This window comes from Rhizobium sp. CB3060 (assembly GCF_025200735.1).
GTDB lineage: Bacteria > Pseudomonadota > Alphaproteobacteria > Rhizobiales > Rhizobiaceae > Rhizobium.
Window position 1 is genome coordinate 1,437,512 of record NZ_CP104159.1, and the last position, 57,671, is coordinate 1,495,182.

At 59.8% G+C, this 57,671-nt stretch carries 53 protein-coding genes (2 of these 53 running past the window's edge); 25 read left to right on the top strand and 28 right to left on the bottom strand.

The genetic code is table 11. The features are described from left to right. The 5 genes from N2601_RS25990 to N2601_RS26010 all read left to right on the top strand — a co-directional run. Positions 1–55, top strand: partial view of a nickel-binding protein gene (locus N2601_RS25990; RefSeq protein ID WP_260304232.1) — the 3' end only. The gene continues 773 nt to the left of window position 1, outside the view; 55 of the gene's 828 nt are visible here — the last part of the coding sequence; the start codon falls outside the window, past its left edge; the stop codon is at positions 53–55. 260 nt (positions 56–315) lie between these two features. Beyond that, entirely contained in the window at positions 316–3,546 is a 3,231-nt protein-coding gene (locus N2601_RS25995; RefSeq protein WP_260304233.1) for a maltotransferase domain-containing protein, read from the top strand. Further along, positions 3,547–6,825, top strand: a complete 3,279-nt coding sequence (gene treS, locus N2601_RS26000) for a maltose alpha-D-glucosyltransferase (RefSeq protein WP_260304234.1) — start codon at positions 3,547–3,549, stop codon at positions 6,823–6,825. Further along, on the top strand, positions 6,825–9,032 hold the full coding sequence (gene glgB, locus N2601_RS26005; protein WP_260304235.1) for a 1,4-alpha-glucan branching protein GlgB: 2,208 nt from the start codon (positions 6,825–6,827) through the stop codon (positions 9,030–9,032). The genes treS and glgB overlap by 1 nt, the downstream gene beginning before the upstream one ends. 207 nt (positions 9,033–9,239) lie before the next feature. After that, entirely contained in the window at positions 9,240–11,411 is a 2,172-nt protein-coding gene (locus N2601_RS26010; RefSeq protein WP_311319448.1) for a CHASE2 domain-containing protein, read from the top strand. A gap of 36 nt (positions 11,412–11,447) precedes the next feature. On the opposite strand, the gene N2601_RS26015 is transcribed toward N2601_RS26010, so the two are convergent. The 4 genes from N2601_RS26015 to queC form a co-directional block, all read right to left on the bottom strand. Further along, the gene (locus N2601_RS26015) at positions 11,448–12,488 is read right to left on the bottom strand and encodes a FecR family protein (protein ID WP_260304236.1); all 1,041 of its coding nucleotides are present in this window, start codon (positions 12,486–12,488) and stop codon (positions 11,448–11,450) included. Positions 12,489–12,790: 302 nt separating this feature from the next. After that, the gene (gene queE, locus N2601_RS26020; protein WP_260304237.1) at positions 12,791–13,528 is read right to left on the bottom strand and encodes a 7-carboxy-7-deazaguanine synthase QueE; all 738 of its coding nucleotides are present in this window, start codon (positions 13,526–13,528) and stop codon (positions 12,791–12,793) included. After that, positions 13,525–13,881 (bottom strand): 6-carboxytetrahydropterin synthase QueD, encoded by a 357-nt coding sequence (gene queD / locus N2601_RS26025; protein WP_260304238.1) that lies wholly within the window; start codon positions 13,879–13,881, stop codon positions 13,525–13,527. Before queD ends, queE begins: the two co-directional genes overlap by 4 nt. Beyond that, positions 13,881–14,591: a 7-cyano-7-deazaguanine synthase QueC gene (gene queC, locus N2601_RS26030; protein ID WP_260304239.1), complete on the bottom strand. Its 711-nt coding sequence runs from the start codon at positions 14,589–14,591 to the stop codon at positions 13,881–13,883. Before queC ends, queD begins: the two co-directional genes overlap by 1 nt. Positions 14,592–14,907: 316 nt before the next feature. Between queC and N2601_RS26035 the strand changes: the two genes are divergently transcribed. Then, entirely contained in the window at positions 14,908–15,819 is a 912-nt protein-coding gene (locus N2601_RS26035) for a hypothetical protein (RefSeq protein WP_260305252.1), read from the top strand. Between the two features lie 107 nt (positions 15,820–15,926). Here the strand turns inward: N2601_RS26035 and N2601_RS26040 are convergent, their stop codons facing one another. Beyond that, positions 15,927–16,094, bottom strand: coding sequence for a hypothetical protein (locus N2601_RS26040; RefSeq protein WP_260304240.1), 168 nt, complete (start codon positions 16,092–16,094; stop codon positions 15,927–15,929). Between the two features lie 116 nt (positions 16,095–16,210). Further along, a complete protein-coding gene (locus N2601_RS26045; RefSeq protein WP_260304241.1) occupies positions 16,211–17,410 on the bottom strand; it encodes an ROK family transcriptional regulator in 1,200 nt (399 codons plus the stop codon). A gap of 210 nt (positions 17,411–17,620) precedes the next feature. On the opposite strand from N2601_RS26045, the gene N2601_RS26050 reads away from it, so the two are divergent. The 6 genes from N2601_RS26050 to N2601_RS26075 all read left to right on the top strand — a co-directional run bounded on the left by N2601_RS26050 (position 17,621) and on the right by N2601_RS26075 (position 23,683). Further along, positions 17,621–18,859 (top strand): extracellular solute-binding protein, encoded by a 1,239-nt coding sequence (locus tag N2601_RS26050; RefSeq protein ID WP_260304242.1) that lies wholly within the window; start codon positions 17,621–17,623, stop codon positions 18,857–18,859. 75 nt (positions 18,860–18,934) lie between these two features. After that, positions 18,935–19,819, top strand: a complete 885-nt coding sequence (locus tag N2601_RS26055) for a carbohydrate ABC transporter permease (RefSeq protein WP_260304243.1) — start codon at positions 18,935–18,937, stop codon at positions 19,817–19,819. Continuing rightward, positions 19,819–20,664: a carbohydrate ABC transporter permease gene (locus N2601_RS26060; RefSeq protein ID WP_260304244.1), complete on the top strand. Its 846-nt coding sequence runs from the start codon at positions 19,819–19,821 to the stop codon at positions 20,662–20,664. Before N2601_RS26055 ends, N2601_RS26060 begins: the two co-directional genes overlap by 1 nt. Beyond that, a complete protein-coding gene (locus N2601_RS26065; protein ID WP_260304245.1) occupies positions 20,661–21,683 on the top strand; it encodes an SIS domain-containing protein in 1,023 nt (340 codons plus the stop codon). The genes N2601_RS26060 and N2601_RS26065 overlap by 4 nt, the downstream gene beginning before the upstream one ends. Beyond that, a complete protein-coding gene (locus tag N2601_RS26070) occupies positions 21,684–22,613 on the top strand; it encodes a PfkB family carbohydrate kinase (protein WP_260304246.1) in 930 nt (309 codons plus the stop codon). Further along, positions 22,610–23,683: an ABC transporter ATP-binding protein gene (locus tag N2601_RS26075; RefSeq protein ID WP_260304247.1), complete on the top strand. Its 1,074-nt coding sequence runs from the start codon at positions 22,610–22,612 to the stop codon at positions 23,681–23,683. Before N2601_RS26070 ends, N2601_RS26075 begins: the two co-directional genes overlap by 4 nt. Positions 23,684–23,696: 13 nt before the next feature. Here the strand turns inward: N2601_RS26075 and N2601_RS26080 are convergent, their stop codons facing one another. The 5 genes from N2601_RS26080 to N2601_RS26100 form a co-directional block, all read right to left on the bottom strand. After that, positions 23,697–24,446: a 2OG-Fe(II) oxygenase gene (locus N2601_RS26080; RefSeq protein ID WP_260304248.1), complete on the bottom strand. Its 750-nt coding sequence runs from the start codon at positions 24,444–24,446 to the stop codon at positions 23,697–23,699. Then, positions 24,443–25,009 (bottom strand): methylated-DNA--[protein]-cysteine S-methyltransferase, encoded by a 567-nt coding sequence (locus tag N2601_RS26085; RefSeq protein ID WP_260304249.1) that lies wholly within the window; start codon positions 25,007–25,009, stop codon positions 24,443–24,445. Before N2601_RS26085 ends, N2601_RS26080 begins: the two co-directional genes overlap by 4 nt. 111 nt (positions 25,010–25,120) lie before the next feature. Next, the gene (locus N2601_RS26090) at positions 25,121–25,771 is read right to left on the bottom strand and encodes a hypothetical protein (RefSeq protein ID WP_260304250.1); all 651 of its coding nucleotides are present in this window, start codon (positions 25,769–25,771) and stop codon (positions 25,121–25,123) included. Positions 25,772–25,855: 84 nt separating this feature from the next. Then, positions 25,856–26,947: a bifunctional DNA-binding transcriptional regulator/O6-methylguanine-DNA methyltransferase Ada gene (gene ada, locus N2601_RS26095; protein WP_260304251.1), complete on the bottom strand. Its 1,092-nt coding sequence runs from the start codon at positions 26,945–26,947 to the stop codon at positions 25,856–25,858. Between the two features lie 132 nt (positions 26,948–27,079). After that, positions 27,080–27,529: an ester cyclase gene (locus N2601_RS26100; RefSeq protein WP_260304252.1), complete on the bottom strand. Its 450-nt coding sequence runs from the start codon at positions 27,527–27,529 to the stop codon at positions 27,080–27,082. A 253-nt stretch (positions 27,530–27,782) separates the two neighbouring features. On the opposite strand from N2601_RS26100, the gene N2601_RS26105 reads away from it, so the two are divergent. From N2601_RS26105 to N2601_RS26145, 9 genes are all read left to right on the top strand, one after another. After that, positions 27,783–28,091, top strand: coding sequence for a hypothetical protein (locus tag N2601_RS26105; protein ID WP_104827288.1), 309 nt, complete (start codon positions 27,783–27,785; stop codon positions 28,089–28,091). A 196-nt stretch (positions 28,092–28,287) separates the two neighbouring features. Then, on the top strand, positions 28,288–29,103 hold the full coding sequence (locus tag N2601_RS26110; protein WP_260304253.1) for a DUF2189 domain-containing protein: 816 nt from the start codon (positions 28,288–28,290) through the stop codon (positions 29,101–29,103). Between the two features lie 103 nt (positions 29,104–29,206). Continuing rightward, the gene (locus tag N2601_RS26115) at positions 29,207–29,593 is read left to right on the top strand and encodes a c-type cytochrome (RefSeq protein ID WP_260304254.1); all 387 of its coding nucleotides are present in this window, start codon (positions 29,207–29,209) and stop codon (positions 29,591–29,593) included. 232 nt (positions 29,594–29,825) lie between these two features. Then, the gene (locus tag N2601_RS26120) at positions 29,826–30,641 is read left to right on the top strand and encodes a cytochrome c oxidase subunit II (protein WP_260304255.1); all 816 of its coding nucleotides are present in this window, start codon (positions 29,826–29,828) and stop codon (positions 30,639–30,641) included. Positions 30,642–30,696: 55 nt separating this feature from the next. Beyond that, a complete protein-coding gene (locus N2601_RS26125; protein ID WP_260304256.1) occupies positions 30,697–32,475 on the top strand; it encodes a cytochrome c oxidase subunit I in 1,779 nt (592 codons plus the stop codon). Next, a complete protein-coding gene (locus N2601_RS26130) occupies positions 32,472–33,179 on the top strand; it encodes a cytochrome c oxidase subunit 3 (protein ID WP_260304257.1) in 708 nt (235 codons plus the stop codon). Before N2601_RS26125 ends, N2601_RS26130 begins: the two co-directional genes overlap by 4 nt. A gap of 12 nt (positions 33,180–33,191) precedes the next feature. Then, a complete protein-coding gene (locus N2601_RS26135; protein WP_260304258.1) occupies positions 33,192–33,914 on the top strand; it encodes a heme-copper oxidase subunit III family protein in 723 nt (240 codons plus the stop codon). A 10-nt stretch (positions 33,915–33,924) separates the two neighbouring features. Further along, positions 33,925–34,257, top strand: a complete 333-nt coding sequence (locus N2601_RS26140) for a cytochrome C oxidase subunit IV family protein (protein WP_104827295.1) — start codon at positions 33,925–33,927, stop codon at positions 34,255–34,257. Positions 34,258–34,426: 169 nt separating this feature from the next. Further along, positions 34,427–34,600, top strand: coding sequence for a hypothetical protein (locus tag N2601_RS26145; RefSeq protein WP_181316012.1), 174 nt, complete (start codon positions 34,427–34,429; stop codon positions 34,598–34,600). A gap of 156 nt (positions 34,601–34,756) precedes the next feature. On the opposite strand, the gene groL is transcribed toward N2601_RS26145, so the two are convergent. Together groL and N2601_RS26155 are read right to left on the bottom strand one after the other, a co-directional pair. Beyond that, positions 34,757–36,385 carry a chaperonin GroEL gene (groL, locus tag N2601_RS26150; RefSeq protein WP_104827296.1) on the bottom strand — a complete coding sequence of 543 codons (1,629 nt, stop codon included), beginning with the start codon at positions 36,383–36,385 and terminating at the stop codon, positions 34,757–34,759. Positions 36,386–36,440: 55 nt separating this feature from the next. Next, the gene (locus tag N2601_RS26155; RefSeq protein WP_260304259.1) at positions 36,441–36,755 is read right to left on the bottom strand and encodes a co-chaperone GroES; all 315 of its coding nucleotides are present in this window, start codon (positions 36,753–36,755) and stop codon (positions 36,441–36,443) included. A 247-nt stretch (positions 36,756–37,002) separates the two neighbouring features. On the opposite strand from N2601_RS26155, the gene N2601_RS26160 reads away from it, so the two are divergent. Together N2601_RS26160 and N2601_RS26165 are read left to right on the top strand one after the other, a co-directional pair. Further along, a complete protein-coding gene (locus N2601_RS26160) occupies positions 37,003–37,962 on the top strand; it encodes an acetylxylan esterase (RefSeq protein ID WP_260304260.1) in 960 nt (319 codons plus the stop codon). Beyond that, the gene (locus N2601_RS26165; protein WP_260304261.1) at positions 37,959–38,687 is read left to right on the top strand and encodes an esterase family protein; all 729 of its coding nucleotides are present in this window, start codon (positions 37,959–37,961) and stop codon (positions 38,685–38,687) included. Before N2601_RS26160 ends, N2601_RS26165 begins: the two co-directional genes overlap by 4 nt. A 96-nt stretch (positions 38,688–38,783) precedes the next feature. Here the strand turns inward: N2601_RS26165 and N2601_RS26170 are convergent, their stop codons facing one another. After that, positions 38,784–38,975, bottom strand: coding sequence for a hypothetical protein (locus N2601_RS26170; protein WP_245464099.1), 192 nt, complete (start codon positions 38,973–38,975; stop codon positions 38,784–38,786). 254 nt (positions 38,976–39,229) lie between these two features. Here N2601_RS26170 and N2601_RS26175 point away from each other — a divergent pair, with 254 nt between their 5' ends. Further along, positions 39,230–39,622: a GFA family protein gene (locus tag N2601_RS26175; protein WP_260304262.1), complete on the top strand. Its 393-nt coding sequence runs from the start codon at positions 39,230–39,232 to the stop codon at positions 39,620–39,622. Between the two features lie 98 nt (positions 39,623–39,720). On the opposite strand, the gene N2601_RS26180 is transcribed toward N2601_RS26175, so the two are convergent. From N2601_RS26180 to N2601_RS26195, 4 genes are all read right to left on the bottom strand, one after another. Then, positions 39,721–40,659: an NADP-dependent oxidoreductase gene (locus tag N2601_RS26180; protein ID WP_260304263.1), complete on the bottom strand. Its 939-nt coding sequence runs from the start codon at positions 40,657–40,659 to the stop codon at positions 39,721–39,723. Between the two features lie 112 nt (positions 40,660–40,771). Continuing rightward, the gene (locus N2601_RS26185) at positions 40,772–40,984 is read right to left on the bottom strand and encodes a hypothetical protein (protein ID WP_260304264.1); all 213 of its coding nucleotides are present in this window, start codon (positions 40,982–40,984) and stop codon (positions 40,772–40,774) included. A 76-nt stretch (positions 40,985–41,060) separates the two neighbouring features. Beyond that, a complete protein-coding gene (locus N2601_RS26190) occupies positions 41,061–42,347 on the bottom strand; it encodes a DUF763 domain-containing protein (RefSeq protein ID WP_260304265.1) in 1,287 nt (428 codons plus the stop codon). Positions 42,348–42,419: 72 nt separating this feature from the next. Beyond that, positions 42,420–43,484: a glycosyltransferase family 2 protein gene (locus N2601_RS26195; protein ID WP_260304266.1), complete on the bottom strand. Its 1,065-nt coding sequence runs from the start codon at positions 43,482–43,484 to the stop codon at positions 42,420–42,422. Positions 43,485–43,947: 463 nt separating this feature from the next. Here N2601_RS26195 and N2601_RS26200 point away from each other — a divergent pair, with 463 nt between their 5' ends. Further along, positions 43,948–46,692 carry a glycosyltransferase family 39 protein gene (locus tag N2601_RS26200; protein ID WP_260304267.1) on the top strand — a complete coding sequence of 915 codons (2,745 nt, stop codon included), beginning with the start codon at positions 43,948–43,950 and terminating at the stop codon, positions 46,690–46,692. 83 nt (positions 46,693–46,775) lie between these two features. On the opposite strand, the gene N2601_RS26205 is transcribed toward N2601_RS26200, so the two are convergent. From N2601_RS26205 to N2601_RS34165, 10 genes are all read right to left on the bottom strand, one after another. Further along, entirely contained in the window at positions 46,776–48,056 is a 1,281-nt protein-coding gene (locus N2601_RS26205) for a TRAP transporter large permease (RefSeq protein ID WP_260304268.1), read from the bottom strand. Then, positions 48,047–48,625, bottom strand: coding sequence for a TRAP transporter small permease (locus tag N2601_RS26210; RefSeq protein WP_260304269.1), 579 nt, complete (start codon positions 48,623–48,625; stop codon positions 48,047–48,049). Before N2601_RS26210 ends, N2601_RS26205 begins: the two co-directional genes overlap by 10 nt. Before the next feature lie 123 nt (positions 48,626–48,748). After that, positions 48,749–49,726, bottom strand: coding sequence for a TRAP transporter substrate-binding protein (locus N2601_RS26215; RefSeq protein WP_260304270.1), 978 nt, complete (start codon positions 49,724–49,726; stop codon positions 48,749–48,751). A gap of 225 nt (positions 49,727–49,951) precedes the next feature. After that, positions 49,952–50,833, bottom strand: a complete 882-nt coding sequence (locus tag N2601_RS26220) for an amidohydrolase family protein (RefSeq protein WP_260304271.1) — start codon at positions 50,831–50,833, stop codon at positions 49,952–49,954. 110 nt (positions 50,834–50,943) lie between these two features. Continuing rightward, on the bottom strand, positions 50,944–51,849 hold the full coding sequence (gene kdgD, locus N2601_RS26225; RefSeq protein ID WP_260304272.1) for a 5-dehydro-4-deoxyglucarate dehydratase: 906 nt from the start codon (positions 51,847–51,849) through the stop codon (positions 50,944–50,946). Between the two features lie 71 nt (positions 51,850–51,920). Then, entirely contained in the window at positions 51,921–52,661 is a 741-nt protein-coding gene (locus N2601_RS26230) for a FadR/GntR family transcriptional regulator (protein ID WP_260304273.1), read from the bottom strand. Positions 52,662–52,974: 313 nt separating this feature from the next. Further along, entirely contained in the window at positions 52,975–54,030 is a 1,056-nt protein-coding gene (locus N2601_RS26235; RefSeq protein WP_260304274.1) for an LLM class flavin-dependent oxidoreductase, read from the bottom strand. Positions 54,031–54,059: 29 nt separating this feature from the next. Further along, on the bottom strand, positions 54,060–55,001 hold the full coding sequence (locus tag N2601_RS26240) for an ABC transporter substrate-binding protein (protein ID WP_260304275.1): 942 nt from the start codon (positions 54,999–55,001) through the stop codon (positions 54,060–54,062). Between the two features lie 79 nt (positions 55,002–55,080). Then, entirely contained in the window at positions 55,081–56,025 is a 945-nt protein-coding gene (locus N2601_RS26245; protein WP_260304276.1) for an ABC transporter substrate-binding protein, read from the bottom strand. A 73-nt stretch (positions 56,026–56,098) separates the two neighbouring features. Beyond that, positions 56,099–57,671, bottom strand: the 3' portion of a protein-coding gene (locus N2601_RS34165) for an amino acid ABC transporter permease/ATP-binding protein (RefSeq protein WP_283051874.1). The gene runs 206 nt beyond the window's last position; the window shows 1,573 of its 1,779 coding nt (coding positions 207–1,779); its start codon lies off the right edge, out of view; the stop codon is at positions 56,099–56,101.

Genomic DNA, 57,671 nt, shown 5'->3' on the forward strand with positions numbered 1-57,671 from the left:
TTTGAAGCCTGTCCTGGTCTTCCAATGTGACTGGTGCAAAGCCGCCCTCCAATGAACGAATTCTCGTGACCGTGCGGAACCTTCGGCATCGAGCATTTTTTCGCCTTTGAGTGGCGCTTTCCTCGCCGCTGGAAGCACTTCGCTAACTGCTTATAGATGCGGGAAAATCTCCATACGTCGATCTGCAGAGGCTCCGTGCTGATTCAAGGAGAACATGTCGGCGAGCCAATCTGGCGGCATAAAAAAGGGAACAAAGCGGCGGCGGCGAAAGTTGTCATGTCGAACTCTCATGTCGAACCAACGTGAGCAGCGGCGATGACATCAACTGCGAACGAGGGGTTGCCGAGCACTCCACCCCAGATTTACTACGTCAATCCCCTGCTTCTCAGAGGGATCGATGCCTGGCGCGAAGTCTTCAACCACGCAAAGAACATCGGCTTCGATACAGTTCTGACCGCACCTCTTTTCGAGCGGGGCGGCGACAGCGTGTTCGCAGCACGGAATTTCGAAAATCTCGACCCTGAATTCTCGCTTGGAACATCTCTCGTCGATGGTTTGAGAGCTTTGACGCTGGCGGCCAGAGAGCGCGGCATGGCGCTCATGATGGACCTCGTGCTCGACAGGAAGGCGCGCGACGCATCCGAGGATACGCGTCCGCTCGATCCGAGGCTCTCGCCATTGGACGCGCGCAGCTCGCTTGTCACCCTCGCCGCGGAAGATCAGCAATCGCAGCTATTGGCAGAGTGGACAAAACGGCTGCAGGCACTGACGCAGCTTGGAATATCGGGTTATCGCTGCCTTGGCACCGATCGGGTGCCCCCGGAGCTATGGCGATCCTTGATCGCAGCGGTCCGGGAGAAGGCGCCGAATGTGCAATTCTTTGCCTGGACGCCCGGTACCGCCTTCGAGGCGCGAGCTGGATTGGACGGTGCAGGCTTCAATGGCTGCTTTTCATCGATGGCCTGGTGGGACTTCGACGAAAGGTGGTTCATCGAGGAACATCGCGTCCAGCAGCCGCTTGGCTGGCAAATCGCTTTTCCAGAGCCGCCCTTTGCCAAACGTATGGCCCACGGCACGGAAAGCCGGGAAATACGCGAGCGCCGGTCCATAAGGGCGTTGCGGCTTGCCACGTCGTTGGGCGGCGGGCTCATGGTCCCAATGGGATTCGAATATGGCGCCGCGCTGCCGCTCGATCCCACCCATGGAGACGGATCGGGATTGCGAGGTCTTCGCCATGACCTGACCTTCGATATCTCCTCCGAGATTCGCGCCGCCAACACGCAAATCGGCACGAACGGCGCGAGATTTCATTCGTCGCTTTCTCTCATCCGCAGCGCAAAAAGCCCGGTATCGGCTCTCATTCATTCAAACGAAGAGGATCTGCGGAACGCCGACCGTATACAGATCATCCTCCTCAACCGAGACCTTCGGCAAAGTGCGCCTGCGCCTTTGATGGCGCTACGCGAAGCAGCGTCTGGCTTTCTCCCCTTCTCGAATGGGATTGATGCGACCCTTCGCCTGCGCGCGGGAGAAATCATCGCGTTCGAGGCGACGGCGTCGACGCCGATCACGGTTGCCCCCACGCTCGACATTGAACGGGCAACCGCTTCGCCGCGCCTGGCAATCGAAAACATCATGCCGCGGGTCGATGATGGACGATTTCCAGTCAAGCGGGTTGTCGGTGACATCGTTTCCGTCGAGGCTGACATCTTCGCCGACGGACATGATCCGATCGCCGCGGCTCTGATGTGGCGCTCCATGGATGCGAGCGCATGGAGCGAGGCGGAAATGCGGCTGGTCGAGAACGATCGCTGGCGCGCCGAATTCCCGCTGGAGCGGGTCGGTCGCTATGAATTCGCAGTCGAAGCCTGGAGGAGCCTGTTTGCGATCTTTCGCTATGAGCTGGCGAAGAAGAACGAGGCACGGCTCGATCTCAAGCTCGAGATTCAGGAAGGAATGAACCTCATTCGTGCAGCGCTTGCAGAGGCGCAAGGCGCCCTTCGAGCCGAGCTGCAGGCCCTGTTTCAGAAACTGGAATTCTCCTCCCAGGCGGAGCGGACCTCAATTTTGCGCAATGCGCATACGTCCGATCTGATGGCGCGAGCCGACAAGCGGCCATTCCGGGTTCGCTCGGAGGCTAGCGCAGTCGATGCCGAGCGGAAGTGCGCGGCATATGCAAGCTGGTACCAAATCTTCCCGCGGTCGCAGAGCGGCGATCCAGACAGGCATGGCACCTTCGATGACGTTATCGCCAGACTGCCCGCCATTCGCGACATGGGCTTTGATGTGCTCTATTTCCCGCCGATCCATCCGATCGGTTCGACCAACCGGAAAGGCCGCAACAACAGCCTGCAGGCGGCCCCCGACGATCCTGGCAGCCCCTATGCCATCGGCTCCTCCGATGGCGGCCACGATTCCATCCATCCGGAACTCGGCACTTTTGAGGATTTTCGCCGCCTGATCAAAGCGGCCGAGCATCATGGCCTCGAGATTGCACTCGATCTCGCCATCCAGACATCGCCTGATCACCCGTGGCTGAAGCAGCATCCGGGCTGGTTTGACTGGCGGCCGGATGGGACGATCCGTTACGCCGAGAACCCGCCGAAAAAATACGAGGACATCGTCAACGTCGATTTTTACACGAAGGATTCGGTGCCCGGGCTATGGCTCGAGCTGCTGCGGGTCGTCCAGTTATGGGTGGATCAGGGCGTAAAATTGTTTCGAGTCGACAATCCCCACACCAAACCGTTTCCTTTCTGGGAATGGCTGATCGACGATATCAGGGCGCGTCATCCGGATGTGGTTTTCCTGTCGGAAGCGTTCACCAAGCCGAAAGTCATGTACCGGCTTGCAAAGCTCGGCTTTTCCCAATCCTACACATACTTCACCTGGCGCAATTCCAAGTGGGAACTCGAGCAATATATGCGGGAGCTCACCCAGACAGCCGCGAAGGATTTTTTCCGCCCGCATTTCTTCGTCAACACGCATGATATCAATCCGGATTTTCTGCAGGATGCCCCTCGCCCGGCCTTCCTGATCCGCGCCGCGCTCGCGGCAACTCTTTCAGGTCTTTGGGGTGTCTATAACGGCTTCGAACTTTGCGAGGGACGTCCCGACGCCAAGCGGAAAGAATATGCCGACAGCGAAAAATATGAGATCCGCTCCTGGGATCATGATCGGCCCGGAAACATCATCGCCGAAATCCGGATGCTCAACCGGATCAGAAGCGAAAACAGCGCATTGCATTCGCATCTGGGGCTAACGCTTCTCAACGCACCCAACGAAAATATTCTCTTTTTCGAAAAAGCGAACCCTGCCCGCGACAACGTCCTGCTCGTCGCCATCAGCCTTGATCCCGATCATCCGCAGGAGAGCGAGATTGAGATACCGCTCTGGCACTGGTCACTCGGGGATGGCGGCACGTTGGACGCCGAGGATCTCATCGGCGGCGGTCGCTTCAGTTGGACCGGCAAACGGCAGAGGATCAGGCTTGATCCACAAAGCCTGCCCTTCGCGATCTGGCGCGTCCGGTCAAGGGAGGCATGAATGGATACGATGCAGCGCGACAGGGAACGCGATCCGCTCTGGTACAAGGATGCGATGATCTATCAGCTCCATATCAAATCGTTCTACGATGGCAATAATGATGGCGTCGGCGATTTTGCGGGGCTGCATCAAAAGCTCGACCATATCGCGGCGCTTGGAATCAACGCCATTTGGCTGCTGCCCTTCTTCCCCTCGCCGCGCCGCGACGACGGTTATGACATTGCCGATTACGGCAACGTCAGTCCGGATTACGGGACGATGGAGGACTTTCGCGCCTTCGTGGACGCCGCCCATCAGCGCAATATCCACGTCATCATCGAACTCGTGATCAATCACACCTCGGATCAGCACCCCTGGTTCCAGCGTGCCCGCCAAGCGCCGGCAGGGTCGCCCGAACGGGATTTTTACCTCTGGTCGGATACCGATCAGAGGTTTTCAGAAACCCGCATCATTTTCGTCGATACCGAAAAATCCAACTGGACCTGGGATCCGGTCGCCGGCGCCTATTATTGGCATCGGTTCTACTCGCACCAGCCGGATCTGAACTTCGACAATCCCCTGGTGATGGAAGAATTGCTGAAAGTGATGCGCTTTTGGCTGGAAACGGGCATCGACGGTTTTCGCCTGGATGCGATCCCCTACCTCGTCGAGCGGGAAGGCACGATCAACGAGAACCTGCCCGAAACCCACGCGATCCTGAAGCGGATACGCGCGGCGTTGGATTCGACCCATCCCGGCGTGATGCTGCTGGCTGAGGCGAACCAATGGCCGGAAGATACGCGCGAATATTTCGGCGACGGCGACGAATGCCATATGGCGTTTCACTTCCCGCTGATGCCGCGCATGTACATGGCGATCGCCAAAGAAGACCGTTTTCCGATCACCGATATCCTGCGCCAGACGCCAGAAATTCCGGACATCTGCCAATGGGCGATATTCCTGCGCAATCACGATGAGCTGACGCTCGAAATGGTCACCGACGCCGAGCGCGATTATCTCTGGGAAACTTATGCCTCCGATAAGCGCGCGCGCATCAATCTCGGCATCCGCCGGCGCCTTGCGCCGCTGATGGAGCGCGACCGCCGCCGCATCGAACTCATGAACGCGCTTCTCCTATCCATGCCGGGAACGCCGGTGATTTATTATGGCGACGAAATCGGCATGGGCGACAATATCTATTTGGGCGACAGGGACGGTGTCAGGACCCCGATGCAGTGGTCTTTCGACCGCAACGCCGGCTTCTCGCGCGCGGACCCCGCGCGCCTCGTTTTGCCGCCGATTGCCGATCCGCTCTATGGATTTGAAGCCGTCAATGTCGAGGCGCAAAGCACGGATGCCCATTCGCTTCTCAACTGGATGCGCAGGATGCTGGCGCTGCGTGGCAAACATCCGGCATTCGGACGCGGCTCGCTGCGTTTCCTCTCGCCGGACAACCGTAAGATTCTTGCCTATCTTCGCGAATTCGAAGACGAAACCATTCTCTGCGTTGCCAATCTTTCCCGGCTGCCGCAGGCCGTGGAACTCGACCTGTCGCAATTCGAGGCGCGCGTGCCGATAGAATTGACGGGCATGTCGCCATTTCCGCCCATTGGCCAATTGACCTACCTGTTGACGCTACCGCCCTACGGCTTCTTCTGGTTCCAGTTGGTCGCCCATGCGGATGGGCCCGCCTGGCGGACAGCCCCTCCCGAGCAGCTCCCCGACCTGTTGACGATGGTCATCCGCCGGAACCTGCTGGAATTGGTGGATGAGCCCAGGCATGCGAACATCCTGAATTCCGAGATCCTGCCGGCCTATCTTGCCAAGCGCCGCTGGTTTGGCGCGAAAGACCAGACGCTGCAGGCGGCCCGGCTGATTTCTGCGACACCTATCCCGTTTGCCGAAGGCGTCGTGCTCGGTGAATTGGAGGCGACGCTTCCGGATCACATGGAATCGTACCAGCTTCCGCTCGCCGTGGCGTGGGATGACACACAGCCCCCCATACTCGCCCAGCAGCTCGCGCTGGGCAGGCTCCGCCAGGGCCGGCGCGTCGGCTTCCTGACGGACGGGTTTGCCGTGGATGCGATGGCGCGCGGGATCGTGCGCGGCCTTTGCGAACGGTCCCACACCACCGGCCGCACGGGAACCATAGAGTTCATCGGTACCGATCAGCTCGATCATCTTGAAATGACCGCTGACATGCCGATCCATTGGCTCTCGGCAGAGCAGTCGAATAGTTCGCTGATCATCGGCGACCTGGTCATCATCAAACTGATCCGGCATATCTTTCCCGGCATGCATCCGGAAGTCGAGATGACGCGCTTTCTGACCCGGGCTGGCTATGACCACACTGCCCCCTTCCTGGGCGAGGTTGCGCATACGGATTCCGGCGGACGCCGATCCACTCTCCTCATCGTCCAGGGCGCGATCCGAAACCAGGGCGACGCCTGGAACTGGATGCTGAGCAATCTTCGTCGCGCCGCCGACGAATTCGCCTTGAGCGATCCGGCCGCTCAGCCGCGCGACGATTTTTTCCAGTCGCTGACGAACTTCGTCGGCATGGTCGGTCAGCGGCTCGGCGAGTTGCATGTGGTTCTCGCCCAAAGTACCGAGGAGGAGGCTTTCAAACCGGTCACTGCGGCCGATGCCGAGGTCGCATTGCTGAAGAAAGCAATCACCGGCGAAGTCTCCTATGCCCTATCGAAGCTTGCGGAACTGGATGAGACCGCCGATCCGGATATCGATGCGCTGGCGAGGCCGCTTCTGAAGCGCCAGGCATCGATTATCGACCTCGCCGATATGCTGGCCGAAAGCGTCCGCGGCACGCTCATGACACGCGTGCATGGCGACTTTCATCTCGGCCAGATCCTCGTCAGCGAAGGCGATGCGGTGATCATTGATTTCGAAGGCGAGCCCGCGAGGAACCTTGCCGAGCGCCGGGCCAAGACAAGTCCCTTGCGGGATGTGGCCGGACTGTTGCGGTCGCTGAGTTATCTCGCCGCGACCGCCGACCTCGACAATGATGCGGTCATCGAGCACGAGAACGAGCGTCGGCGGAAGGCCATCGCGCGTTTCGCCGGGAATGCGGAACGGGCTTTTCTGCATGCTTATTTCGAAGCAATTTCTGCGTCGACTGCACTGTCCATGCCGCCCCAACAGCGGCGCAGGATTCTCGACGCCTTTCTTCTGGAAAAGGCTGCTTATGAAGTCGCCTACGAGGCACGGAACCGGCCGAAATGGCTGCCCATTCCGTTAGCAGGGCTTTCGGGCATCCTCTCCAATCTTATGGAGGCTCGCTAGTGGATATCGAACGCTCCGATCTTCTCGCCGACATCGGACACGACGCGATTGCGGCGCTGATGCAAGGACGCCATGGCGATCCGTTTGCCATCCTTGGAATCCATAAGCACGGCATATTCACGATCGTGCGGATCTTCATGCCCGGCGCCGATGCGGTTGATATCATCGACACGGCGAGCGGCCATGTCCTGACGGCCTGCCAGCTTGTTCACCCGGCTGGACTGTTTGCCGCCGCCATTGCTTCAAAAATGGACTATTGCCTTCGGATCAAGTGGCCGGACGCGGTTCAAACGACTGAGGATCCCTACAGCTTCGGGCCTCTGCTCGGCGAACTCGATCTCCATCTGATTTCCGAGGGAACCCACTACAATCTGAGCCGGACTCTCGGCGCCATCGCCATGGAGATCGACGGCATTGCCGGCGTTCGCTTTGCAGTATGGGCACCGAATGCACAACGGGTTTCGGTTGTTGGAGATTTCAATTCCTGGGACGGCCGACGCAACCCCATGCGCCTGCGGGCGCCTGCGGGCGTTTGGGAAATCTTCATTCCCCGGCTGACGCCCGGCGAGCGCTATAAGTTCGAGATTATCGATGCAAGCGGCACCCGCCTTCCACAAAAAGCCGATCCGGTGGCGCGGGCGAGCGAAGCTGCTCCTTCCACCGCCTCCATCGTCGCCTCCTCAAGGCCGTTCCGCTGGAGCGATGACAAATGGATCCATTCCCGACAATCGAGAAATGGCCTGGAAGGGGCCGTCTCGGTCTACGAAGTGCATGTGGGTTCCTGGCTTCGAAATCTTCAGGACGGCAACAGGTCTTTCGATTGGATCGAACTCAGCCAGCGGCTCGTCCCCTATGCGCATGACATGGGGTTTACCCACATAGAGTTGCTTCCCATCATGGAGTATCCGTTCGGCGGCTCCTGGGGCTACCAGCCTCTGGGCCTTTTCGCCCCGACAGGACGCTACGGCACACCGGAAGACTTTGCTTATTTTGTCGATCGGTGCCATGGAGCAGGCCTGGGTGTGATCTTGGACTGGGTGCCCGCGCACTTTCCGACCGATGTCTGGGGCCTCGCCCGCTTCGACGGCAGCGCCCTATACGAACACGAGGATCCCCGGGAGGGTTTCCACGGGGATTGGAACACGTTGATTTACAATCTCGGCCGCAACGAGGTGAAAGGCTTCCTGATCGCCAGCGCCTTGGAGTGGTTGGAGCGCTACCACGTGGATGGCCTGAGGGTGGATGCGGTGGCTTCGATGCTCTACCGCGACTACAGCCGCAATGAAGGCGAATGGATACCCAATCAATATGGCGGACGGGAGAACCTGGAAGCGGTCGAATTCCTCAAGCACCTCAACAGCATCATTCATCAACGATGCCCCCACGCAGTCATGATCGCCGAGGAATCCACGGCATGGCCCGGGGTGACGAAACCACCGGAGCAAGGCGGCCTGGGCTTTGACATCAAATGGAACATGGGCTGGATGCATGACAGCCTCACCTACATGTCCAAGGATCCCGTTTACCGCCGCCATCATCATGACATGATGACCTTCGGCATGATCTATGCCTATTCCGAACGCTTCATGCTGCCGCTCTCCCACGATGAAGTGGTCCACGGAAAGGGCTCGCTTCTGACGAAAATGCCGGGCGATACCTGGCAGAAATTCGCCAATCTTCGGGCCTATCTCGCTTTCATGTGGGGCTATCCGGGCAAGAAGCTTCTTTTCATGGGCGGGGAAATTGCCCAGCGGGGCGAGTGGCAACACGATCAATCCGTGACCTGGGATGTCCTCGACCAGCCGCGACACGCCTGCTTGCAGCGTCTGGTAAGAGATCTGAATGGCCTTTATGGCAGGGAGGAAGCCCTGCAGTTCGGCGATCTTGATCCACAAGGATTCGAATGGGCGGTGGTCGACGACGCGGCCAATTCCGTTTTCGCGATGCTACGGTTTCCGAAAGACCGCTCCTATTCGATCCTTATTGTGTCGAATTTTACGCCCGTTCCGCGCGACAACTATCGCATCGGCGTTCCGACCGAAGGGATATGGATCGAGGAGTTCAATAGCGATGCACATGAATATGGTGGCACCGGCTTGGTGAACGGGGCGCTGCCGGCGGCCTTGTCTTCGCTGAACGGGCGCCCCGCCTCGCTATCCCTCAGGCTGCCGCCACTCTCGACCATCTTCATTAAAAGCCCTAGATGATTGCGAGAGCGGCCACCGAGCCAGCCTCATGCTAGCTGACTGCGCAAAAATCCTTTTCGTTATTCCTCAGATACTTTGATCATTGCATCGCTCCCAGGAACAAGGCAGCATATTCTTCCTCGGCGCAGCAGCAGATCAATAGATTTTTGTATCTCTCCGAATTGCTACTTATTGCCGGGACGCGGGGGCAAAGGGACTGACACCGTAATGGTGACGCGCGCACAGCAAATTGGCGTCGTTATCGGCCTGGCGATCGTCACAGCGCTGACGACCCTGCGGGCAAGCGATCCTCAATTGCTAAGACTCGCCCGCGATTTGACATTCGACCAGTATCAGCGCCTGGTGCCCAGGACCTTCGAAAACCAGCCTGTCCGGGTCATCGACATAGACGAAGCGTCCCTACGCGAATTCGGGCAATGGCCTTGGCCGAGAAACCGGATTGCTGCCCTTGTGGACAAGCTTTCCGATATGGGCGCGTCCGCCATCGCTTTCGATGTCCTTTTCGCCGAGCCCGACCGCCTGTCTCCTCGCAATGTCGTTCGCGACGTCTCCGGTATCGACCCCTCGCTGCTGGGCAAACTGCCGGATAATGATGAGATTTTTTCCCAATCGCTATCCGGAAAGCCCGTGGTGCTGGGCTTCGGCCTCTCCAACGAGGGAAACTATCTGCCGCCCGTCAAGGCAGGCTTTGCCTATACCGGCGAAAGCCCCTTCGGTGCGCCGCCCGCCATCAAGGCGGCGACGCCGCTGCAGCCGCAATTGGAAGCCAATGCCGCGGGCCTCGGTCATATCAGCCTCAATCCCGGCGCATCATCGGCGGTGGTGCGCGCAGTTCCGCTTTTCCTCAGCGACGGCAAACGGCTTTATCCCAATCTCGCGCTCGAAGCGCTCCGTGTCGCACAGGGAGCCTCCACCTACGTCCTCGACGCAGCACCGAACACGCCGAATACCCTGACCCGGATCAAGATCGGCAACTTCGTGGTGCCGGTAACGGCAGCGGGGGAGCTCTGGCTCTATGTCAGCCCCGACACCGCGGAACGGTATATTTCGGCAGCTAAGGTACTCGTGCCCGAAGACCCCTCCCCCGATATCAGAAGCGCGGTAGAAGGCAGTATCGTTTTCATCGGAACCTCCGCTTCCGGCCTCCAGGATGTCCGCACGACGGCGCTTGGTGAAAACGTGCCGGGTGTCTCCATTCATGCGCAGATCGTCGAGCAGATCCTTTCAGGTCGTTTCCTTTCCCGGCCGGATTGGGCGGATGGGATGGAAATCCTGTCGATTGCCGTCTTGGGCAGCCTTCTGGTGATCCTCACCACCTTCGTCAATCCGGCGGTCGCACTTGGCTGCGGCCTGCTGATTACCTTTTTTGCCCTTGTCGCCTCCTGGCTTGCCTTCCTCTACGGCGGACTTCTCTTCGACCCGCTGGCACCGATCGTCGCCGGATCGATCACGCATTTCGCCGCGACGGCATTTCGCTTTCTCGTGACCGACCGGGAACGACGTGACGTGCGGCGGGCTTTCGGCCACTATCTCTCGCCGTCGCTGCTCTATCGCATCGAACATACGCGCAATGCCCTGCGCCTTGGAGGAGATGAGCGCGAGCTGACCGTCATGTTCGTTGACGTGCGAAACTTCACCCAGATCAGCGAGGAGATGACCCCGACCGCCCTCGTCGCATTCCTGAACACGCTGCTCGACGCGCTGAGCCACCATGTCATCGCCAACGACGGCACGCTCGACAAGTTCATCGGGGATTCGATCATGGCTTTCTGGAACGCTCCCGTCGATGTCTCCGACCATGCCGGCAAGGCCGTGCAGGCGGCACTGGGCATGCGGGAAACACTCGCTCGCCTCAATAACAGCGACGCATTCGGTTTCGGGGACGAACGGCGGGTCAGGATAGGGATCGGCATCCATACCGGGCTTGCCTGCGTCGGCAACATGGGTGCCGAGACGCGCTTCAATTACTCCGCAGTCGGCGATGCCGTGAACATTGCCGCGCGCATCGAATCCGCCTGCAAGGACATCAATTTCGACATTCTGGTATCCGAGCCGACAGCAAGCTTGCTGTCCGATTGCGCTCTGCTCGAGGCGGGAGCGCTGACCCTGAAGGGTAAGAGCATGCGGACCAAACTCTTTGCGGTGGTCGGCGATGCGCGCCTGGCAAGATCGGCCGATTTTGTGGAACTTTGGGCCATGCACAGGCGGCTTGTCGCTGCTCTGCGAACACGCTCGACGAGCAGCCGCAAACTCGTCGGCGCCACAAAGCTCAAGGCGCAGGTCGTGGCGACAGGGCTATTGCAGGAATTTTACGGCCAGATTTCGCGGCGAGCCGGACATTTCATCGACGAATCTGCAGACAAGGCGGCCGACCTCTAGCCGAATATGCAGCCATCGCCCGCAACACCGTCTGCGCTACCGATGGTGATGCCCGCCGCCGTGATCGCCATGATCGCCGTGGTCGCCGCCATCATCATCGCCATCGTCGTCTTGGTCGCCTCGGCTGTGATCACCCCATCCGTGGTCGCCTTTGCCGTGATGATCGTGGTGACCGTGATGCTTGCCGTCGTCCCTGTCATGCTCGTGAGGTTTACCCGGCTTGTCAGGTGTGCTTGGCGGGTCTGGAGTCTTCGGCGTGCTGGGTGTTTCGGGCGTACTTGGCGCAGCCGGCGCCTCGGCCCGCGGGCTCGGTGCGCTGGGCGTATTGGGCTGTGCCGGAGCGGGATTATTCGCGGGAACGCTGCGCGGCGATATGCCGTTGGGCCGATCTTTCATCGCCGTCGACAGGCCGCATCCGCCGCCGCCGACAAAGCCCATTCGTCCTGAAAGCTGTTGATCGCCGGAGAGGAACGGCAAGGCTCGCTGATTGCCTAGCGTCTTGAGAACGTCGCGGTTGACCCGGCGCGGATCGCTGATCTCACCGTTGCGTTTGGCAACGACGCAGTCGCATTGCTGCTTCAACTGCTTGCAGCCGCCCGCACCACAGAACTGCGCCGCGCCACTCAACAGAACGACCGCCGTCGTGCCGTTGGAACCGACATAGAAATCAAATACCGTCCCGCGCACGCCGATCGTACCGGCGGGAGTCACGATCTGATAGGCCGAGTGGTTCGAATTTCCGCTCATCCAGCGAAAAGTGCCCTTCGCCGCATTTACGGTCAGCTTTTTGACCGAGCCCGAGTCGTCGAAGACGAATTTGTCGATGACGACAGAGGAGCCGGCTCCAACAGCCAGTTTCGTGCCATCCCGAAATGTGAACTGTCCAAGGCCGGAGAGGGAGGTGCGAATTTGCTCGTCCCGGTGGACGGGATCATCGACCTCCATCGGGCCGCCTTGGCCCGTGACCTCGGTTTTGATCAGCACCGCCTGGCCGACCTTCTCGGCGGCTGTCAAAGGCAAGGGCGCGAGCAGCATGACGCCCAGTACAGCGATCACAGCGTCACGCGGATACAACATCCGACCCTCCAAGATTATCCATGTTTTACCATAGGATAATCTCGAACGTCCCATCATCCTTTCTGAGTATAATCGGCATAGCCTGAATTATTGACGGGTTATTTTTGGCCAGAAATCGGGCGAAATCTACCGCTGATATTCTCGCCTAATCTTCGTGGAAAAGATTATACACAACCTATCCGATGATGCGGCTAGCCGAATTCTTCAGCAGCGCTCACCTGGGGAGACCGGTACTGTACCCCGATTGCCGGGCTCGACCGATTCTAGGCAATACCGCCTCTGCGCGCCCAACAGAGCCGGCACTAAACGCCGCGCTTGTTCCCCCAAAGCAGGACATGCAACTGCGGCAGAACCCGAGCTTCGAACCATCTGTCTGATGTCACCTTGTCCACCAGCCAGCGCATTCGATCCATGATGCCGTCGATATCGATCGATGCGTCGTCTGCTTCAGGCGGAGGCGGCGTATGGTTGCCGGGCTGCAGATAGACCGGCAGGTGCGGAAAACGGGCGGCAGCATCGCGCGCATAAGCATAATCGCGGTCATCGAAAACGACGATTTTCAAGGCGATCTGCGGTCTCGCCCCCGCCTGACGGAGACAGTCGGCAAGCGCATCCCAATCCGTCACCATGCCGCTCGAAGGCGGCTTTGGGCTTAGTACCAGCAGGTCGAGATCGGCGAACCAGTCCTTCGCGATGCTCGCCTGCGTTTCCAGCGCAAACCTGTAGCCTTGATCATGGCCGCGAGCGATCAGCGGCCCGAGAGGCTGGATCGCGGGATTGCCGCCCGAAAGCGAAACCGTTAGCGGCTTGCCTCCGGAAAGCCGGGTCACCTCCTGCCAGATCTCGTCAACCGACATCGGCTGCCATTGATCGCGATATTCGCTATCTACCGCATGCAGCGTATCACACCACGAACAGCGGTAATCGCACCCCCCGGTCCGGACGAACACGGTCGGAAGCCCGATCAATATCCCCTCGCCCTGGATTGTCGGCCCGAATATCTCGCTGACGCGGATCGTGGTTTCGCGCGCCTCGCTCATGGCCGGTATTCCGCCCAGGTCTTCGGCGTCTCGCTGATGCGCACCGCCGAAATTTCGGGCAGGCGCTGCTTGCACCAGTCGTAGAAATGCTTGGCCAGATATTCCGACGTCACGCGATCGTGGCCGAGAACCTCGTTCAGATGGCGATGGTCGAAATGCTCGTCGATATAGCGCTTCAGCGGCGCAAGCTCATGATAGTCGCGGACGAACCCGTCAGAATCGAGTTCGGCGGCAGAAAGCTCCACCTCGACGATATAATTGTGCCCATGTAGCCGGGCACATTGATGATCGGCAGGAAGGTGGGCGAGCTGGTGCGAGGCGGAGAAGTGAAATTGCTTGGTAATGCGGAACATTACTTCACCTCCTCGGCCGAGTAGCCTGCCGTCGCCGCCACCCAGAAGTCTGGATCGTCATATTCTGTCGGATCTTCGACACCGGCGAGATGGAAGGCTTCGCGCCGCTCGACGCAGGTGCCGCAGCGGCCGCAGTGACGAATGCCGCCCTTGTAGCAAGACCAAGTCTCGGCAAACGGCGTGCCGTTCTTCGCGCCGTCAGTCACGATGTCGGCCTTGGAGACGGTGACATAGGGCGCATAGAGCGAAACGCTGGCGTAGCCATCCAAGGCATGGTTTTGCATCTGCTGAAACGCGTCGATGAAGCCAGGCCGGCAATCCGGATAGATGAAATGATCGCCGCCATGAACGGCAACGGCGACGGCCTCCGCTTTCTGCGCGGCGGCAAGGCCGAAGGCGATGGCGAGCATGATGGCGTTGCGGTTCGGAACCACCGTCGCCTTCATCGTTTCCTCGGCATAGTGTCCGTCCGGCACCTCGACGTTATCCGTCAGGGCCGATCCGGTCAGGTGCCTGCCGATGGCGGTGATATCGATGATATGATGCGGTACGCCAAGCCGCTGGGCACAGGCGGCAGCGAAATCCAGCTCCTTACGATGCCGCTGGCCATAGTCGAACGAGACGAGGCCGATGAGTTGATGTTCCGCTGCGATCTTGTGGGCGAGCGAAACGGAGTCCAATCCGCCGGAGCAGATGACGATAGTCTTCATAATTTGAGGTCCCTTGTTTTGACCGGGTGGGCTGCGACCGGATATCTGAGCCTTTCAAAGCTATGCGGGGGTCACTAGCAGCACATCCCGCAAGAAGCAAGGCAGCTCGATCATTCCGATAAGATCGCAATATGACGGCCCTTGCATTGGCGGATGCCGACATAATGCTCGCGCAGAGTTGACCGCCCCCTGGTTTTCGACGCCTGCTTCGCGGTCGACAAGCCAAACAAAACTTTGGTATTTAAAGAATACCATTAATTAAATATCGAGCCGATGATCCGGCCGATCCTGAATTATTGAAAGAATGTTGGCACTTATGGCCTTCACGGCAAAAGAACTCAGTCAAAATGAACATTTTCTGTCCGCTATATTGCATAGCGCGCATGAACTGATGGCGATCTACGACGAGAATCCGCGCATAGCCTCGATCTTTGCCGCGCAGCAAAGATGGCTTCTGGCGCATGCTGGCTATGCTCTCTTTCTCGGCTATCCGGATGATCCCACCCCGGCGCTCTACACCGGCAGGTTTGTCGATTTCGCGGTCAAGCATAAGATTGCAAGCCGCAATACGGCGGCGGCATTCCTGAAGGAAATGATTGCTTACCGCTTCGTTCGGCCGATCGCCGGCGGTTCCGACCGCCGCATCATCTTGCTTGAGCCCACCGAAACGACCCGCGAATATATGGCCCGCTGGATCTACACGCATCTGCTGGTTCTGGATGCCCTGGACGGCGGCGACAGGATGGCGAGGACGACCGCCGATCCCGCTTCGGTGCTGCGAATGCAGCCGAAGATCGCCAAGATGATCCTGGATAGCGAAAGCCTGCAGAATCCCGGAGTAACTTTCGCTCTGTTCAACTGGGCGACCTCCGGCGGCGTCGTGATGGACTATCTCATCTCCCGAATCAGCAAGATTGATCCAGGCTCAGACAGGGTCCTGATCGACCCCATCTCGCCGAAGGTCATCCAGAGCCAGTTCATGATTTCGAGTACTCACCTGAAGCGGCTCTTGAAGCAGGCGACAGAACTCGGAAGCGTCGGCTGGGCCGGCGCTCCGGGCAAAAGCAGCTTCTGGCTCTCCCGAAACTTCGTCTCGGAATACTGGAACTATCAGGCCGAGAAATACGCGATCGTCGACACCGTCAGCCAAGCGGTCCTCGACCAGCCGGATCATTCAGCTCTGTCTGACGAAGAGCCTCTTTCTTATGCGCTCGCAAAGTCCGCATAAAGGAATGGGAGGCCAAACGGGACCCGACCGGTTCGGATCCCAAGCGCAAAGCATTTAAGATGGAGTCTGCCCACCCTGAGGATCGACGCAGCTATGCGCGGTGGTGCTTAGCGTGTGCTGAGGCCGTTGGCCGGTGCGGAGGCGATCTTATCGGCTCCCTCAATCTCCGGCTCGAGCTTCGGCGAGCGCTCGGCCTGCATCACCCGCCACTCGTTTTCCAGACGATCGACCACATGCACGGGTATTTCCTTCCGCACCGTTTCACGCTCTTGCATCGAGTTCTCCCTGACGTTGATGATCTTTGAATGCCACGGGAGAAATGCTTTGTAAATCACAGCATTAAAAAGTTTAAACGATTGAATTTATTTTAATCGATTAAAGCTGTGGATGCTTAGTCTTTCAAAATCGCAGCATAGCGGGGATCGAATTCCCGGCTGATCGGTCCGGCGGCCGCTCCAAGTGCGACGGACCAAGGGTCGGCTATCCCGATCTGCAGGCGCGCAACCGTACGATCCCGACGCTCGGCGATCGACGGCAGCAACGGCCCCATGGCCGCTATGAGCCGGTCCACCAAAATCCGCGGTGCGCTGCCGCATAAAATGACGGTCTGCGGATCGAAGATGGTTTCGATTAGATGCACGCTCCATCTGAGATCCGAGGCAGCGGCTTCGATCCATTCAATGATCCTGCGGTCATCGGCCGATACGAGATCACGGATCTTGGCATAAAGCTCCGGATCGGCCGGATCGAGAGACAGATATTGATAGAGTGAAGCGAGCGACGCGCGATGCTCGAGCGGGGTCGACTTGCCTCCGACCGTAAGCAAGGCCATCCCGATTTCGCCGGCATTGCCGTTCGCGCCGGTATAGAGCTCGCCGCCAAGAATGAGGCCGGCACCGATGCCGTAGCCGACATAGAGGCAAACCGCGTGATCCAGCCCGTGCGCCGCGCCGACCATTCGTTCGGCAATCGTCGCCGCGGCGGCGTCGTTTTGGATACTGACGTCGAGGCCGGTGCCGACGGCGAGGGTTTCAAGCAACGGAAACTTCTGCCATGCCTCCATCATCCAGGGATCGTCGCCGTTGCCGGCTAGGCCGAAGGGGCCTGGCATCGCCGCACCGAGGCCGACTAGCCGCTGCTCGGATTGCGTCGCGACCTCCGCCAATCGCTGCCGGACATCAGCAACAAGATCGAGTACGACCTTTGCGCCCGTCGCCGGTCCACCCGAGGGAAGCTTCGCCTCCAGCCGGATCAGCACATTTCCAATGAGATCGACGGCAATTGCTCTCGTCATGTGCCGGTCGATTTGCAGGCCGATCGCAAATGCACCTTCCGGGACCAGAACATAGGGCGTCGAAGGCTGCCCACGCCCCCTGCGGACCGTCTGCTGCGATGTCACTAGGCCGTCGCGTTCAAGTTCGTCGATGATGTTGGAAACCGTCTGCTTCGTCAGCCGCGTCGCGCGCGCCAGATCCGCCCGTGAAAGCGCTCCATTGATGCGCAATGCATCGATCATAACTCGCCGGTTATGGGCGCTGGTGCCTTCATGATTGGTGCCGCTCTTGGCGCGGATCGGGCGCGTATCGTTCATGTGCAATTCCCTCTTGACACCAGTAGAATATTGAAGAAGTAATTAAGTCAAGACAATTGACTTAATAAGAAACCGGAGAGTTTCGTGGGAACAAGGGCCCGACTATGATCCGAAGAGATCAGGCATCCGATACCGGCTGCCTTCTCAACAACCGATCGCGACGCAAGCCGCCATCGGAAACGACGTGACAGTCAAAAACTGGAGGGTGGAATGTTGAAATCCATAAGCAAGACGTTGTTCGGAGCCGCGCTGATCGGCGCATCCTTCGCATCGCATGCATTTGCCGAAACGACGATCAACGCACTTTTCATGGCCCAGGCCGCCTATAGCGAAGCCGACGTGCGCGCCATGACCGATGCCTTCATCAAGGCTAATCCCGATATCAAGGTCAATCTCGAATTCGTTCCCTATGAGGGCCTGCACGACAAGACCGTGCTGGCACAGGGCTCCGGCGGCGGCTATGACGTCGTCCTCTTCGACGTGATCTGGCCCGCCGAATATGCCACGAACAAAGTGCTCGTCGACGTGTCCTCGCGCATTACCGACGACATGAAGAAGGGGGTGCTGCCCGGCGCCTGGACCACCGTTCAGTACGACGGCAAATATTTCGGCATGCCGTGGATTCTCGATACGAAATATCTGTTCTACAACAAGGAGATCCTGGAAAAGGCCGGCATTAAGACCCCGCCGAAGACCTGGGACGAGCTGACCGAACAGGCAAAGGCCATCAAGGACAAGGGCCTGCTCGCAACGCCGATCGCCTGGAGCTGGTCGCAGGCCGAAGCCGCGATCTGCGACTACACGACGCTCGTCAGCGCCTATAAGGGTGATTTCCTGAAGGACGGCAAGCCAGCCTTCCAGACCGGCGGCGGTCTTGACGCCCTGAAATACATGGTTTCGAGCTACAAGTCCGGGCTTACCAATCCGAACTCCAAGGAATTCCTGGAGGAAGATGTCCGCAAGGTCTTCGAAAACGGCGATGCCGCTTTCGCGCTGAATTGGACCTACATGTACAACATGGCGAACGATCCAAAGGACAGCAAAGTGGCCGGCAAGGTCGGTGTCGTGCCGGCGCCGGGCGTTGCAGGTAAGAGCGAAGCCTCTGCCGTAAACGGTTCAATGGGCCTCGGCATCACCTCCGCGAGCAAGCATCCGGACGAAGCCTGGAAATACATCAGCTTCATGACCTCGCAGGCGACACAGAACCAGTACGCCAAGCTCAGCCTGCCGATCTGGGCATCCTCCTATGTGGATCCGGCTGTCACCAAGGGACAGGAAGAACTGATCGCGGCAGCAAAGGTCGGCCTTGCAGCCATGTACCCGCGTCCGACGACGCCGAAATATCAGGAGCTTTCGACAGCACTTCAGCAGGCGATCCAGGAATCGCTGCTCGGCCAGTCCTCGCCGGAAGATGCGTTGAAGTCGGCTGCCGACAACAGCGGTCTCTAAGATCGCCGCCAACGGGCGACGCAAAGCGCCGCCCGTTTCCAATCCAGTCCGACAAATAAAAAGGGTGGCCTAAAAATGTCCGGCACCTGGATGACAACCCGCGCGTGGCTTTTGATGCTGCCGCTCCTCGTGGTGATGATCGCCGTCATCGGATGGCCCCTGGTGGATACCGTCCGTCTCTCCTTCACCGATGCCAAGCTCGTCGGCACAGAAGGCAGTTTCGTCGGGATCGAGAACTACACGAAGATGATTTCCGGTTCGAATTTCCAGCGGACCCTCGTCACGACCGCCTTGTTTGCGATCATTTCCGTTGCCGCCGAGATGGTGATCGGCGTGCTTGCCGCCTTGCTGCTCAATCAGGAATTCCGCGGCCGCACTGCGCTTCGCGCATTGATGATCCTGCCTTGGGCTCTGCCGACCGTCGTGAACGCGACACTCTGGCGGCTGATCTACAATCCGGAATATGGCGCCCTGAACGCAGCGCTGACGCAACTCGGCCTGATCGACGCCTATCGCTCCTGGCTGGGAGAACCCGGCACCGCACTTTCGGCATTGATCGTCGCAGATTGCTGGAAGAACTTTCCTCTCGTCGCGCTGATTGCACTGGCGGCCTTGCAGGCGGTTCCGCGCGATATCACCGCCGCCTCGCTGGTCGACGGCGCCGGACCGATCGCCCGCTTTCGCTTTGTGATCCTGCCCTATCTCGCGGGACCGCTGATGGTGGCGCTGGTGCTGCGAACCATCGAAGCCTTCAAGGTCTTCGACATCATCTGGGTCATGACGCGCGGCGGTCCGGCAAATAGCACGCGCACATTGTCGATCCTCGTCTATCAGGAGGCTTTCTCCTTTCAGCGTGCCGGGTCCGGCGCGTCGCTGGCGCTGATGGTGACGCTGCTGGTGACCGTGCTCGCCGCCGGCTATGCCGCATTGGTGCGCAAGACAGTGGGGAGTGCTGCCTGATGGAGCGCAGGAACCCGATCTTCACCATCTTCATCTACGTCGCGGCCGTGCTGCTGGCCGCCGTCATCCTCGCCCCGATCCTCTGGCTGTTCGTCATGAGCATCTCGCCGGCCGCTGATCTCGCAGCGAAACCGCTGCGCTGGTGGCCGCAGACGGCCGATTTTTCCCGCTACCGGTTGCTGTTCTCGACGATCGAGAATAGCACCGGCGCCGCCTTCACCTCCTCGCTGCGCAACAGCATCGAAATCGCCGCCATGGCAACGATCGCGGCTATCGCGCTTGCCATTCCGGCGGGCTGGGCCGTATCGCGCACGCCGTCGGTCGGCTGGTCGCTTTCCCTGGTGATCGCCACCTACATGCTGCCGCCGGTCGCGCTCGCCGTGCCGCTCTATATGGGCCTTGCCTATCTCGGCATGCTCAACAACGTCTTCGGGCTTGCGCTCGTCTATCTCACGATCCTCGCACCGTTCACGACCTGGCTCATGAAATCCGGTTTCGACTCCATTCCGAAAGAAATCGAATCCGCAGCCATGATCGACGGAGCCGGCCTGTTCCAGACGCTGAAGATCATCACGCTGCCGCTTGCCATGCCGGTCATCGCGACATCGGCGCTCTTCGCGTTTCTGCTGGCCTGGGATGAATTCTTCTATGCGCTGCTTTTCACTTCGGACCAGCGTGCGAAGACTCTGACCGTCGCCATCGCCGATTTGGCGGGCGGACGTGTATCCGATTACGGACTGATTGCGACCGCCGGTGTGCTTGCCGCCCTGCCGCCGGTGCTGGTCGGTCTCGTCATGCAACGTGCCCTGATCTCGGGGCTGACAAGCGGCGGCGTCAAGGGATGACCATGACCGGACAAAAGACACGACCGACGGGGCTTGTTGCGATCGATCGCGAAATGGCACGCCAGCATGCGGACGCCATCGCGTCCTACGAAGGCGCTGGCGAAATGGCCGCCAAGGCCGCCTCCTCTCTGAAGAAGACGGGTAAGCTCATGCTTCTCGGCATGGGAGGATCGCATGCCGTCAATCGCGCGGTGGAACCGCTTTATCGCGCTTTGGGTATCGATGCGATCGCAGCGCCGCTTTCCGAACAGCTCGGCCAGCCCTTGTCATTGGAGGGGCGGACGATCTTCGTAACCTCGCAATCCGGCGAAAGCGCCGAAGTGGTTCGTTGGTTCAATGAGACCGGCGGCACGGACGAGACATTCGGGCTAACGCTCGAAGGCAACTCTTTCCTGGCAAAGGCTGCATCGTCCTTGGTCGGCGCGGGCGGCACGGAACTGGCCTTTGCCGCCACCCGCAGCCTGACCGTCACCTTCGCCCTGCATCTCGCCGTCCTTGCCGCGCTTGGCGAAGACCCGGCGGCCGCACTTGCGGTGCTGAAAGCGCCTCAGGACGTCAATATCGCGGCCGCACTCGCCGCACTCGCGAATGTCGAAACGATCGTGACGTCCGGTCGCAGATTGCAGGGCGTCGCCGAAGCGCTTGCGCTCGGTTTGACTGAGCTATCCCGTCGCCCGTGCTTTTCGCTCGAAGGCGGACAGCTTCGGCACGGACCGATGGAAATGCTCGGGCCAAACATTGGCGTCGTTCTGTTCCGCGGGCGCGACAATACGGCAGGCCTCGTCACCGCGATGATCGTTTCCGCTGTCGAAACCGGTGCGTCGACCGTCGTCTTTGATGCATCCGGCGAGGAGCCGGTGGCGGGAGCAGTGACGCTTCGCTTCGAGCCGGCGACCGGCCTTGCAGCAATCTTCGCGATGCTGCCCGTCGCGCAACGGCTGATGATCGCCTTTGCGGAAGCCCGCGTCGATAATGCCGGTACGCCCATCCGCTCGACGAAAATTACGCGGAGTGAATGAATGAAGCCGCTTGCAGTCATCGGCAATGTCAATGTCGACTTGATCCTTGGGCCGGCCGCACCTTGGCCGAAGGCGGGCACCGAGATCATCGTCGACCATGACGAGCTTCGTGTCGGCGGCGCGGCGGGGAATAGCGCGCTTGCCTGGGAAGGAATGGGCGTCAACTTCGAGATCGCGGCCAATGTCGGCAATGATCAGTTCGGCCGCTGGCTGAGCGAAGCCTTCGGCGAACGGGCTGCGAAATGGCCGGTGCGACCAGAGGGCACGACGCTTTCGGTTGGGATCACCCATCCGGACGGCGAGCGGACGTTCTTCACGACGCGCGGCCACCTGCCACGTCTCAGTCTTGCTGATGTCTTTGCCGTTCTTGACGGATCAACGCTTTCCGGCGGTTACGTCCTTCTCTGCGGCCCCTTCCTGACCGACGACCTGACGGGGGATTACGATGCATTGTTCGCCTGGGCCGACAAGCACCGGATCACGGTCGCACTCGACACCGGATGGCCGCTCGATGGCTGGACGGATGAAAATTGCGCCGCCACGCGCGGCTGGCTGTCGCGCTGCGGTATTGCCCTGTTGAATGAGGTGGAATCGACCACGCTCGCGGGTCTGGACGACCCTGCAGACGCCGCGCGCCATCTTCGCTCGCATATGCCGGACGGAGCGATCGTCGTCGTCAAACGCGGCCCCGATGGCGCGATTGCCATCGGCAGAGACGGCGCACTCGTTGTGGTCCCGGCGCCTCAGGTGAAAGTCGTGGATACGATCGGCGCCGGCGACGTCTTCAATGCTGCATTTCTGGCCGCGCTTGCCCGCGGTGAGATGCTTTCCACCTGTTTGGCGGCGGGAACGGAGGTCGCATCGCGCGCCATTTCCACCCTTCCCCGCAGCTATGGCGAGCTCAAGGCTACCAAGGAGGCCGCACGATGAGCGCGCTCGAGATCCAGAATATCCGCAAGACATACGGCCAGGTCGAAACGCTGAAGGGCATTGATATCGCGCTAGAAAGCGGCGAATTCCTGGTGCTGCTCGGCTCTTCCGGCTGCGGCAAGTCCACGCTGCTGAACATCATCGCCGGTCTTGCCGAGGCGACCAGCGGCGATGTGCGGATTGGCGCGCGCTCGGTTCTTGGCGTGCATCCCAAGGACCGCGACATCGCCATGGTGTTCCAATCCTATGCGCTCTATCCAAACCTGACGGTCCATCGCAATATCGGCTTCGGTCTTGAGATGCGCAAAGTGCCGGCGGCAGAGCGCGACAAGGCCGTGCGCGAGGCTGCTAAATTGCTTCAGATCGAAAATCTGCTGGAGCGAAAGCCAAGCCAGCTTTCCGGCGGCCAGCGGCAGCGTGTTGCGATCGGCCGCGCGCTCGTGCGCAAGCCGGAAGTCTTCCTTTTCGATGAGCCGCTTTCGAACCTTGACGCCAAGCTGCGCATGGAAATGCGCACGGAACTCAAGCGTCTTCATCAGATGCTAAAGACCACGGTGGTCTACGTCACCCACGATCAGATCGAGGCGATGACGCTCGCCACCCGGATCGCCGTCATGCGGGACGGACGGATCGAACAATTGGGTACGCCGGAGGAAATCTACAACAGTCCCGCAACGCTCTATGTGGCGACCTTCGTCGGCGTGCCGCCGATGAACCTCTTGAAGACCACGGTTCGCCCCGAAGGATTGCAGTTGCAAGGCGCAGGCACTTGCCTGCCGCTCCCCGAACGCTTCAAAGGCAAAGTCAAAGAAGGCCAACAACTTGTTCTCGGCATACGGCCGGAGGCATTGCGCCTGGAACAAGCCGCTTTATGGATCGAAGCCGTGCCTGAAATTGCGGAGCTGACCGGGCCTGAACTCGTCGTCACCGCCATCGCCGGAGATCAGCGACTGACTGCTTGCCTCCCTCCCCGCACGCCAATCGACCATAATGGCAAGCTCACGCTATTCTTCGGCGATGAAGCGATACATCTTTTCGACGCGGAAACGGGTCTTAGCTGCCTTCGATAGGCCAGATGGACCACTATTTTGCATCGTGAAAAATGATGCCGACGGTATGGCGCATGCCCGAACGAAGACGGCTGACGCCGTGCCGGAGGTTGACGCGATAATTCCCCTTGGAGCCCTGGACCGGACGATTGTGGACCGCGAAGGCGACCGCGTCACCCTGGCGCAGCGGCACCACCTCGGCGCGACTTTGCATCCGCGGACGCTGTTCCGTCAGAACGAACTCGCCGCCTGTGAAATCCCTCCCCGGTTCGGAAAGCAGGATCGCCACCTGCAACGGGAATGCGAGGTCGCCGTAGAGATCCTGATGCAGGCAATTGAAATCGCCTGGGACATATTGCAGCAGCAGCGGCGTCGGCCGCGTCTGGCCCGCATCATGGCATTGCTTGAGGAAGTCCGCATGATCTGCGGGGTAACGCTGATCGATGTCCATGCGGCCGTTCCAGTCGTTGGCAACCTCGGCCAGCCGCGGATAGAGCGCGGTGCGCAAACCGCCAAGCAGATCGGGCAGCGGATATTTGAAATAGCGGTATTCTCCTTTGCCGAAGCCATGCCGCGCCATGTGAATATGGCTGCGAAAACGCTCTTCCTGCGGATAAAGGCCGGCAATCTCCCGGCACTCCTCGGGCGACAAAAGCTTTTCCATGACAGCGCAACCAAACCCGCTCAACTCCTCTGATAGCTTCTGCCAGTCATACCCGGCGACACGCGCCTCTGCGGACCGCGCCGCGGGGGCCGATGGATTGAGCTTCGAATGAGCATTCATGACTTGGCTTCCTTCTCGATGAGCGCGCGCTTTCGTTCGATGCCCCAGCGATAGCCGGACAGCGCGCCGTTGGCGCGTACGACCCGATGGCAGGGTATGCCCAGAGCAATCGCGTTTGCCGCGCAAGCACTGGCGACGGCGCGAACGGCCTCCGGCTTACCGATGCGTCGGGCAAGCGCAGCGTAGGTGACCATGGCCCCGCAGGGGATTGCCCGAAGGGCATCCCACACCCGGCGTTGGAATGGGGTGCCGCACCGCATGTCGAGTGGCAGGTCAAGCCCGGCATCCGGCCTCTCTATGAACCGAACGACCTTGTCGATATCGTCGCGGAGGCGCGCTTCGTTTGAGATCAGTTTGCTCGTCGGAAAGCGGGCGGCGAGATCCTCGGTCAGTTCATCACCATCCGACGCCATCAGGATAGCACAGACGCCAAGGGCACTGCGAGCGATGAGAATTTTGCCCAATGCACTATCGCCGATCGAATAGGCGATATCGTTTGAAGCATCTACGTTCCTCGCCGAGCGCTTGGGCCGCGAGGCGGTTTCCATGTTGATGACGTTCATTGGCTTAACTCCATGATCTTTCTGATGATCGACAATAGAGCCGCGGCCATTCCTCCTCACTCCGGTCCTTGCTTTCAAATCAGCAAGTTTCTCGGCCGTGGGAAAAACAATTCATTTTCGGTGGTGCCGATCCGATCGCAATGTCCCGATCATCGGATGAAGGATCGGCCGATAGCCGGCCTGCAGGGCCATGAAGGTGGAGGGCGGCGTCAACATGCCTTCGGCGTGCCTGAGCGCCTGCGGCGGCTCATAGCCATGCTCGGTCCAGCGATAAGCGTGGCCACCGGCGATCGTGCAGGCCGAACCGGATGCGACGACAACCGTACCGTCCGGCAGGTCGGGGAGTGACTCCGGAAGCGGATGGATCCGTTTTCGCCCGCGGTCCATGCGTTCGCCGTGCAGGACAGCGTCCATAACGGCAACCGAGGGTTCAGCCTGCCCTCTCGCGCCGGCCCATGCCGCGCGAAATGCCTTGGCCGCATCACGCCGGCAGAAGAAACACGGGCGATGACCGGCGGCCAGCGCCACCGCTTCGTCCAGAAAGAACAGTTCGGTCCAGCTCCTGTTGGCCATGACATCGCGGCGGCGGCCTTTGTATTCGCAAGTGCAAACCAGCCATGCCTTGCTTGACCAGCGCTTGTTCAACAGCGTTTTGGTTGCCGGATCGTGGATGATGCCGCGATTGCCCGTGAACAGTCCTCGTTGCGAAATCGCCACGATATCGCCGAAGGGGGTGACGCGATTCTGAAGGGGAGCACTCATGTCGGAATAGTGCCTCGCTCGCGTGGCGTGCGCTAGAGATATCGCCGTATGACACCGCGATGCGGAAAAATGCTCATCGGGTTCTCAACGGCCTTCGGTCGCTTCACGGTCAAGCAGAACGCGTTTTCGCTCGACTCCCCAGGCATAGCCGGAAAGCGAACCATCGTTCCGCACCACCCTATGGCATGGGATTGCAACTGCCAGTTTGTTGGCCGCGCACGCTCCGGCGACGGCGCGCACCGCCTTGGGCAAACCGATCCGGCGGGCGATTTCCATGTAGGAGACGGTTCGGCCAACCGGGATTTCCCGAAGCGCCTGCCAAACCCGCTGTTGAAATGCCGTACCGCGAACGTCGAGCGGCAAGTCGATCCCAAGACGTGGCGCCTCCACGAGGCCGACGACACGCGCCACAAGGGCTTCGTAGTCACCGTCGGCGCCAATCAGGTTGGCGTTGGGGAAACGATCCTGAAGATCGCGCACCAGCGCGTCCGGGTCGCTGCCGAGGAGAATGGACGCCACGCCTTTCCGGCTCGACGCAACCAGGATCGCGCCCAGCGACGACTGACCGACGGCGAAGCGGATATCTTCGTTGGTACCTCCCGATCGATACTGGGTCGGCGTCATTCCGAGCATATCGGTGGATTTCTCGTAAAAGCGGCCGCTCGAATTGAACCCGGCATCGTAGATCGCCTCGGTCACGCTGTTGCCGTTCGCAAGGCCTTCACGGACTTTCGCCGCGCGGTGCGCCGAGGCGTAATCCTTGGGCGTCAGGCCGGTCGCCGATTTGAACAGCCGATGGAAATGACTGGCACTACGTCCGGCCGCCTCTGCGAGCTGGTGCAAGGACGGTTCTTCCTCACTCTCTTCGATCAATCGGCAAACGCGCGCAATGATGGCGGTATTCTCACCGTCTGAGGAAAGACCATCCGGCTTGCATCGCTTGCAGGGGCGAAAGCCAGTCGCTTTGGCGGCCTGGAGTGAATCATGCAGTTGCACGTTCTTGGGGTTTGCGGTTCGCGATGGACAGGAGGGCCGGCAATAGACACCGGTCGTTGCCACCGAATACCAGAGATGGCCATCGGCGGTTCGATCGCGGGCGACGATACGTGCCCAGCGCGGATCATCGGCCACTGCCGTTTGTGTAAAAGCTGTCCGGTTTCGGGGCATCACGGTCATGTCGTTCGTCCCTGTGCGATCCAGAGTAAGAACATCATTCTTGGCAGCGGAAGAACCGCGCAGCCACCCGATTCCTGCGTGAGCGGAGATTATCCGAAGGTCGCCGCCCGAAAGATGGGCGGCGACCTGCCATCAGGCGGCCTTAATGAGGCCAAGCTGCGTGAGCGCGGTCACACCGTCGTCGAGGCCGATTTCCTCGGCGATCTTGCCATTCTCGATGCGCAGGATAGTGGTGCCGGTGAAGTGCATCTTGCGACCAGTCGCAGCCGGCAACGATCCGACCAGAAAGTCGGAAAACGCCGGACCGGTATGCGTGCCGCCGCCCTCCCACTGGCCGACGACATAGTCGCCTTCGGCAATGAGGTCGGCGGTGCCCCAGAAATTGAGATCAGGGAATGCCGCGCGGAAACCGGTCATGAAATCCCTGATGTCCTCATGGCCGCGACGCGGCTCATGCAGCGAATACTTCAACAGCATGTCCGGTGTGGCGAGGTCAGCGACGACAGACAGGTTGCAGGTCTCACCCCAGAATTCGGTGAACCAGCGCGCGACGATGGCCTTGTTGTCCTGTTCTTTGCTCATGTGAAGTTCCTTTTGATGTATCCATTGGGGATCATCGATCTCGATCGACGACCTGAGCAAAGGGATAGGCCGATCCGCCAGCGTCAAAACTCCGGTTCTTGCTCCGCAATCGAATCCGTCCAACGCGTGCTTTACGGCCGCGCATGATGACAGACGACACGTAAAGAGAGATGCTTGAGTTTGAAAGCAAGGAACGGGGTGCCGGCGGACCGGATCGGTGGGAAAGTTCGCCTGTTACAGAGGGAGAACGCAGATGAAAGCTCAAATCACCACGCTGGTCGCATTCGCGATCTTCGCAGCCTCTCCGGCATCCGCTATCCAGCGGCTGCAAACGGCCTCAAGGTCGTGTTCCGAAATTCAATCCTTCGTTCAGGCAAACCGCTCGGTCATCCTGCAATATCCGTCGGCGCGGGGTTCCGGTGCCCTGCTTTATGATCGCGCCGTTGCCAATTCCGATGTTTGCCTTGGCAACGGCTTCGGCGAACGAAGTTCTGTGCCATCGAGGGACCAGCGGAATTGCGCCATTTGGGTTTGCCGCTCCAGCACCGATCTGCGCCCGTGACTAGGCGCATGCAGCGGCACGCATCGTCGCCGCGCCGGTGCCGCTAGAAATGACGAACATCTAATTTAAGGAATAGGCGACAAAGGCATTTAGATTTGATAAAACTAGACTACCGGTTGCGGTTTGACGTGTCGGTAAAAATTTGCCGGGCGCCTTCGCACCGCCAACCGGACCATGGTGGAGGAGGAGAGTTGCTATGGCGGCGTTCCATGTCATGGCCGGTGCGAAGGGCGAATTTGCGCGCCCCGAAGTCCGCAAGATTGGTATCGCGGACCTTATGGATGCACTGAGGTCGGGACTTGATGACTTCAGAGAGAAACCATCCCATTATGTTTTTCTCTGTCTTATGTACCCGATAGCAGGCATCTTTCTGGTCATGTGGAGCTCCGGCGCCGACCTGCTACCGCTGCTTTATCCCTTGATGTCGGGCTTTGCTCTAATTGGTCCGATCGCGGCCATCGGTCTCTATGAGATCAGTCGACGCCGTGAGCAGGGACTGGATAGTTCCTGGCATCATGCCCTGGAGGTTCGCCACTCGCCGGCGCTGCCGTCGATCATTGCAGTCGGTCTCATGCTGCTCGTGCTTTTCGTCGCCTGGCTGATCGTCGCACAGCTCATCTACGCCATGACCTTCGATGAGGCCGGTCTGACCTCGATCTCCACTTTTTTATCGGACGTGCTGACGACCCCGCGCGGTTTCTCGCTGATGCTGTGGGGAAACCTGGCCGGCTTTATCTTCGCAATTATTGTTTTGGCGACGACGGTGGTGACCTTCCCGTTGCTGCTGGACCGGGATATCGGCGCCGTTGCAGCCATCGACGCAAGCATACGCGCAACCCTTGCCAATCCAGGACCGGTCGCCCTTTGGGGATTGATCGTCGCGGCATTGCTCGTCGTCGGCACCATCCCGATCTTTGCCGGCCTTGCAGTCGTCATGCCTATCCTCGGGCATTCGACCTGGCACCTGTATCGAAAATTGATTGCCCCCGCCTACCCGAACCGCACGCCTTGAATTCGCAAAGGAAATTTACTCCGGCATCATCCTCCAAGCCGTTGCGACTTGCCAGATGACAGTCGCCTTGGTTGGGATAGCGATGAAGAGAATGAGGATTGCCATGTCTTACCGCTTTCTTCCGATCTGTCTGCTTTTCGCCATTCCTTTTTCATTTGATGCCCTCGCGCAGGAGGGTGATGCCACGGCAGGCGCCACCGTCTTCAAGAAATGCGCCATCTGCCATGTAGCCGAAACGGACCAGAACAAGGTCGGCCCGTCGCTGAACGGCCTGTTCGGCAGGACGGCCGGAACACACCCGAATTTCGCCTATTCGCCGGCCATGCAAGAGGCGGGCAAGGGCGGCCTGGTGTGGAGCGAGACGACGCTCCGCGACTATTTGCACGCCCCCCAGGCGAAGGTGAAGGGCACGAAAATGACCTTCGTCGGCCTGAAGGACGATACCGAGATTACCAATCTGATCGCCTATCTGAAGCAATACTCCAAATAGCGAGATGCCTGATATGGACGAGCTGTTTTCTGCGTCGCCGGTCGGATCGGCGGGAGTTCGGTTCAATACGGCATGTCCCCTTCCGGTCCGCGGCGTGGGTATGCTGCGTGCGGTTCGGCTGGATCACCACTACCTTTGCCGCAATTGCCCGGGTGATTTGTTCATGAGATAATACTAAAACGTTTCGCGATGAGATTGTGGAAACGTTCGCGGCCGGGTCAGGGAGGAGACGATGGCTGTCGTATTGATTCTCGTTCTGCTGGTGGTGGGATCGATCGGGTTCCATCTGCTGAGCCCTTGGTGGTGGACGCCGATCGCGTCCAATTGGAGCTATATCGACAACACGATCGTCATCACGTTCTGGATCACCGGCGTGGTTTTCACGGTCGTCGTGTTGTTCATCGCCTATTGCGTGCTCCGCTTCAGGCACCGCGCCGGAAACCGGGCGGCATACCAGCCCGAAAACAAGCGGTTGGAATGGTGGCTCGCCGCCGGAACGGCAATCGGCGTGGCAGCAATGCTCGCGCCGGGCTTGTTCGTGTGGAAACAGTTCGTCACGGTGCCGCCCGATGCCAGCGAGGTCGAAGTCGTCAGTCAGCAATGGCAATGGAGCTTCCGGCTGCCGGGCGCGGACGGAAAGCTCGGGCGGGCGAACACGCGCGATGTGACCCCGGACAACCCGCTCGGCTTGAACAAGAGCGATCCCGCGGGACTGGACGACGTCATCGTCGAAGGTGGCGAGCTGCACATCCCCGCCGGCAAGCCGGTCAAGATGCTTCTGCGTTCGATCGACGTTCTGCACGATTTCTACGTACCGGAATTCCGGGCCAAGATGGACATGATTCCCGGTACGGTGACCTATTACTGGTTCACACCAACACGGACGGGAACCTTCGAAGTTCTTTGCGCGGAATTATGCGGCGTCGGTCATCCGCAGATGCGCGGCACGGTCGTCGTCGATACCGATACCGCCTATCAAGCCTGGCTGCAGCAGCAGCCGACTTTCGCGAAATCGCTGGCGTCCGTGGAAAAGTCGACGGCCAAGTAAGTGCCATCGGCACTTGAGGAGGAAGGCCGCGTCGGAGGAATAGGGAGGATGGAATATGGTCGATATTGGGTCCGGCACCGAGCAGGTCATCCAGCCCGCTGAAGTCGAGGATGTGGAGCTTTATCATCCGAAAAGCTGGTGGACGAGATATGTCTTCAGTCAGGATGCCAAGATCATCGCCATTCAGTATTCCCTGACCGCCATTTCGATCGGCATGGTGGCGCTGGTGCTGTCCTGGCTGATGCGCCTGCAGCTCGGCTTTCCCGGCTATTTCTCCTTCATCGACGCGGAGCATTATTATCAGTTCATCACCATGCACGGCATGATCATGGTGATCTACCTGCTGACGGCGCTGTTCCTCGGCGGATTCGGCAACTATCTGATCCCATTGATGCTCGGCGCCCGCGATATGGTGTTTCCTTACGCGAACATGCTGAGCTACTGGCTCTATCTGCTTGCGGTCATCGTGCTGGTCGTCGGTTTCTTCGCGCCCGGCGGGCCGACCGGCGCCGGCTGGACGTTGTATCCGCCACAGGCTCTTCTATCGGGTACGCCTGGAGGGCGTGACTGGGGCATCGTCCTGATGCTCTCGTCGCTGATCCTCTTCATTATCGGCTTTACCATGGGCGGGCTGAACTATGTCGTCACCGTGCTGCAGGGACGCACCCGCGGCATGACACTGATGCGGATGCCCCTGACGGTATGGGGCATATTCACCGCAACCGTGATGGCGCTGCTCGCCTTCCCGGCACTTTTCGTCGCGGCCGTCATGATGCTGTTCGACCGCTTGCTCGGTACGAGCTTCTTCATGCCCGCCATCGTCGAGATGGGCCAGCAGTTGCAGCAAGCGGGCGGCAGCCCCATCTTGTTCCAGCATCTCTTCTGGTTCTTCGGTCATCCCGAAGTCTATATCGTCGCGCTCCCAGCCTTCGGCATCGTCTCGGACCTGATCAGCACTCATGCGCGCAAGAACATCTTCGGCTACAGGATGATGGTCTGGGCGATCGTCATCATTGCCGCGCTGAGCTTCATCGTATGGGCGCATCATATGTATGTCAGCGGCATGAATCCGAACTTCGGGTTCTTTTTCGCGACCACGACCTTGATCATCGCCATTCCGACGGCAATCAAAGTCTATAACTGGGTGCTGACGCTCTGGCGCGGCGATATCCACCTGACATTGCCGATGCTGTTTGCCCTGGCCTTTATCGTCACATTCATCAATGGCGGGCTGACCGGCCTCTTTCTCGGCAATGTCGTCGTTGACGTGCCGCTGTCCGACACCATGTTCGTCGTTGCCCATTTCCATATGGTGATGGGGGTCGCGCCGATCCTGGTGATCTTTGGCGCAATCCATCATTGGTATCCGAAAATCACCGGGCGCATGCTGAACGTGACGATGGGCCATATCCACTTCTGGATCACCTTCCTCGGCGCCTATGCGATCTTCTTCCCGATGCACTATCTCGGCCTGATGGGCGTGCCGCGCCGCTATTACGAACTGGGCGAAACGGCCTTCATTCCACCGTCGGCGCATACGCTGAACATGTTCATCACTGTCGCCGCACTGATCGTCGGCGCGGCTCAGCTTCTGTTCCTGTTCAATCTCGCCTGGAGCCTTCGCTGGGGCCGGCAGGCGGGCGGCAATCCGTGGCGGGCAACGACATTGGAATGGCAGACGCCGCAGACGCCGCCTGCGCACGGAAATTGGGGCAAGGAGCTGCCGATCGTCTACCGCTGGCCGTATGACTATAGTGTCCCCGGCGCGGATCAGGACTTCCTGCCGCAGAACCAGCCGGCGCCGAGCAGATTGCCCGAAAGGGCGCCATCATGAGCGCCATTCTCATCTTCATGGCTGGGCTTTTCGGCATCATCGCCTGGTGGATGGTGCGGCAGCGGCTGACCTCGAAGCCCTGGTTGGAGACGGGTTTGGCAGGCGATGCGCCGGAGATGCGGGGATCGCCGGCGACAGCGGCGAAAGTCGGCCTCGGCATCTTTCTCGCCGTCGTCGGCGCCTTGTTCACGCTCCTCATCAGCGCTTATCTTACACGCCTCAGCGGCTCCGATTGGTGGAGCATCCCGATCCCTCGGCTGCTTTGGGTGAATACCGCCGCGCTTGCCGCCAGCAGCGTCGCACTGCAATGGGCAAAAACCGAAGCCCGTCTTGGGCGCAGCGAGATGCTGAACACGGCGCTAGCCGTGGCGTTCGTGCTGGCTGTGCTCTTCCTTGCCGGGCAGCTTCTGGCATGGCGGCAATTGGTTGCGGCCGGCTACTTCCTTGCGGACAACCCATCGAACAGTTTCTTCTACATGATCACCGGGCTGCACGGCCTGCACATTCTAGGCGGCCTTTTCGTGCTCGGACGGACGACAATCCGCGCCCAAGCCGCCAACCACGCGCCGGCAAGAATCCGCCTGAGCGTGGATCTCTGCGCCATCTACTGGCATTTCATGCTCGTTGTCTGGCTGGTTCTTTTTGCGCTCTTCGCCGGCTGGGCAAACAGTTTCGCCGATCTCTGCCGTCAATTGGTCACCTGAGGAGCTTCGACGATGACCGAATCCATAGAAAGACCGGTACACGATCCACTTCTGCGGCCAGCGGGATTGCGCGGCGTCGCGGCCGATCTGTCATCGGACCAGCGGGCGTTCAAGAACGTCTCCTGGGGCAAGGCGATGATGTGGATCTTCCTCCTGAGCGACACCTTCATTTTCGGGTGTTTTTTGCTGGCCTACATGACGGCGCGCATGTCGACCAACGTCCCCTGGCCCAATCCCAGCGAGGTTTTCGCGCTCAAGATCGGCGGCCAGGAAATCCCGCTCATCCTGATCGCAATCATGACCTTCGTCCTCATCAGCAGCAGCGGCACGATGGCCATGGCCGTCAACTTCGGATACCGCCATGATCGCCGCAAGACGGCCGTGCTGATGCTGGTGACGGCGGCCCTTGGCGCGACATTCGTCGGAATGCAGGCATTCGAATGGACCAAACTGATTACGGAGGGCGTCCGCCCCTGGGGAAACCCATGGGGTGCGGCGCAGTTCGGTTCGTCCTTTTTTATGATCACCGGCTTTCACGGCACCCACGTCTCGATCGGCGTCCTTTTTCTCCTGATCATGGCACGCAAGGTATGGCGGGGAGATTTCGATCAGGGAAGACGCGGGTTCTTCACCAGTCGCAAGGGCCATTATGAAATCGTCGAGATCATGGGGCTTTATTGGCACTTCGTCGATCTGGTCTGGGTCTTTATTTTTGCATTCTTCTATCTGTGGTGAGGATGGCATCATGGCACAGACGCAGGCACATTCCGGGCAGCAGCATCCGATACGGCTTTACATGGTGGTCTGGGGGCTGCTTTTCGTCCTCAGCACCTTCTCCTATCTCGTCGACTATCTCGGCATTCAGGGCTATTTCCGATGGTTTCTGATCCTGCTGTTCATGATCCTGAAGGCGGGACTGATCGTCGCTGTCTTCATGCACATGGCGTGGGAACGGCTGGCGTTGATCTACGCCATCCTGGTTCCGCCGGTCCTGGTGCTTGTCTTCGTCGCTCTGATGGTATCGGAATCGCACTATACGGCGCTTAACCGGCTCGCCTTTTTCGGCGCCGGCCAATAGGGGATGAAGCGGCCATATTGCCGATAGTGGAGCCGGTAGCGAGGAGCGGCTTGCCGGTTCCCGCCCTTCCTCGCACGAGTTTTTGAAGATTTCGATCTCGAAAATCTGGGGAACCCATCCCGCCTGTCTCAGTTGTTCCAACGTACGACTTGAACAATGGAGACAAAAAATGAGCAAAAGCGACGTTCACAAGCTCCAGAAGCGAGCCGAACGACAAGTAAAAAACACCAGCGCCGGTGGCCATCTAGGCGGAACCTATTTTGGTCAGCAGCCTGACGGCAAGACAATCTCGTCATCCAGCAATGACAGTGCCAAAGCGCGCAAGAACGATGGAAGCAACTAGTTCCATTGTAAGTCAGACCAGCATAGCGCCCAACCTCCCCGAGGCGCCAAGAGCATAGGCATACAAAGTCCCGGACAGAGCCAAACGTTTGTCCGAGCGTCTTCGTCAATCTCCGCGACGATGGCCCGCCCGAGCAGGCGAGCCACCTCGGAATTCTCAGAAGTCCATTCCGGCGCCGGGGGGCAAGGCCGGTGCGGAGTCCTTCTTCGGCTTCTCTGCGATCATCGCTTCTGTCGTCACCAATAGCCCCGCAATGGAGGCTGCATCCTGCAGCGCCGTGCGCACCACCTTGGCTGGGTCGATCACGCCCATGGCGTAGAGGTCGCCATATTCGTTGGTCTGAGCGTTCCAGCCGAACGAGAAATCGGCATTTTCGCGCAGCTTGCCGACGATGATCGAGCCCTCAGCGCCGGAGTTTTCGGCAATCTGGCGGACAGGCGCTTCGATTGCGCGGCGGACGATCTCGACACCGACGCGCTGGTCGTCATTTTCTGCCTTCAGCCCGTCGAGCGATTTGACGGCGCGCAGCAGCGCCACGCCACCACCTGGCAGGATACCTTCCTCAACGGCGGCGCGTGTCGCATGCAAAGCGTCGTCGACGCGATCCTTCTTTTCCCTCACCTCGATTTCGGTCGAGCCGCCAACGCGGATGACGGCGACGCCGCCGGCGAGCTTGGCAAGGCGTTCCTGCAGCTTTTCGCGGTCGTAGTCGGAGGTAGTTTCTTCGATCTGGGCACGGATCTGCGTGACACGCCCATCGATCTCGCTCTTCGCTCCGGCTCCATCGATGATGGTGGTGTTCTCCTTTTCGATCATCACCTTCTTGGAACGGCCGAGCATATTCAGCGTGACGCTTTCCAGCTTGATGCCGAGATCCTCGGAAATGACCGTGCCGCCCGTCAGGATGGCAATGTCTTCCAGCATGGCCTTGCGACGATCACCGAAGCCAGGAGCCTTGACGGCGGCGATCTTCAGGCCGCCCCGCAGCTTGTTGACGACGAGCGTCGCAAGCGCTTCGCCTTCGACATCCTCGGCAATGATCAGAAGCGGGTTGCTCGATTGCACCACAGCTTCCAGGATCGGTAGCATGGCTTGAAGATTGGAGAGCTTCTTCTCGTGGATCAGGATATAAGGATCTTCCAACTCCACCCGCATCTTTTCCGGGTTGGTCACGAAGTAGGGGCTGAGGTAGCCGCGGTCGAACTGCATGCCTTCAACGACCTCGAGTTCGGTTTCCGCAGTCTTGGCTTCTTCTACGGTGATGACGCCTTCGTTGCCGACCTTTTCCATCGCTTGGGCGAGATAGCGTCCGATTTCCGGGTCGCCATTGGCTGAGATGGTGCCGACCTGAACGATCTCGGAATTGTTGGATATCTTGCGGGCGTTGGTCTTCAGTTCCTTGACGACGGCGTCGACGGCAAGGTCGATACCGCGCTTGAGGTCCATCGGGTTCATGCCTGAGGCGACCGCCTTGGCGCCTTCGCGAACGATGGCCTGGGCGAGAACGGTTGCGGTCGTCGTGCCATCACCGGCGATATCGCTTGTTCTGGAGGCGACTTCTCGCAGCATCTGGGCGCCCATGTTTTCGAACTTGTCTTCCAGTTCGACTTCCTTGGCGACGGTGACACCATCCTTGGTGATGCGCGGGGCGCCGAAGGACTTGTCGATGACGACGTTACGACCCTTCGGACCGAGCGTCACCTTGACCGCATTGGCGAGAATATCCACCCCCTTCATCATGCGTTCACGAGCATCGGTGTGAAATTTGACTTCTTTGGCAGCCATTTTTTTACTCCTCCATAGGCGGCACAGTTTTGACTAATGCTTGAAAGAAAACGGCTCAGGCGGCCCTCTGGTCTGCCGCTTGGACGTCGATGATACCTAAAACGTCGCTTTCCTTCATGATCAGCAGGTCTTCATTGTCGATCTTGATCTCCGTGCCGGACCATTTTCCGAACAGGATGCGGTCTCCCGCCTTGACATCGAGCGGCTGGATCTGACCGGCCTCATTGCGAGCCCCGGGACCGACGGCAATGACTTCGCCTTCCTGCGGCTTCTCCTTGGCGGTGTCGGGGATGATGATGCCGCCCTTGGTCTTTTCTTCAGAGTCGACGCGGCGAACGAGAATGCGATCGTGAAGCGGTCGGAACGTCATGTTCTCCTCCATGGCAAACAATGATGATCAATGCCCCTTGATCGGGTCAGACAACCGTCCGGATAGGTCCCGAAGCCCTCCAGCTTCCGGTGAAATTTGATCTGGCTCCGGAAATTGCGTTTTCAAGGAGACGAGCAAGATTTTAGCACTCTATATCTTCGACTGCTAATGTGATCGAAAGAGGTTTTGTCAGTATTGCGAACGTTCCGGCCTTGCTTCGCCCATTCTTTCACGGGACAAGCATCACATGAGCGTTCCAACGACACATCCTTTCGCCTTCGATCCAACCTATGGCATGAAGCTTAAACAGCTCCTCGCGATCGAACCGCCGGAGGCGGCGCCGGGTTTCGACGATTTTTGGACCGAGCGGTATCGGCGCGCGACTGCGGTCGATCCTCAGCCGAAACTCCTTCGCAGCAAAATCGAACATCCCGACTGGCATGTTCTCGACATGACCTACACATCGACCGGCGCGTTTCAGATCGGCGGCTGGCTGCTTCTTCCCCGTGATGGGCCGGTGCGGCGCGGCCTCGTCGTCGGGCACGGCTATGGCGGGCGAGATCTGCCCGACCTCGATTTGCCGGTGAAAGATACGGCCGTATTATTCCCCTGCTTTCGCGGGCTGTCCCTCAGCGCTCATCCGCCGATTCCGAACGATCCCGGCGGGCATGTTCTCTACGGTATCGAAAAGCCGGATTCCTACATTATCGGGGGCTGCGTCGACGATCTGTGGCTTGCCGTCTCGACGCTTGTTGCCCTTTATCCCTGGCTGGCGGGGCATATCGGCTATAGCGGCATCAGCTTCGGCGGCGGTATCGGGGCGCTGGCGATCCCTTTCGATACCCGGATCGATCGCGGGCATCTCGTGGTCCCGACCTTCGGGCACCGGTCGCTGTGGATGACCTTGCCGACAATCGGCAGCGCCCAATCCGTCCAGGCATACCAGAAGAAGCACGAAAGCGTGCTTGAGACCTTGCGCCTGTTCGATGCGGCGAGCGCGGCTGCCCGCATCAAGGTTCCGATGCTCGTCGCTCCGGCACTCTTCGATCCGGCGGTGGCACCGCCTTGCCAATTCGCTGTCGCGAATTCGTTGGCAAAATTTAACGAAATCTTCATCCTCGACGCTGGCCATTTCGATTATGTTGGCAGCAGCGAGCAGAATGCGCTCCTTCATGAAAAAGTCCGACGATTTTTCAAGGTGCCATGAATCGGGAATACCTGCGCTGGTACAGCCAGCGCCTGCATCGAGAGATGGAGCTATTGGTGTTCGGCCACGCCGGCGCCAAGGTATTGATGTTTCCAACGAGGGACGGGCGTTTCTGGGAGTATGAGCAGCTTGGCGTCGTTGCCAGCCTTGCCGACAAATTACAGGCCGGTTATCTGCAGCTCTACTGTATAGAGGGTCTGGCCACCGAGACCTTTTACGGATCCCGGCACCATCCGGCCGAGCGCATTCGCCGGCACGCCGCCTTCGAAGAGTATATCCTGAACGAAGTTCTGCCGCTGATGGCGCAGAAAAACCCTCATGACTGCACCATCGTGCACGGCTGCAGCCTCGGCGCTTTCCAGGCCGCCAGCCTCGTCTTTCGCCACCCTCACCTCTTTCGCAAGCTGGTTGCTTTTTCAGGCCGTTACGATCTGACGATGAAGGTCGAATCCTTTGGTGATCTCTTCGAGGGTTACTACGACGACGATATCTATTTTCACACGCCGATGCACTTCCTTCCAGGGCTTGCCTGCGAGTGGCAGCTTGAAAGGCTGCGCCAGATCGACATCGTCTTCACCATCGGGGACGCCGATCCCTTCCTCGACAACAACCGCCACCTAAGCCGGCTTCTCGTCGACAAACAGGTCGGACATCAACTGTATGTCTGGGGCGGGCGTGCCCATCGGGCCGGTGCCTGGCGTAAAATGGCGGCGCTGTACATTTGACGACCGGCCAGAGCAGCGGCCGAAGCTAGACCCGCGGAGGCTTTATCGCCGCGAGATGTGGTCCCGAAGCGATCCAGGTATCACCGAACGGCCGGCTTACACCAAGCCGACCGGAATAGGCGCAAGCTTTTTGCTGGCACCGTAATCGCGCTCGTGAGATCTGCGGTTACGCTTCTCGCGACTTGAGGAAAAGTCGATACGATCGTGTTCCATCATGCCATCCGGATAGGTTCCGGTGTCTTCGGTTTCCACTTCGGACTGAGCGGTGACGATTTTGAAATTCATCATGTTTCCTCCGGTGCGGCGCGGAAACGGCTAGCCCCGCGCTTAGTTCCATGAGCAAACACAAAATTATTAAAAAATTAACTACGTTCGTTAATCAATTTGGGTGATCGGTCAATTTTTGCCATGGGGCTGCGTCGTCGGCGTCGGTTGTCGATACCGGGAACATTTCGCCAATGTCGCGTGTTTCCCGTTCACATGAGGTGTCAGGTTGCGCTCATGTTGTCCTGGCCAAAAAAAAGCGAACGGAGGCTTTTGAAATGACTTTGCGACATGGAGCATGCCGCTGCGGAAGGGTGCGCTATTCCGTCAGCGGCGAGCCGAACCGCGTCGGCATCTGCCATTGCACCGACTGCCGACAGGAAAGCGGCTCGGCCTTTACGTTTTTCGGAATATGGAAGGCTGAAGCTTTCTCGACGACGGGCGAGACAGCCGTCTACGAAGGGCGGAGGTTCTGCCCTCAATGTGGATCGCATGTTTTTGCGATTGACGACGTCGAAGCCGAGATCAAGCTCGGAAGCCTCGATATCGCGCCGACCGACATGGTTCCGACCTACGAACTTTGGGTAAAGCGGCGCGAAAGCTGGCTGAAGCCTCTGCCGGGAGCGGAGCAATATGACCAAGACCGGCTAGCCGATCAGACCAAACTTTAAGACGAACTGCCGCGCATATCGAAAATGCACGAATCTCCATAAGATTGGGGCATTGGGTAAACACGCAGGTTAGGCGCGTCTCACCGATGAGGCGTGCCTCAATGCTCGACCCGCAAGACGATTTTGCCGCGATTATGTTCGTTTTGAATTGCCTCTTGCGCCGCGCGGGCCTGTTCGAGCGCATAGACGCGGCGAACCTCCACGCGCACCTTTCCCTCTTCGATCAGGCGGCTGATTTCGGCAAGCTGCGCGCCGTTCGGCTGCGCCGTATAGCGAACGGCGCGTATCCCGAGCTCGCTGGCACGGTTCTTGTCGGGCTGGGTCAGCGTCGAAACGAGGATTCCACCCGGCTTTACCACACCGAACGACCGATCCTGGGTTTCGCCAGCGATCAGATCAAACACCATGTCCACGGGCTCTATCGCGTCCTCGAAGCGCTCGCTCTTATAATCGATGACCTGATCGGCCCCGAGGGAGCGCGCGAAATCCATGTCGGCGCTGGAAACCGTCGTCGCGACCCAGGCGCCTTTTGCCTTTGCAAATTGAATCGCCAAATGGCCGACGCCGCCCGCACCGCCATGGATGAGGACACGCTGGCCGGCCTGGAGCTCGCCATGATCGAACAGGCCCTGCCATGCAGTGATGCCCGCCAGCGGAATTGCGGCAGCCTGCACCGGGTTCATCAATCGCGGTTTCGGCGCTATTTCTTCCGGCCTGGCGATGACGAATTGTTCATAGCCGCCGTGCCTCGGATTGAGAAAGGCGTAGACCGCGTCGCCTGGCCGAAATGCAGCGACCCCGTCCCCCATCTTCTCGACCGTTCCGCAGACGTCTCGGCCGAGCACGTAGGGCAAATCCTCTTCCTGGACAGCCGGATAGTTTCCTTCGCGCATCTTCCAGTCGACAGGATTGACGCTGGCCGCTTCGACCCGGATCAGGATTTCGTCGATCTTAGGCTCAGGACGTTCGATTTCCTCGAGGCGAAGGACTTCCGGACCGCCGAATGCGTGGATGCGCACAGCTTTCATGACGCTCATCGTTTCTCTCCTCACGGTTTGAGAATGAGATCCCGCCGGTCGGCCGCAATCGTCTTTCGCTGGCGCTGTGCGGACACTGCGCGTTTCAGAGATTGCCGATGGCCGGCCTGGATCAGACGGCGTTGATTGACGGCAGGAAGGACATCACCTCATTGCGGCGTCTGAGGCTCAGCGTCTCGATGCGCTCGCTCCAGAAGCTCTCCGCCTCAGGCGTGTCCGGCTCCCAGCAATTCGTCGATAGGATGTTGTCGTCCATCACCAGCAAACGATGGCCGCCCAACCGCAAATATTCCGTCGCCAGTTCTTTTGCAGCATTCGTCATCATCGTCCTGCTCCTTGCGCCGATCATATGAACGTCAACAATCGAGCAGGGATTATGTTCCCTTCAGTGCGGAAGCCCCTTATCCGCCTTTTGAAGGCTGCCGGCGCCTTTCCGTCTCGTCTTCGGGATGGGCGGGAGGCTCCCAGCCGAAGACGCTGCGTCCCCCGTAAAAAGCGGACCTGTCGAATTCGCCGGCAACGATCTCCTTGAGGTCGGGGCCAGTGACATATCGCTCCAGCATGCGGGACTGATCGTCCAGGCGCTTCAGCGCCTGTAGCTCCTCGTCACGGCCGAGCCGCCCTTTCCGCACTGCCGATTTCATCACCTTGATGGTCTCGTCGTAGACTTTCAACGGAACTGGGAACGGGTGACGATCCTTGCCGCCATGCGCCAGCGAAAAGCGGGCGGGATCGGAGAAGCGGTAGGGGGCGCCATGCACGACCTCGGCAACCATTGCCAGTGCCTTGACCGTTCTGGCGCCGACGCCGGGCGTCAGCAGCAAGCTCTCGAAATCCACCGGCCCGCGATCGGCGGCTGCCGCCAGGTTCCCGTGCAGGCGCCGCATGTTCACATCGGTTTCGCGAACATCGTGATGGGCCGGCATAATCAGATGTGGCAACATGGGTTGCGCGTTGTTTTCGGCAACTGCCCTCGGCCCTGCCTCCAGCGCGGCGACTTCGCGCACGATCCTGTCCGGGCCTAACGATGACAGCAGATCGAGCTGACCTGCGCGCGACCGGTCGGCACGCCGATCGGCGAGATTGACGATCCGGCCCTGGTCTCTTCCCTCGATCGCCGCATGCGGGCAATCGAGAAAGCTCGTCAGCCCTTCGGAAAGCCAATGATACCGCCGCGCCTGCCGTCGATCGCCGTTCATTCCCTGCTGAACGACGACCCATTTGCCGTCGTCCGTGACAATGAAACCGTGCAGATAGAGATCAAACCCATCCTGAAGTGCCGCGCTATCCACCTTGGCGATAAGCCGGCTTGTCGACGCGAGTGCTGCACCGTCGATGCCGACACGATTGCCGATGGCAGCAAGTTCGTCCGGCGTCTTGCGCGACTGAGCGCCGCGGCCGCCGCAGACGTGAATTCCAAGTTCGCCGGAGAGCGGCGTCAGACCGCGTTTCAGCGCGCCGAGGACACTGGTGGTAATGCCCGAGGAGTGCCAGTCCATGCCCATGACGGCGCCGAAGGACTGGAACCAGAAAGGGCTGGCGAGCCGCCGCAGCAGTTCGTCGCGCCCATAATGTTGGACCACCGCCTCGGTAATCACGGCGCCCAAGCGCGTCATCCGGTCGCCGAGCCATTTTGGTACCCGCCCACCATGCAGGGGAAGATCAGCGTTGCCAGCTCTTTGCGCCAAGTTCATCGCACTCCGTCTCAGATCGACGCAATGTAATACCGACGACCGGATTGCGCCATGCTCTGCAAAAACCTACCCGATGGCGTGGCGGATGGTTTTCGAAAGGCGCGACAGGAAGGCGGGTCTCGATGAGGCGACCAGCTTCCACGACAAGATCGCCTTCGCCATGCGGCCGGGAAGAACGCCGACCGAAAGAAACCACGCCGCCAGCATCGCGCGCCGCCGGAGTGAGGCATTCATTTCCAGGCTGGCGACGGCACCGGCGGTACCGAGCGCAAATCTGGAATCGCTGACCATGGGATGCTTGGATTTGTCCATGCAAAGCGACGCCAGCCGCTCTTCCAAATGAACGGGGTCGTGGAGATTGACGTCCTCCGGCACCGTCAGGCCGATCTCGGCCGCCTGATCCGACAAGGCATCAAGCCGATGGAAGTCATGCTCCATTCGCCAGCGTGCGCGCTGGCCGAGTTTCTCCGCAAAGACGGAGTGATTGGCACCGTGGATGCGATAAGCTCCAAGGCAGGTTTCAATCGACGTCACCTTTCCATGAAGAGGCGTTACGGTGACGAGATAGCCATCGGCGCCCTGGCGGAAATCCGTCTCCGGAACTGGCATGACCACCTCCAGAGCCGAGCGCTTGAAGGCCAAGCCGCTGGTAACGGTCGTCTGATACCGTCCCCTCTGCAGCAGCTTTGGGGTGACGTCGCCGGAATCGAACGGGAGCTCCGGAGGTGGGAATACGTCCTTTACCTGCATGTCCTCATCGACCATGTGCAATCTGAACTGCACCTGGACGGCATCGTCTTCCCAGGCGTCTATGATCTCCGATATGGCGTTCGGGTAGAGATAATCATCGGCGTCGAGAAAGAGGACGACCTCACCCCGGCTCGCTGCAAAACCGGTGTTGAACGCCGCTCCATGCCCGCCGTTCGTCTTTTTCAAGCAGGTCCTGATTCGGGACCCGTAGGAAGCTAGGACACCGACCGTATCGTCGGTCGAGGCATCGTCGACGACGATGACTTCCGTATTGTCGTAACTCTGCTCCAGCGCGCTGTCGATGCAGCGCGGTAGGAAGCGCGCGTAATTGTAGTTCGAAATGATAATGGAAACTGGAACACGGTCTGTGATGGGGTGCATCGCATTGAACCTCGCAAATCTGCTTTGGTCGCGGCGAACCTACTCATTCAGGTCCTGTGGATTGAAACCCGGTCCGGCGAGCGCAACTCTCCAAAGCTGAAAAGCTGCTGTCACAGACATGCTGCCGATGGGTGGCGAAGAGACGTTTGATCTGTCTATACCGCCCCGAGCCTCCCCAGCTTTATGGCTTTTGAATGACCATCACGTTACGGAACCCTGGCTCGACGCCGGCCGGCGGCTCGGCGCGGTTTGGGTCCTACCGCTTCAGCAAAGACTTAAAAACGGTCTTCAGGTGGCTGTCAGCGTCATTGCCGATAGTCGCGCCGCATCGGAACAGAAAGCCATCTCCCATGAAGCAAGTGCAGACCCCAAGTTATTATTCGCGCGTTCAGATCCCACCGTATTGGTTTAGGGCTGTACTGACGTCTCCTCGCTCCAGCGCTTTGTCATCGTCTGTAAGCCTGTGAACTATTCCCGCAATATTTCGGATCGGTCACTGACGGCGACCGGCAAAGCTCTTGTTTCCGAGCCCGACGGCTCTCCTGACAAGGCGATAAAATATTCGCAATCCGTCTCGGTTATCGTTCCGACCCTCAATGAGACCGACAATATCGATCTTCTCCTGTCCTCCCTGTTGTCGCAGTCCGGTGGCGATATCGCGCTGGAGGTCCTGATCGCCGATGGCGGATCGACCGATGGCACGATCGACCGCGTCCGGGCATGGGAGGGCAAGGCGCCCGTCAGGCTCATTTCCTCAGGCGGAAAGGGCGGTCTGGCAGGAGACGTGCTCTGGGCTGCGAAATATGCTCGTAGCGACATCGTCGTGGTCATGGATGCCGATCTCAGCCATCCGCCGGAGGAGATCGGCAACCTCGTTCGTCCCATTATCGACGGGACCAGCGACATGGTGGTTGGAAGCCGCTATGTGCCAGGCGGCGCCACGCCGGATTGGCCGCGCTCCCGCCGGCTCCTCTCCCGCCTCGGCGGCGCCTTGGCATGGCCATTGACCGATATGCGGGATCCGATGTCCGGCTTTTTTGCGGTGCGCAAGGAGCGGCTGTTGGCAATCGATCCAAAGGCAATCGGCTTCAAGATCGGCCTGGAGATCATCGCGGAAGGTGGTGACGCACTTCGGCTGACCGAGATCCCGATCGTCTTTCGCGATCGAGTGCACGGGCAAACGAAAATCGGATGGGGGCACATGATAGACTATGCCCGCCGTCTGCTGGTCCTTGCAGGAGGCGCGGTTTCCTTTGGGAACGCGACCCGTTTTGCGGGCGTCGGCCTCATCGGCCTGGCTCTCGACCTGCTGATCTTCCAGATTCTGTTCGGGACGGGATTCGGTTTGGTGACGGCTCATCTCGTCAGCTTTGCCGTCGCCACGATCTCCAACTACATTCTGAACTCCAGATGGGCATTTGCAAGCGATGGACCACGGCTTCATGAGCGGGATTGGCGACGTTACATCCGCTTCATGACCATCTGCCTGCTTGCTTTTGCCTTGCGGGGCGGTGTGCTTGCCGGTGCCGTTGACCTTCTCGGATGGCCCGCTCAGGCCGCCATTATTCTCGGCGTCGGGGCCGCCGCTGTCGTCAATTATCTCGGCAATGCCTTCTTCGTGTTCCCGTCTGAGAACCCGCGCATGCCATCCGACGTCCGGTGGCGTGTGGCCGCAATCGGCGTGCTGGGTTATGTCCTCGCTTTGCGACTGGTTTATCTCGGGCTCGTCGATCTCGTGCCGGAGGAAACTTATTACTGGAATTACGCGCAGCATCTTGACATCGGGTATCTCGACCATCCACCGATGGTTGCATGGCTGATATGGGTCGGAACAAGCCTGTTTGGCAACACAGGATTTGGCGTCCGCATCGGCGCCTATCTCGCCTGGATCGTGGCCGGCTTCTTCGCTTTCGGCTTCTCGCGCAATCTGTTCAGCAAGTCGGCAGCCTTCGTCAGCGTGCTGCTTATCGCCATCTTGCCGTTTTTCTTTTCCACGGGCTTCATGATGATGCCGGACGTGCCTCTGACGGCCGCATGGGCCGGAACGCTTTATTTTCTGGAGCGTGCGCTGATAGCAGGAAAGCGCCGGGCCTGGTGGGGAGTCGGCCTGTGTGTCGGCCTCGGAATGCTCTCCAAATATACGATCGCGCTACTTGGCCCCGCCACGCTAATCTTTCTCCTTCTCGATCCCAGGGCGCGACGTTGGCTACTGCGGCCAGAACCTTATCTTGCCGCCGTGCTCGCTGCCGTACTTTTCTCACCGGTGATCTATTGGAATGCGACGCATGGCTGGGCATCATTCGCCTTCCAGAGTGCGGACCGTCTGCAAAGCACAAAGACCTTCTCGCTTCCCTCGCTGGTCAGCAGTGTCGCGATCCTGCTGACGCCAGTAGGATTGGCGGCGGCAATGGCCGCGCTGGTGACAAGAAACAGCGTGACATTCACGACGAAGACGGACGCGGAGGCAGCCCGCCGATCTCTCCTCATCAAGATCTATACGATCGTTCCGCTGCTGGTCTTTATTGCATTCAGCCTGTTTCACGAGGTCAAGCTGAATTGGACGGGGCCGCTCTGGCTTGCCCTTCTGCCGGCGATCTCGGCGACCATCGTCGCGGCCGGTAGCAGCGTATCGAAATTCGACGGTCTACTGCGGCGGCTATGGGTTCCGACAGTGATGACCATGCTCGTGCTCTACGGGCTTGGTTTGCATTATCTCGTCCTCGGATTTCCGATGGTCGGTCACTTCGGCAATATCCGGACGCTACCTGTCGCATGGCAGGAATTCGGTCGTGAAACAGGATTGATCGAGCATAGCGTGGAGCAGGAAACGGGTAAGCAGGTCCTGCTCGCCGGAATGGACAAGTATTTCGTGGCAAGCGAGATCGCTTTCTACAATCGCACCGACGACGATACCGTTCAGACCTCCGTGGGGCGGGGCGCACTCGGCCAGGATAGCTTGATGTATAGCTACTGGTTCAAACCCGCCGACCTGCAGGGCCGCACCGTCATTCTTTTCGGACTGAAAAGGGGCGACCTGGAGCGGGCTTCTCTTGATCCGCTGTTTTCCCGGATAAGCGACATCAAAGAACAGCAGGTTACGAAGCATGGCGAACCTGTGGGCAGCTTCTTCTACAGGGTCGGATATGATCTTCGCAGTTGTCTTCCGCTTGTCGCCCAAACCTCGGGGATAGCGTGCCATGGGTCGTGAGCCGGCGGGAAGCTACGCAAAAGGTGCAGGCCAGGGCGGCTAACCCTGGCCTGATAAGCGCAGCCTGACAGCAGCCGATTAGCCTACCGGAAGAGATCCTGGATGAACATGGAGGTTTCCGGGATGAGGGTGACGATCATGAGCGTGGTCCAGAGCGCGACCATGAACGGCCAGATCGAGCGGATCACCTTGCTGACGGGCACCTCGCCGATGGCACAGCCGAGATAGAAGGCAGCACCGACCGGCGGGGTGTTGAGCCCGATGGTCGAATTCAACAACACGATGATACCGAACTGCACCGGATCCATGCCGTATTGCGTGACGATCGGCAGGAAGATCGGCGTGCACACCAGAATATGCGCGGCCATGTCGAGGAATATGCCGAAGATGAACAGCGCTATGTTGACCAGGATGAAAATCACCCATGGCTGCGTGCTGACATGGCTGAGCGCCTCACCGACCATGTCGGCAACGCCGTAGATGCTCATCAGATAACCGAACATCGTCGAGATGCCGATCAAAAGCAGCACGACGCCCGTCGTCTTGGTCGCCTTCGCCACCGCCTTCAGAAAGTTTTCGAAGGATAGGCTGCGATAGACGAAAATCGTCAGAAGCAGCGCGTAGAGGACAGCGACTGCACCGGCCTCCGCCGCGGTAAAGACGCCGGACAGGATGCCGCCGACGATGATGACTATGATGAAAAGGCCGGGAACTGCGGCTGCGAGACTGCGCCAGACTTCCGCCCAGCCCGGAAACTCGCCGCGGCTATAGCCGCGCGATCGCGCGACGAAATAGGCGGTCAACACATTGGCAACCGTCAGGATCAGCGCGGGAATAGCGCCTGCCATGATCAAGGCGTTCATCGACACGAGACCGCCGGCGGCGAGCGAATAGATGATCATATTGTGGCTGGTCGGCATCAGCGCGCCGACGAGCGAGGAATAGGTGGTGACGTTGACCGCGTAATCCGCATCGATCCCTTCCTTTTTCATCAGGGGGATCAGCGCCGAGCCCATGGCCGAAACGTCTGCGACCGGCGAACCGGAGACACCGCCGAACATGGTGCAGGCGACGACGTTGGTCATACCGAGCCCGCCGCGCACATGGCCGACCATCGCCTTGGAGCTGCGGATGATCCGGTCGGCAATGCCGCCGTACATCATCAGCTCGCCGGTGAAGATGAAGAACGGAATGGTGAGGAAGGAGAACGTGCCCATGCCCGACGCCATGCGCTGGAAGACGACGGCCAGCGGCAGCCCTTCATAGAGCACCGTGGCGATCGACGACAGGCCGATGGCGAAGATGACCGGCATGCCGAGCACCAGCCCGCCCACGAAGGTTGCGCAGAGAATGATCAATGCCATGAGGGTATAACCTTGATTTTCAGGACGGCGGCGACGATGCGCTCGACGGCAAACAGGGCGATGAGCACGCCGCCGGCCGCGAGCGGCACATAGCTCCAGGCCTGTGAAATCGGCAGGCCGGGATTGATGTAAGGCGCCATCTCGATGCTGAGTTCGCCACCGCTCCAGGCCATCGACAGGCCGAAGACGACCATGCCGAGATAGACGATAACCTCGGCCCCCAGACGAACCCCTTCGGGCGCGAAATTCAGGAGCGAGTCCATGCCGATATGGCGTCCGTCGCGGACACCGACCGCTGCCGCCAGGCAGGTGACGTAAAGGATGACCACAAGCGCGAATATCTCGGTCCAGGCCGGGGAGTCGTTGAGCACGTAGCGCCCGAATATCTGATAGAGGACGGCTGCAACGATGAGAATTGTCCCGATGACTGCAATCATCAGGCAGATGCGCGAGAGCCACGCGTGGAAGGCGAAATAGGCGCCGAGCAAGCCTGTGGTATTGGTGGTGGTGCGGACCATTTGCGAACGCACGGCGGGATCTGCCGGCAATGCATGCATATGCGCGCCCATTGCGTGTCTCCTCGGATTGACAATGTGATGCTGATCGATCCCCTCCGCTTCGCCATCCTCTGGACGTCGGGGAAGGTGATCGCAGGCGATGCGGGGCGCAACCGGCGCCCCCGGCAGACCTCGCTACTTCGTTGCCTTGATGCGGGTGATCATGTCCTTGAGCGCCGGATCGGTGACAAACTGGTCATAGATCGGCTGCATGGCGGCTTCGAACGGCGCCTTGTCCAGCGGGATCACCTCGACGCCTGCCTGCTTCACCTTCTCCTCAGACGTCGTTTCCATCGCGTCCCAGAGCTGACGCATATAGACGACCGACTGCTTGGCGAGCTTGCGCACCAGCACCTGCTCTTCCGGAGTGAAGCTGTCATAGACGCGCTTCGACATCAGCAGGACATCAGGAGCCATCGAGTGTTCGCTCAGCGAATAGTATTTGGCGAGCTCGTAGTGATGGAAATTATAATAGCTCGGCCAATTATTCTCCGCACCGTCGATCAGCCCGGTCTTGAGGCCGGTGAAGACTTCGCCCGTCGGCATCGGCGTGGCGTTGGCGCCGAGCGCCTTCATCATCGCCACCCAAATATCGGACTGCTGTACGCGGATTTTCAGACCCTTGAGATCCTCCATCTTCCGCACCGGCTTGGTGGTGTAGAAGGACCGCGAGCCTGAATCGTAGAAGGCGAGGCCGACGAGGCCATGGGCGTCGCAGTCCGCCAGGATCTGATCGCCGATCGGCCCGTCGAGAACCGTGCGCATCTGGGCCTTGTCGTGGAAGAGGAACGGCAGGACCGGCACCATCATGGCCGGGCAGATGGTGTTCAGCGTTCCGGAGTTGACGCGGATGAAGTCGAGTGCCCCGAGCTTGACCTGCTCGATGGTGTCCTTCTCGCTGCCGAGCTGCGAGTTCGGGAAGACCTTGATCGTATATTTCCCATCGGTTGCCTTGCTGAGTTCATCGCTCATGTACTGCACGGCCTTGACGGTCGGGTAATCCGGCGGCTGCACATCGGCCGAGCGGAACTGACGGGCTTGCCCCGTCGTGAACGTGCCGAGCGCGAGGAGGCCGGCAAATGCTGTCGTGATGATTCTGGTGCTGCGCTTCATTGTTTCCCTCTCTCCTAATCACTAAACAAGAATGGCCGCCCGCTTTCGTGCCTGGAAATTCAAGTCACCGGCGGGCTGAAAACGGTTGTTATTTTTGGAATGCCGAGTTCGATCCAGCGGCCGGTCCAACAACGGCGCAGCCGCCTCGGACTTCAAAGATACGGGCAATATTCATCATCTCCCCCTCCTCAACGAGACCGGAACCTCCTCGTCCCGGCCGAAATCTCACTGCATTGCGCCCCGGAAGGGCGCGAAGCCAAAAAGCGCCTCGGGATTGTCGACAAGGGCAAGCCTGAGGGCGTCCACATTCGGCAGCCAGCCGAGCACGGTGTCCGTGAGCATTGCGTCGTCAGGATAGTCAGCGTTTTGCCGCGCCAGATTGTGAGGCCAGTTCGTGCCCCAGACGATCCGCTCCGGCGCGTGGGCGGCCACATCGCGCGCGACAGCGGCAATATCTTCATAAGCGGGGCCGCCACTCTTCGCGGATTCGTAGCAGCCAGCGAATTTAAACCAGCAATTGCCCTTGTCGATCAGCCGCTGCACAGCCCTGACCTGCGGGCTCTCCGGCGTCACCCCGCAAAAGAACTTGCCGTGATGATCGAGCACCCAACGGGATTTCAGCCGCGCCAGCCGGGGCTCGTGTTCGAGAATATGGCTGCCGTCGAATTGCACGGCCAGCATCCAGCCACGCGCGCTCGCCCTGTCATCGATGGTTTCGAGCGCATCAAGGCCGATCGCGCCGCCCGGCAGATCCATGATGCGCGCGCCGACGACACGGGCCTCAGCGAGCCTGTCGAGTTCGGCCTCCGGTGTTTCAGCGTCGATGACGGCAACGCCGCGGGCGATATCGCCCATTTCGGCAAGGCAGGCCAAAAGATTGCCATTGTCGCGCTGATGGGCATTGCCCTGCGTGATGACCACGCGGTCTATGCCGAGCCAGCCCATCACCTGGCGATATTGGTCTGATGTCGGCAGACTGCCCGCCGGCAGATCGGGGCCGCCGGGCTGCGCCGGGAAACCGGGCAGATACATGTGCATCTGCGTGTCTACTGTTCCCTTGGGAAGGGTGATGTGAGGCGGAGTGCTTGAGAGCGTGCGCACCAGCATGTCACTTGTCCTCCGTACGAAATTCAACCGCCGCCGCATCGAAGGCAATCTCGGCCGAGTACAGAGGCCAGCGATGTTCGAGGCGATATGAACGGGCGACGGTCATCATCTCACCGCTTCCAGGGCGCGATGAGCTTGTCGAGCATGACCTCTTCCTCGGCGGTCAAATCATCGAGAGGCGGCCGTACCCTGCCGGCTTCGAAACCCTGAAGCCTGACGCCGGCCTTGATGGCAGCGACCGCATAGCCCTTGCGGCGGTTGCGGATGGCCATGAAGGGATAGAAGAAGTCCTTTAGGATCGTCTCGCAGCGCGCACGTTCGCCGGCGCGAAGCGCCTTATAGAACTCGACGGCAAGTGCTGGCACGAAATTGAAGACTGCGGAGGAATAGGTGGTGAAGCCAGCCCCGAAATAGGCTTCGGCGAAAAGTTCGGCTGTCGGCATGCCACCAAGATAGGTCAGCCGGTCGCCCATAGTCGCGGTGATCTGACGTACTCCGCCAATGTCGCCGGTGCCGTCCTTGAAACCCACCAGGTTCGGGCATTCGTCGCACAGGCGTTTCAGCGTATCGACCGAAAGCACCGAGTTGTCGCGGTTATAGACCATGACGCCGATATCGACCGATTGGCAGATGCGTTTGACGTGGGCGTAAAGCCCTTCCTGCGGCGCATCGATTAGATAATGCGGCAAAAGCAGGATGCCGTCGGCGCCTGCCTTCTCGACCGCCTGCGCCAGCTCGACACCGACATGTGCGCCGAAGCCGCAGCCGGACACGATCGCCGTCTTGCCGGCCGCCTCCTTGGCTGCCCTGACAATGGTCGGGATCTCGTTCGGCGACAGTGAGAAGAACTCGCCCGTGCCCCCGGCTGCAAACAATACCGGCGCGTCATAGCCCGACAGCCACTCGATATGACGCTGATAGCTGTCGGAGCGGAATTTCTCCTCCGCATCAAAATGCGTAACGGGAAAAGACAACAGGCCTGCGCCCAGCGCGGCCTTGATTTGTTGCGGCGTCATCAGGAATTCCTCTTCTGCCTCCTCAGGCAGAAGTTGTCATATATGTATGACGCTTCTCTGTCAACGACTCATCATACAGGTTTGCGCTGTTCGCGCAGAAGCGCGCGATAGCGCTCCTGGCTGCCCCGCAGATGCCTGCGCATGGCCTCGCGGGCGCCCTCTTCATCCCCGTTCGATATCGCTACGACGATCTGACGATGCTCCTCGTCGATCAACAGGATATAGGCGTCCTGATCGGCCTCGAGCTCGCCTTCGCGCATGGCCGCGCGCGGAATGATCCGCGGCCCGATCATCGAAAGAAATTCCCGGAAACGCGAATTGTTCGTCGCCTCGGCGATGGCGAGATGGAGAGCGAAATCGGCTTCGCTCGTCGGAACGCCTGCATTGAGACAGTCGCGCAGCGCTTGATGCCGCTCGAAGATCGTCTCTTCCTGCGCCGGTGACCGCCGCAATGCGGCAAGCCCGGCGGCTTCGACCTCTACAGCGGTTCTAAGCTCCAAAAGCTCGATGACGGACGAAACCCGGGCCTGATCGAGATTTCCGAAGGAGAGAACCGGCAACGCCGGCGATTCGAGCACAAAGACCCCTGCCCCCTGCTGCGCCTCGACCAAACGGTCGGCCCTCAGCGCCGCGATCGCCTCACGCACGACCGTACGGCTGACACCGTGGGTCTCCGTGAGCTGCGATTCGCTCGGCAACTTGCTTCCCGGCGGAAACTGCCCGCTGGCGATGGCTCGACGCAGCGTATTGCTGAGACGCGCAACCAGCGTCTGCGACCTGGCTTCAGTCTGGGACTTTGGCTGAACGGCCACGTCGATACCTCTCTTGCTGGGCGTAGGCGGTGAGAAAAGCACTGCGCGAAGTCGTATGTCAAGCTGGCGCCAATACATGCAAGCCGGCAAACTTGTAAACGGATATCGCTAACATGTATGATGAGTTTAATTTGACAAGGCGCGCGCGCGTCTATCCCTAGACCGCGCCCTTGGAGGACATGTGACAGGACATCGACTGGTTCCAAACACTTCAAGCGCTGATTGGGGGAAATCAGTGTCTGATTAGGCGCTCTGCGCTGCCGTCGGCGCGGACCTCCGCACCGATGCAAGCGCCGAATTACCTGCCGGCAAGTTAGGCGGAGCGTCTTTCCTCTCCGCCATGCGCGGTCGAGGGTGCACCCGGCCAGCCAAGTTCCGGCGCGATCCGGGTAACGAAATCGTGGAGGATCTGGCGGTACTGTTCGTGCTCGAATTCGTAAGGCAGTTCCAGCCGCAACTCGCTGACCTCAGGCAGCAGCGGGTCGGCAAAGAGCCGTTCCAATATTTCGTCCGAGGTGCCGACGATATCGCGGGCAAACAGGGTGCGCTTCTCGCCTTGGGGTGACAGCGTCCGCCCGTCGCGGCCGGCGGCATAGTCCTGATACCGGCGGCGCGTGGCGGCATCGGCGTTGTCGAAAGGTACGATGACGCGCCCAAGCGCGACACGGCGCTTTGGCCCGGCGGCGGCACGATAGGTTTCGATCAATTGCGACTGGGCGACGAAGAAATCATCGGTTCCCTCGCCCGTAATCACATTGCCTGTCAAAAGGTTGAAGCCGTTGCGGCCGGCCCATTCGGCCGAGCGTTGCGACCCGCCGCCATACCAGATCCGGTCGATCAGCCCCTTGGCATAGGGCTGCAAGCGCGGCCGGATCGGACCAAAAGGTGTCTTGATGAAGGTCTGCTCGTCGCCGAGATGGGTACCGCGCAGATTGTCGGCAAAGCGCAGGACGCGATCGTGGGAAAAATCGTTGTTCGTCCAGTCGCCGTCGAAGACCAGCGGCGCGATCAGATCGGCGTGCAGTGGACGTCCGGCGCTGACGCCGATATTCAGCCGCCCGCGCGACAGGACATCGACGGTGGCAAGATCCTCCGCCAACCGATAGGGACTTTCATAGCCGATCGGAATGACCGCCGTTCCCAATTGAATCCGGCTGGTGCGCTGGGTTGCCGCCGCCAGGAAGGCGGTGCCCGACGAAATACCGGGCTCCAGATGTCGCTGGCGGACCCAGGCGCTGTCGAAGCCCAGCTCTTCCCCATATCGCAGTTGCTGGAGGGTCTGCTCCAACCCCGACAGTGGATCCTCGTCCGGATAGTTGCCGGGGGTGAGGAAACCGATATGGCTGATGGATACCTTGCGGCCGCTCATGTTTTGCTCCTGTCGATGCCGTCGGGCGATCAATATTTCGGCAGGCCGGGCGGATTGGTTTCCGACTTCGGCAGGGCTTCTTCCGCCAGATGCCAATGATCGAGAATCTTTCCGTAGGTGCCACTAGCGATCAGGTCGTTGGCGGCAACGGTCAGTGCATTGGCCAAGCCGCTGCCCTTGCGCGTCGTCACCGCCACGTCCGAGCGATCCGGCCAGCCGGCGCTCAGCGTACCGACGCTTTTGATGTTCTTGTCGCGGGCGGCGATGTAGACGAGCTGCGCATGCGGTTGCACGATCACATCGGCGCGGCCAGACGCCAGGGCCAGCAGGCTTGCGGCATCGTCGTCGTAATATTGCAGCTCCAGCGGCTTCAGCCCGGCCGCCACGTTCTCCTTGCTCCATTCGAGCAGGATGCGCTCCTGATTGGTGCCGGCGCCTACGATGAACCTGAGCCCGGCCGCATCCTTCGGCTCCTTGATCGAGCCGATCTTGCTGTCCGACTTGACATAGATGCCGTGCAGGCCCTGGCGATAGGTGGAGAAATCGAACTTCTCCTTGCGCTGCTCGGTAACGCCGACATTGGAGATGACGGCATCGTATTTGCCCGAGGTAAGACCCAGCGGCCAATCGATCCATGCGACCGGCACCAGTTCCAGCTTCAGTCCGAGGCTATCGGCAATAGCATAGGCGATATCCGGATCGGCGCCGACCACGGTCTTGGCATCCGTCGCATAGGTGGCAAGCGGCGGCCCGCCGGGTGCGACGGCAACCGTGAACGTGCCCGGCGTGACGAACTTGAAATCCTTAGGGATAGCGGCGATCGCGGTCTCGTCCCGTCCGACGTGAATGCGGCCCGGCTGCCCGGGGCTCAAGTCGAAGGTTAGATCATTGGCACGGGCCGCGCCGAAGGACGCCAGCGCCGTCATCATCAAAGCGAATGAACATGCCCGGATGGCCGGTATACCTGTCATGGGAGCCTTCTCCATATCCTATCTTCATGAATGGCCGGCTTCGCGCGAGCGAGCCGGCCGTCTTGCGTTCGAGAGACGATTACGAGCCGCTTTTCGGCAGGCCGGGCGGATTGGTCTGCGACTTCTCGACCGCCTCGGAGCTAAGGCTCCAGCGCTTCAGCACCTCGCCATATTTGCCGTCCTTGATCAGGTCGTTGAGCGCGATGGTGACCGCATCTGCGAGACCGGCACCCTTGCGCGTCGTCACCGCGATCTCCGCCGACACCGGCCAGCCCCCACTAACGGTCCCGACCAGTTTGGTCGCGCCCTTGATGGATGCGCTATAGGCGAGCGTGGCGTTCGGGTTGAACTCGACATCGGCGCGGCCAGACTGGATCGCCAGATCGGCTGCGGCACGGTCATCGTAGTATTGCACCTCGATCGGCTTCAGCCCGGCGGCGACGTTCTCCCGATCCCATTCCAGGATGATCTTTTCCTGGTTGGTGCCGGCGCCGGTGATGACCTTGAGGCCGGCAACGTCCTTCGGGTCCTTGATCGCGGTGATCTTGCTATCGGATTTGACGTAGAAGCCGAGCACATCTCTGCGATAGGTGGAGAAATCGAACTTCTCCTTGCGTTCCTCGGTGACCGTCACATTGCTGATGACGGCATCATACTTGCCGGAGGAGACGCCGAGCGGCCAATCCTCCCAGGCAACCGGCACGAGGTCGAGCTCAAGACCGAGCGAATCTGCGAGCAATTGTGCGATCTCTGGATCGGTGCCGACCACCGTCTTGGCGTCCGTGGCATAGGTCGAAACCGGCGGATCCCAGGGGTTGATTGCCACGGTGAACTTGCCGGGGTTGACGAATTTGAAACTGGACGCGATGGCCTTGATTGCCGCATCGTCCTTTTCCGCGCGGACACGGTTTGACGTATCCGGGCTCAGATTGAACTTTTCCGCCGCATGAGCGGAGCCGAGGCCGATGGCGGCTACGGCGACAATGCCGGCCACCAGAGATTTCGTTGTCTTGAATATAGTCATGTAGCTTACCTTTTTCTCTCTATGGTTGTATTTTCGCTTACTCTCTTCCTCTCGCGAAGGGGCCGGGTTTTCGCTAGAGAACTTTTGCCAGGAACTCGCGGGTGCGTGGATGTTCCGCTTCGTTGAAGATGCGGGCCGGCGGGCCGGCCTCGAGAATGTGGCCGCTTTCCATGAAGACCACCGTATCGGCCACCTCGCGGGCAAAGCCGATCTCATGGGTGACGATGACGAGCGTCGTGCCGGTGCGGGCGAGCTCCTTGATAACGTCGAGCACCTCGCCGACCAGTTCCGGATCGAGTGCCGACGTCGGCTCGTCGAAAAGCAGCACCTTGGGGCGGAGAGCGAGCGCGCGGGCGATCGCGACGCGCTGCTGCTGGCCGCCGGAAAGCTGGCGCGGATAGGCGTTGATCTTGTCGCTGAGGCCGACGCGGGCGAGCAGCTCCTGCGCCAATTGCACGGCATCCTCGCGGCTAATGCCCCGCACCTGGATCGGCGCCTCGATGAGATTTTCGAGCACGGTCAGATGCGGAAAGAGATTGAAGCTCTGAAACACCATGCCGATATCGGCGCGGCTCCTCAGAATATCCTTCTCCTTGAGTTCGTAGAGCGTGTCGCCCTTCTGGCTGTAGCCGATCAGATTGCCGTCGATGGAGATGAAGCCGCTATCGACGCGCTCCAGATGGTTGATGGCGCGCAAGAGTGTCGACTTGCCGGAGCCGGACGGGCCAAGGATAGCGGTCACACTGCCGGGCGAAAGGCTGAGTTCGATATTATCGAGCACCTTCAGTGCTCCAAAGCTTTTCGAAATGCCGTGAATGCGCACTGCCCCTCCGGCCGCCCGGAAGCTTGCCACGTCGATGACGCCGGGCCGCAGCGCGGCATCCGTCGAGACGTCCAAAGCTGGCAGCGGACGGCGGAACCGTTCGAAGAAGGCTTGGAAGGGAAGCGGAGTCGGGTTGCGCACCGCGCCTTTCGAGAAATAACGCTCGATATAGTGCTGCGCGATCGACAGCACCGTCATGATGACCAGATACCAGACGGTCGCGACCATCAGCAGCGGGATGACTTCGAGGTTGCGGCGATAGATGACCTGCACCGTATAGAAGAGTTCCGGCAGGGCGAGCACATAGACCACGGAAGTGCTCTTTGCCAATCCAATGATCTCGTTGAAGCCGGTCGGCAGGATGGAGCGCATGGCCTGCGGCAGGATGATACGGAAGGCCTGGCGGCGGCGCGACAAGCCCAGAGCCGAGGCCGCCTCAAGTTGTCCCTGATCGACGGAAAGGATGCCGCCGCGCACGATCTCCGCGAAGAAGGCCGACTGGTTGAGCGTCAAACCCAGGAAGGCGGCAGCAAAAGGCGTCAATAGCTGCACCGTCGGATAGTCGATGAAGACCGTATCGGTGAAGGGAATACCGATCTTGATCGTCTCGTAGAGATAACCGAGATTGTTCAGCACCAGCAGCAACACGATCATCGGGATCGATCTCAGCAGCCAGATATAGCCCCAGGAAAGGCCTGACAGTAGCGGCGACTTGGAAACGCGGGCAAGCGCCAGCGCCGTGCCGAGGATCGAGCCCGAAATCGCGGCAAGCACCGTCAGAAGCAACGTCCTGCCGAGACCGGCGAGAACGGGCTCGGCGAAG

What these genes read in the sequence shown, in the direction of transcription:
- N2601_RS26050 (WP_260304242.1), top strand. Translation starts at nt 17,621, where the DNA reads ATGTTGAAATCCATAAGCAAGACGTTGTTCGGAGCCGCGCTGATCGGC.
- N2601_RS26140 (WP_104827295.1), top strand. Translation starts at nt 33,925, where the DNA reads ATGGCACAGACGCAGGCACATTCCGGGCAGCAGCATCCGATACGGCTT.
- N2601_RS26015 (WP_260304236.1), bottom strand. Translation starts at nt 12,488, where the DNA reads ATGTTGTATCCGCGTGACGCTGTGATCGCTGTACTGGGCGTCATGCTG.
- N2601_RS26060 (WP_260304244.1), top strand. Translation starts at nt 19,819, where the DNA reads ATGGAGCGCAGGAACCCGATCTTCACCATCTTCATCTACGTCGCGGCC.
- N2601_RS26115 (WP_260304254.1), top strand. Translation starts at nt 29,207, where the DNA reads ATGTCTTACCGCTTTCTTCCGATCTGTCTGCTTTTCGCCATTCCTTTT.
- N2601_RS26120 (WP_260304255.1), top strand. Translation starts at nt 29,826, where the DNA reads ATGGCTGTCGTATTGATTCTCGTTCTGCTGGTGGTGGGATCGATCGGG.
- N2601_RS26105 (WP_104827288.1), top strand. Translation starts at nt 27,783, where the DNA reads ATGAAAGCTCAAATCACCACGCTGGTCGCATTCGCGATCTTCGCAGCC.
- N2601_RS26235 (WP_260304274.1), bottom strand. Translation starts at nt 54,030, where the DNA reads ATGAGCGGCCGCAAGGTATCCATCAGCCATATCGGTTTCCTCACCCCC.
- N2601_RS26055 (WP_260304243.1), top strand. Translation starts at nt 18,935, where the DNA reads ATGTCCGGCACCTGGATGACAACCCGCGCGTGGCTTTTGATGCTGCCG.
- kdgD (WP_260304272.1), bottom strand. Translation starts at nt 51,849, where the DNA reads ATGACGCCGCAACAAATCAAGGCCGCGCTGGGCGCAGGCCTGTTGTCT.
- N2601_RS26180 (WP_260304263.1), bottom strand. Translation starts at nt 40,659, where the DNA reads ATGAGCGTCATGAAAGCTGTGCGCATCCACGCATTCGGCGGTCCGGAA.
- N2601_RS26220 (WP_260304271.1), bottom strand. Translation starts at nt 50,833, where the DNA reads ATGCTGGTGCGCACGCTCTCAAGCACTCCGCCTCACATCACCCTTCCC.
- N2601_RS26245 (WP_260304276.1), bottom strand. Translation starts at nt 56,025, where the DNA reads ATGACTATATTCAAGACAACGAAATCTCTGGTGGCCGGCATTGTCGCC.
- queC (WP_260304239.1), bottom strand. Translation starts at nt 14,591, where the DNA reads ATGAAGACTATCGTCATCTGCTCCGGCGGATTGGACTCCGTTTCGCTC.
- N2601_RS26195 (WP_260304266.1), bottom strand. Translation starts at nt 43,484, where the DNA reads ATGCACCCCATCACAGACCGTGTTCCAGTTTCCATTATCATTTCGAAC.
- N2601_RS26185 (WP_260304264.1), bottom strand. Translation starts at nt 40,984, where the DNA reads ATGATGACGAATGCTGCAAAAGAACTGGCGACGGAATATTTGCGGTTG.
- N2601_RS26215 (WP_260304270.1), bottom strand. Translation starts at nt 49,726, where the DNA reads ATGAAGCGCAGCACCAGAATCATCACGACAGCATTTGCCGGCCTCCTC.
- N2601_RS26175 (WP_260304262.1), top strand. Translation starts at nt 39,230, where the DNA reads ATGACTTTGCGACATGGAGCATGCCGCTGCGGAAGGGTGCGCTATTCC.
- N2601_RS26085 (WP_260304249.1), bottom strand. Translation starts at nt 25,009, where the DNA reads ATGAACGTCATCAACATGGAAACCGCCTCGCGGCCCAAGCGCTCGGCG.
- N2601_RS26210 (WP_260304269.1), bottom strand. Translation starts at nt 48,625, where the DNA reads ATGGGCGCGCATATGCATGCATTGCCGGCAGATCCCGCCGTGCGTTCG.
- ada (WP_260304251.1), bottom strand. Translation starts at nt 26,947, where the DNA reads ATGACCGTGATGCCCCGAAACCGGACAGCTTTTACACAAACGGCAGTG.
- N2601_RS25995 (WP_260304233.1), top strand. Translation starts at nt 316, where the DNA reads ATGACATCAACTGCGAACGAGGGGTTGCCGAGCACTCCACCCCAGATT.
- N2601_RS26160 (WP_260304260.1), top strand. Translation starts at nt 37,003, where the DNA reads ATGAGCGTTCCAACGACACATCCTTTCGCCTTCGATCCAACCTATGGC.
- N2601_RS26155 (WP_260304259.1), bottom strand. Translation starts at nt 36,755, where the DNA reads ATGACGTTCCGACCGCTTCACGATCGCATTCTCGTTCGCCGCGTCGAC.
- N2601_RS26080 (WP_260304248.1), bottom strand. Translation starts at nt 24,446, where the DNA reads ATGAATGCTCATTCGAAGCTCAATCCATCGGCCCCCGCGGCGCGGTCC.
- N2601_RS26040 (WP_260304240.1), bottom strand. Translation starts at nt 16,094, where the DNA reads ATGCAAGAGCGTGAAACGGTGCGGAAGGAAATACCCGTGCATGTGGTC.
- queD (WP_260304238.1), bottom strand. Translation starts at nt 13,881, where the DNA reads ATGTTCCGCATTACCAAGCAATTTCACTTCTCCGCCTCGCACCAGCTC.
- N2601_RS26035 (WP_260305252.1), top strand. Translation starts at nt 14,908, where the DNA reads ATGGCCTTCACGGCAAAAGAACTCAGTCAAAATGAACATTTTCTGTCC.
- N2601_RS26145 (WP_181316012.1), top strand. Translation starts at nt 34,427, where the DNA reads ATGAGCAAAAGCGACGTTCACAAGCTCCAGAAGCGAGCCGAACGACAA.
- queE (WP_260304237.1), bottom strand. Translation starts at nt 13,528, where the DNA reads ATGAGCGAGGCGCGCGAAACCACGATCCGCGTCAGCGAGATATTCGGG.
- N2601_RS26170 (WP_245464099.1), bottom strand. Translation starts at nt 38,975, where the DNA reads ATGATGAATTTCAAAATCGTCACCGCTCAGTCCGAAGTGGAAACCGAA.
- treS (WP_260304234.1), top strand. Translation starts at nt 3,547, where the DNA reads ATGGATACGATGCAGCGCGACAGGGAACGCGATCCGCTCTGGTACAAG.
- N2601_RS26070 (WP_260304246.1), top strand. Translation starts at nt 21,684, where the DNA reads ATGAAGCCGCTTGCAGTCATCGGCAATGTCAATGTCGACTTGATCCTT.
- N2601_RS26045 (WP_260304241.1), bottom strand. Translation starts at nt 17,410, where the DNA reads ATGAACGATACGCGCCCGATCCGCGCCAAGAGCGGCACCAATCATGAA.
- N2601_RS26010 (WP_311319448.1), top strand. Translation starts at nt 9,240, where the DNA reads ATGGTGACGCGCGCACAGCAAATTGGCGTCGTTATCGGCCTGGCGATC.
- N2601_RS26240 (WP_260304275.1), bottom strand. Translation starts at nt 55,001, where the DNA reads ATGACAGGTATACCGGCCATCCGGGCATGTTCATTCGCTTTGATGATG.
- N2601_RS26090 (WP_260304250.1), bottom strand. Translation starts at nt 25,771, where the DNA reads ATGAGTGCTCCCCTTCAGAATCGCGTCACCCCCTTCGGCGATATCGTG.
- groL (WP_104827296.1), bottom strand. Translation starts at nt 36,385, where the DNA reads ATGGCTGCCAAAGAAGTCAAATTTCACACCGATGCTCGTGAACGCATG.
- N2601_RS26100 (WP_260304252.1), bottom strand. Translation starts at nt 27,529, where the DNA reads ATGAGCAAAGAACAGGACAACAAGGCCATCGTCGCGCGCTGGTTCACC.
- N2601_RS26135 (WP_260304258.1), top strand. Translation starts at nt 33,192, where the DNA reads ATGACCGAATCCATAGAAAGACCGGTACACGATCCACTTCTGCGGCCA.
- N2601_RS26205 (WP_260304268.1), bottom strand. Translation starts at nt 48,056, where the DNA reads ATGGCATTGATCATTCTCTGCGCAACCTTCGTGGGCGGGCTGGTGCTC.
- N2601_RS26165 (WP_260304261.1), top strand. Translation starts at nt 37,959, where the DNA reads ATGAATCGGGAATACCTGCGCTGGTACAGCCAGCGCCTGCATCGAGAG.
- N2601_RS26110 (WP_260304253.1), top strand. Translation starts at nt 28,288, where the DNA reads ATGGCGGCGTTCCATGTCATGGCCGGTGCGAAGGGCGAATTTGCGCGC.
- N2601_RS26065 (WP_260304245.1), top strand. Translation starts at nt 20,661, where the DNA reads ATGACCATGACCGGACAAAAGACACGACCGACGGGGCTTGTTGCGATC.
- N2601_RS26130 (WP_260304257.1), top strand. Translation starts at nt 32,472, where the DNA reads ATGAGCGCCATTCTCATCTTCATGGCTGGGCTTTTCGGCATCATCGCC.
- N2601_RS26125 (WP_260304256.1), top strand. Translation starts at nt 30,697, where the DNA reads ATGGTCGATATTGGGTCCGGCACCGAGCAGGTCATCCAGCCCGCTGAA.
- N2601_RS26075 (WP_260304247.1), top strand. Translation starts at nt 22,610, where the DNA reads ATGAGCGCGCTCGAGATCCAGAATATCCGCAAGACATACGGCCAGGTC.